59 protein-coding genes (2 of these 59 cut by a window edge) are annotated in these 57671 nt (G+C 45.2%); 26 read left to right on the top strand and 33 right to left on the bottom strand.

Annotation, left to right across the window (positions count from 1 at the left end; translation table 11 throughout):
- The 13 genes from LNL84_RS13345 to bolA form a co-directional block, all read right to left on the bottom strand.
- Nucleotides 1-336, bottom strand: partial view of a sodium-dependent transporter gene (locus LNL84_RS13345; protein ID WP_244358064.1) — the 5' portion only. Its footprint begins 1032 nt before the window's first position; the window shows 336 of its 1368 coding nt (coding positions 1-336); the start codon lies at nt 334-336; the stop codon falls past the left edge of the window.
- A 187-nt stretch (nt 337-523) separates the two neighbouring features.
- Nucleotides 524-1285, bottom strand: a complete 762-nt coding sequence (locus tag LNL84_RS13340; RefSeq protein ID WP_244358063.1) for a YggN family protein — start codon at nt 1283-1285, stop codon at nt 524-526.
- Nucleotides 1286-1332: 47 nt separating this feature from the next.
- Complete coding sequence (locus tag LNL84_RS13335) at nt 1333-1815, bottom strand: transcription elongation factor (RefSeq protein WP_244358062.1); 483 nt, start codon at nt 1813-1815, stop codon at nt 1333-1335.
- Nucleotide 1816: 1 nt separating this feature from the next.
- The gene (gene dinB, locus LNL84_RS13330; protein WP_244358061.1) at nt 1817-2887 is read right to left on the bottom strand and encodes a DNA polymerase IV; all 1071 of its coding nucleotides are present in this window, start codon (nt 2885-2887) and stop codon (nt 1817-1819) included.
- Nucleotides 2888-3072: 185 nt separating this feature from the next.
- Nucleotides 3073-3306, bottom strand: a complete 234-nt coding sequence (nqrM, locus tag LNL84_RS13325; protein WP_244358060.1) for a (Na+)-NQR maturation NqrM — start codon at nt 3304-3306, stop codon at nt 3073-3075.
- A gap of 11 nt (nt 3307-3317) precedes the next feature.
- Nucleotides 3318-4355, bottom strand: coding sequence for an FAD:protein FMN transferase (locus tag LNL84_RS13320; protein ID WP_244358059.1), 1038 nt, complete (start codon nt 4353-4355; stop codon nt 3318-3320).
- A 145-nt stretch (nt 4356-4500) separates the two neighbouring features.
- Complete coding sequence (nqrF, locus tag LNL84_RS13315; RefSeq protein ID WP_244358058.1) at nt 4501-5727, bottom strand: NADH:ubiquinone reductase (Na(+)-transporting) subunit F; 1227 nt, start codon at nt 5725-5727, stop codon at nt 4501-4503.
- A gap of 35 nt (nt 5728-5762) precedes the next feature.
- Nucleotides 5763-6359, bottom strand: coding sequence for an NADH:ubiquinone reductase (Na(+)-transporting) subunit E (nqrE, locus tag LNL84_RS13310; protein WP_244358057.1), 597 nt, complete (start codon nt 6357-6359; stop codon nt 5763-5765).
- A gap of 7 nt (nt 6360-6366) precedes the next feature.
- Nucleotides 6367-6999 carry an NADH:ubiquinone reductase (Na(+)-transporting) subunit D gene (locus tag LNL84_RS13305; RefSeq protein ID WP_244358056.1) on the bottom strand — a complete coding sequence of 211 codons (633 nt, stop codon included), beginning with the start codon at nt 6997-6999 and terminating at the stop codon, nt 6367-6369.
- Nucleotides 6999-7766, bottom strand: a complete 768-nt coding sequence (locus LNL84_RS13300; RefSeq protein ID WP_244358055.1) for a Na(+)-translocating NADH-quinone reductase subunit C — start codon at nt 7764-7766, stop codon at nt 6999-7001. The genes LNL84_RS13305 and LNL84_RS13300 overlap by 1 nt, the downstream gene beginning before the upstream one ends.
- Complete coding sequence (locus LNL84_RS13295) at nt 7756-8997, bottom strand: NADH:ubiquinone reductase (Na(+)-transporting) subunit B (RefSeq protein ID WP_244358054.1); 1242 nt, start codon at nt 8995-8997, stop codon at nt 7756-7758. The genes LNL84_RS13300 and LNL84_RS13295 overlap by 11 nt, the downstream gene beginning before the upstream one ends.
- 3 nt (nt 8998-9000) lie before the next feature.
- The gene (locus LNL84_RS13290) at nt 9001-10341 is read right to left on the bottom strand and encodes a Na(+)-translocating NADH-quinone reductase subunit A (protein WP_244358053.1); all 1341 of its coding nucleotides are present in this window, start codon (nt 10339-10341) and stop codon (nt 9001-9003) included.
- 507 nt (nt 10342-10848) lie between these two features.
- A complete protein-coding gene (bolA, locus tag LNL84_RS13285) occupies nt 10849-11157 on the bottom strand; it encodes a transcriptional regulator BolA (protein WP_244358052.1) in 309 nt (102 codons plus the stop codon).
- A 316-nt stretch (nt 11158-11473) separates the two neighbouring features.
- Between bolA and LNL84_RS13280 the strand changes: the two genes are divergently transcribed.
- From LNL84_RS13280 to LNL84_RS13265, 4 genes are all read left to right on the top strand, one after another.
- Nucleotides 11474-12604, top strand: a complete 1131-nt coding sequence (locus LNL84_RS13280) for a methyltransferase (RefSeq protein ID WP_244358051.1) — start codon at nt 11474-11476, stop codon at nt 12602-12604.
- A 152-nt stretch (nt 12605-12756) separates the two neighbouring features.
- Nucleotides 12757-13326 (top strand): YajG family lipoprotein, encoded by a 570-nt coding sequence (locus tag LNL84_RS13275; RefSeq protein WP_244358050.1) that lies wholly within the window; start codon nt 12757-12759, stop codon nt 13324-13326.
- Nucleotides 13326-13871, top strand: a complete 546-nt coding sequence (locus LNL84_RS13270) for a peptidylprolyl isomerase (RefSeq protein WP_244358049.1) — start codon at nt 13326-13328, stop codon at nt 13869-13871. Before LNL84_RS13275 ends, LNL84_RS13270 begins: the two co-directional genes overlap by 1 nt.
- A gap of 75 nt (nt 13872-13946) precedes the next feature.
- A complete protein-coding gene (locus LNL84_RS13265) occupies nt 13947-15332 on the top strand; it encodes an AmpG family muropeptide MFS transporter (RefSeq protein ID WP_244358098.1) in 1386 nt (461 codons plus the stop codon).
- Nucleotides 15333-15424: 92 nt separating this feature from the next.
- Here LNL84_RS13265 and LNL84_RS13260 read toward each other — a convergent pair whose 3' ends face one another.
- The 3 genes from LNL84_RS13260 to LNL84_RS13250 all read right to left on the bottom strand — a co-directional run bounded on the left by LNL84_RS13260 (nt 15425) and on the right by LNL84_RS13250 (nt 17388).
- On the bottom strand, nt 15425-16099 hold the full coding sequence (locus LNL84_RS13260) for a ChrR family anti-sigma-E factor (RefSeq protein ID WP_244358048.1): 675 nt from the start codon (nt 16097-16099) through the stop codon (nt 15425-15427).
- Complete coding sequence (locus tag LNL84_RS13255) at nt 16096-16677, bottom strand: sigma-70 family RNA polymerase sigma factor (RefSeq protein ID WP_244358047.1); 582 nt, start codon at nt 16675-16677, stop codon at nt 16096-16098. The genes LNL84_RS13260 and LNL84_RS13255 overlap by 4 nt, the downstream gene beginning before the upstream one ends.
- Nucleotides 16678-16788: 111 nt before the next feature.
- Nucleotides 16789-17388 (bottom strand): LON peptidase substrate-binding domain-containing protein, encoded by a 600-nt coding sequence (locus tag LNL84_RS13250; RefSeq protein ID WP_244358046.1) that lies wholly within the window; start codon nt 17386-17388, stop codon nt 16789-16791.
- A gap of 324 nt (nt 17389-17712) precedes the next feature.
- Between LNL84_RS13250 and LNL84_RS13245 the strand changes: the two genes are divergently transcribed.
- The 4 genes from LNL84_RS13245 (at nt 17713) to csdA (ending at nt 21284) form a co-directional block, all read left to right on the top strand.
- Nucleotides 17713-18495 carry an outer membrane protein OmpK gene (locus LNL84_RS13245; RefSeq protein WP_244358045.1) on the top strand — a complete coding sequence of 261 codons (783 nt, stop codon included), beginning with the start codon at nt 17713-17715 and terminating at the stop codon, nt 18493-18495.
- 105 nt (nt 18496-18600) lie between these two features.
- Nucleotides 18601-19494, top strand: coding sequence for a 2-dehydropantoate 2-reductase (gene panE, locus LNL84_RS13240; RefSeq protein WP_244358044.1), 894 nt, complete (start codon nt 18601-18603; stop codon nt 19492-19494).
- On the top strand, nt 19487-20092 hold the full coding sequence (locus LNL84_RS13235; protein WP_244358043.1) for a DJ-1 family glyoxalase III: 606 nt from the start codon (nt 19487-19489) through the stop codon (nt 20090-20092). The genes panE and LNL84_RS13235 overlap by 8 nt, the downstream gene beginning before the upstream one ends.
- Nucleotides 20085-21284 carry a cysteine desulfurase CsdA gene (csdA, locus tag LNL84_RS13230; protein ID WP_244358042.1) on the top strand — a complete coding sequence of 400 codons (1200 nt, stop codon included), beginning with the start codon at nt 20085-20087 and terminating at the stop codon, nt 21282-21284. The genes LNL84_RS13235 and csdA overlap by 8 nt, the downstream gene beginning before the upstream one ends.
- Before the next feature lie 89 nt (nt 21285-21373).
- Here the strand turns inward: csdA and csdE are convergent, their stop codons facing one another.
- The 4 genes from csdE to LNL84_RS13210 all read right to left on the bottom strand — a co-directional run bounded on the left by csdE (nt 21374) and on the right by LNL84_RS13210 (nt 24380).
- On the bottom strand, nt 21374-21808 hold the full coding sequence (gene csdE, locus LNL84_RS13225; RefSeq protein WP_244358041.1) for a cysteine desulfurase sulfur acceptor subunit CsdE: 435 nt from the start codon (nt 21806-21808) through the stop codon (nt 21374-21376).
- An 8-nt stretch (nt 21809-21816) separates the two neighbouring features.
- Nucleotides 21817-22629 carry a tRNA cyclic N6-threonylcarbamoyladenosine(37) synthase TcdA gene (tcdA, locus tag LNL84_RS13220; protein ID WP_244358040.1) on the bottom strand — a complete coding sequence of 271 codons (813 nt, stop codon included), beginning with the start codon at nt 22627-22629 and terminating at the stop codon, nt 21817-21819.
- A gap of 83 nt (nt 22630-22712) precedes the next feature.
- On the bottom strand, nt 22713-23870 hold the full coding sequence (mltA, locus tag LNL84_RS13215) for a murein transglycosylase A (RefSeq protein WP_244358039.1): 1158 nt from the start codon (nt 23868-23870) through the stop codon (nt 22713-22715).
- Between the two features lie 69 nt (nt 23871-23939).
- Nucleotides 23940-24380, bottom strand: a complete 441-nt coding sequence (locus LNL84_RS13210; protein WP_244358038.1) for a DUF2850 domain-containing protein — start codon at nt 24378-24380, stop codon at nt 23940-23942.
- Between the two features lie 164 nt (nt 24381-24544).
- On the opposite strand from LNL84_RS13210, the gene argA reads away from it, so the two are divergent.
- Entirely contained in the window at nt 24545-25885 is a 1341-nt protein-coding gene (argA, locus tag LNL84_RS13205; protein ID WP_244358037.1) for an amino-acid N-acetyltransferase, read from the top strand.
- A 199-nt stretch (nt 25886-26084) separates the two neighbouring features.
- Nucleotides 26085-26264: a hypothetical protein gene (locus tag LNL84_RS13200; RefSeq protein ID WP_244358036.1), complete on the top strand. Its 180-nt coding sequence runs from the start codon at nt 26085-26087 to the stop codon at nt 26262-26264.
- 36 nt (nt 26265-26300) lie between these two features.
- Here LNL84_RS13200 and recD read toward each other — a convergent pair whose 3' ends face one another.
- The 4 genes from recD to LNL84_RS13180 form a co-directional block, all read right to left on the bottom strand.
- On the bottom strand, nt 26301-28436 hold the full coding sequence (gene recD, locus LNL84_RS13195) for an exodeoxyribonuclease V subunit alpha (protein WP_244358035.1): 2136 nt from the start codon (nt 28434-28436) through the stop codon (nt 26301-26303).
- Nucleotides 28436-32059, bottom strand: coding sequence for an exodeoxyribonuclease V subunit beta (gene recB, locus LNL84_RS13190; protein ID WP_244358034.1), 3624 nt, complete (start codon nt 32057-32059; stop codon nt 28436-28438). The genes recD and recB overlap by 1 nt, the downstream gene beginning before the upstream one ends.
- Before the next feature lie 210 nt (nt 32060-32269).
- Nucleotides 32270-35776, bottom strand: coding sequence for an exodeoxyribonuclease V subunit gamma (recC, locus tag LNL84_RS13185; RefSeq protein ID WP_244358033.1), 3507 nt, complete (start codon nt 35774-35776; stop codon nt 32270-32272).
- A gap of 69 nt (nt 35777-35845) precedes the next feature.
- Complete coding sequence (locus tag LNL84_RS13180) at nt 35846-36817, bottom strand: TDT family transporter (RefSeq protein ID WP_244358032.1); 972 nt, start codon at nt 36815-36817, stop codon at nt 35846-35848.
- Between the two features lie 93 nt (nt 36818-36910).
- Between LNL84_RS13180 and LNL84_RS13175 the strand changes: the two genes are divergently transcribed.
- The 3 genes from LNL84_RS13175 to dapD all read left to right on the top strand — a co-directional run bounded on the left by LNL84_RS13175 (nt 36911) and on the right by dapD (nt 39447).
- The gene (locus LNL84_RS13175; protein WP_244358031.1) at nt 36911-37822 is read left to right on the top strand and encodes a LysR family transcriptional regulator; all 912 of its coding nucleotides are present in this window, start codon (nt 36911-36913) and stop codon (nt 37820-37822) included.
- A 76-nt stretch (nt 37823-37898) separates the two neighbouring features.
- A complete protein-coding gene (locus LNL84_RS13170; RefSeq protein ID WP_244358030.1) occupies nt 37899-38192 on the top strand; it encodes a YebG family protein in 294 nt (97 codons plus the stop codon).
- A gap of 223 nt (nt 38193-38415) precedes the next feature.
- Entirely contained in the window at nt 38416-39447 is a 1032-nt protein-coding gene (gene dapD / locus LNL84_RS13165) for a 2,3,4,5-tetrahydropyridine-2,6-dicarboxylate N-succinyltransferase (RefSeq protein WP_244358029.1), read from the top strand.
- Nucleotides 39448-39560: 113 nt separating this feature from the next.
- Here dapD and rfaH read toward each other — a convergent pair whose 3' ends face one another.
- The gene (rfaH, locus tag LNL84_RS13160; RefSeq protein ID WP_244358028.1) at nt 39561-40055 is read right to left on the bottom strand and encodes a transcription/translation regulatory transformer protein RfaH; all 495 of its coding nucleotides are present in this window, start codon (nt 40053-40055) and stop codon (nt 39561-39563) included.
- A gap of 292 nt (nt 40056-40347) precedes the next feature.
- Between rfaH and LNL84_RS13155 the strand changes: the two genes are divergently transcribed.
- Entirely contained in the window at nt 40348-41742 is a 1395-nt protein-coding gene (locus tag LNL84_RS13155) for a peptide MFS transporter (protein ID WP_244358027.1), read from the top strand.
- A 98-nt stretch (nt 41743-41840) separates the two neighbouring features.
- Here LNL84_RS13155 and hemH read toward each other — a convergent pair whose 3' ends face one another.
- The 3 genes from hemH to htpG all read right to left on the bottom strand — a co-directional run bounded on the left by hemH (nt 41841) and on the right by htpG (nt 45827).
- Nucleotides 41841-42806 carry a ferrochelatase gene (gene hemH / locus LNL84_RS13150; protein WP_244358026.1) on the bottom strand — a complete coding sequence of 322 codons (966 nt, stop codon included), beginning with the start codon at nt 42804-42806 and terminating at the stop codon, nt 41841-41843.
- A 119-nt stretch (nt 42807-42925) separates the two neighbouring features.
- Nucleotides 42926-43570: an adenylate kinase gene (gene adk / locus LNL84_RS13145; RefSeq protein ID WP_244358025.1), complete on the bottom strand. Its 645-nt coding sequence runs from the start codon at nt 43568-43570 to the stop codon at nt 42926-42928.
- Between the two features lie 352 nt (nt 43571-43922).
- Entirely contained in the window at nt 43923-45827 is a 1905-nt protein-coding gene (htpG, locus tag LNL84_RS13140; RefSeq protein WP_244358024.1) for a molecular chaperone HtpG, read from the bottom strand.
- A gap of 260 nt (nt 45828-46087) precedes the next feature.
- Between htpG and LNL84_RS13135 the strand changes: the two genes are divergently transcribed.
- The 4 genes from LNL84_RS13135 to LNL84_RS13120 are packed head-to-tail and all read left to right on the top strand — an operon-like array spanning nt 46088 to nt 48528.
- A complete protein-coding gene (locus LNL84_RS13135) occupies nt 46088-46897 on the top strand; it encodes a winged helix-turn-helix domain-containing protein (RefSeq protein WP_244358023.1) in 810 nt (269 codons plus the stop codon).
- A 10-nt stretch (nt 46898-46907) separates the two neighbouring features.
- Complete coding sequence (locus tag LNL84_RS13130; protein ID WP_244358022.1) at nt 46908-47426, top strand: regulatory protein ToxS; 519 nt, start codon at nt 46908-46910, stop codon at nt 47424-47426.
- A gap of 60 nt (nt 47427-47486) precedes the next feature.
- Nucleotides 47487-48242: a sulfite exporter TauE/SafE family protein gene (locus LNL84_RS13125; protein WP_244358021.1), complete on the top strand. Its 756-nt coding sequence runs from the start codon at nt 47487-47489 to the stop codon at nt 48240-48242.
- Between the two features lie 10 nt (nt 48243-48252).
- Nucleotides 48253-48528 carry an Rdx family protein gene (locus tag LNL84_RS13120; protein ID WP_244358020.1) on the top strand — a complete coding sequence of 92 codons (276 nt, stop codon included), beginning with the start codon at nt 48253-48255 and terminating at the stop codon, nt 48526-48528.
- A 106-nt stretch (nt 48529-48634) separates the two neighbouring features.
- On the opposite strand, the gene LNL84_RS13115 is transcribed toward LNL84_RS13120, so the two are convergent.
- From LNL84_RS13115 to LNL84_RS13100, 4 genes are all read right to left on the bottom strand, one after another.
- Entirely contained in the window at nt 48635-49768 is a 1134-nt protein-coding gene (locus tag LNL84_RS13115; RefSeq protein ID WP_244358019.1) for a flagellin, read from the bottom strand.
- Nucleotides 49769-49994: 226 nt separating this feature from the next.
- Nucleotides 49995-51131 (bottom strand): flagellin, encoded by a 1137-nt coding sequence (locus tag LNL84_RS13110; protein WP_244358018.1) that lies wholly within the window; start codon nt 51129-51131, stop codon nt 49995-49997.
- 106 nt (nt 51132-51237) lie between these two features.
- A complete protein-coding gene (locus LNL84_RS13105) occupies nt 51238-52140 on the bottom strand; it encodes a Dyp-type peroxidase (protein WP_244358017.1) in 903 nt (300 codons plus the stop codon).
- Between the two features lie 60 nt (nt 52141-52200).
- Nucleotides 52201-52662: a DUF2919 domain-containing protein gene (locus LNL84_RS13100; protein ID WP_244358016.1), complete on the bottom strand. Its 462-nt coding sequence runs from the start codon at nt 52660-52662 to the stop codon at nt 52201-52203.
- Between the two features lie 139 nt (nt 52663-52801).
- Here LNL84_RS13100 and LNL84_RS13095 point away from each other — a divergent pair, with 139 nt between their 5' ends.
- On the top strand, nt 52802-53161 hold the full coding sequence (locus LNL84_RS13095; protein ID WP_244358015.1) for a DUF2956 domain-containing protein: 360 nt from the start codon (nt 52802-52804) through the stop codon (nt 53159-53161).
- Nucleotides 53158-53505 (top strand): DUF4156 domain-containing protein, encoded by a 348-nt coding sequence (locus LNL84_RS13090; RefSeq protein ID WP_244358014.1) that lies wholly within the window; start codon nt 53158-53160, stop codon nt 53503-53505. The genes LNL84_RS13095 and LNL84_RS13090 overlap by 4 nt, the downstream gene beginning before the upstream one ends.
- Before the next feature lie 42 nt (nt 53506-53547).
- Here LNL84_RS13090 and LNL84_RS13085 read toward each other — a convergent pair whose 3' ends face one another.
- The gene (locus LNL84_RS13085; protein WP_244358013.1) at nt 53548-53835 is read right to left on the bottom strand and encodes a winged helix-turn-helix domain-containing protein; all 288 of its coding nucleotides are present in this window, start codon (nt 53833-53835) and stop codon (nt 53548-53550) included.
- Between the two features lie 351 nt (nt 53836-54186).
- Here LNL84_RS13085 and phhA point away from each other — a divergent pair, with 351 nt between their 5' ends.
- The 6 genes from phhA to LNL84_RS13055 form a co-directional block, all read left to right on the top strand.
- Nucleotides 54187-54981, top strand: coding sequence for a phenylalanine 4-monooxygenase (phhA, locus tag LNL84_RS13080; RefSeq protein WP_244358012.1), 795 nt, complete (start codon nt 54187-54189; stop codon nt 54979-54981).
- Nucleotides 54971-55318 (top strand): 4a-hydroxytetrahydrobiopterin dehydratase, encoded by a 348-nt coding sequence (locus LNL84_RS13075; RefSeq protein WP_244358011.1) that lies wholly within the window; start codon nt 54971-54973, stop codon nt 55316-55318. The genes phhA and LNL84_RS13075 overlap by 11 nt, the downstream gene beginning before the upstream one ends.
- Nucleotides 55319-55433: 115 nt before the next feature.
- Nucleotides 55434-55787, top strand: a complete 354-nt coding sequence (locus LNL84_RS13070; protein WP_244358010.1) for an ArsC family reductase — start codon at nt 55434-55436, stop codon at nt 55785-55787.
- Between the two features lie 29 nt (nt 55788-55816).
- Nucleotides 55817-56953, top strand: a complete 1137-nt coding sequence (gene dapE / locus LNL84_RS13065; RefSeq protein WP_244358009.1) for a succinyl-diaminopimelate desuccinylase — start codon at nt 55817-55819, stop codon at nt 56951-56953.
- A 2-nt stretch (nt 56954-56955) separates the two neighbouring features.
- Complete coding sequence (locus tag LNL84_RS13060) at nt 56956-57636, top strand: M15 family metallopeptidase (RefSeq protein ID WP_244358008.1); 681 nt, start codon at nt 56956-56958, stop codon at nt 57634-57636.
- 3 nt (nt 57637-57639) lie between these two features.
- Nucleotides 57640-57671: the 5' portion of a DUF2897 family protein gene (locus LNL84_RS13055; RefSeq protein ID WP_244358007.1), read on the top strand. 160 nt of this gene lie beyond the right edge of the window; only the first 32 of its 192 coding nucleotides appear in the window; its start codon is at nt 57640-57642; the stop codon falls past the right edge of the window.

The following is a 57671-nucleotide window of genomic DNA, read 5'->3' as shown; positions in this document are numbered from 1 at the left end:
TGCGAGTACGGCACACGGCACGGTTAAACCTATCCAGCCTACGCTCCCTGCCAGCTTTTTGGTGAATGGATTCGATGTAATGGCACGCATGCTATCAACTGGGTTCGCTTGTCCATGACGACCAATGGCCATTTCTACGACTAGCATCGGAAAAGCGACAACCAATATCATCGCTAAATACACAATGAGAAAAGCACCGCCGCCATTGCTTGCTGCCTGGGTCGGGAATCCCCAAATATTACCTAAGCCAACTGCGGCGCCTGCCGCTGCCAAAATAAAGCCGATACGCGAGCCAAAATGCTCACGTTGCGTTGAGTTTGTGTCCGAATTATTCACTTAAATCACTACCACGTACTAGTTTGCTGGTACAGTAAAGGAAAGCCATATTGAAAACAAGTATTACCCGAACTCTCAACATCAGCGACTTTCGCTACAACGTACATTTTACCGTACAGATGAATCCCCCAATGCTGCTCTCTCACTGTAGCTGCATGTACAAAAAACCGCCTTACGGCGGTTTGATTTAAATAGTGAACACTTGGTAGTCTTTTAACTCTGGGATTTTTTGCTGCAAATCTTGCTCTTGCTCAGCAACATCATTAAGTGACTCACAATAATCGCTTGCCTGTTTTTTTAACGTATCTTTCTGGTTCGCCATCGTTTCGGCCAGCCGCGATTTAAGTTTATCCATCTCTTGAGAAAGTTCGCTCAAATTTAGACCACCGTCGGCTTTCATCTTATCGGACATTGCCGTAAAAGCGCTGCTAAAGAACTCGCTGTTAAACACTTCTCTGGCTTTGTCAAAATCTTCCTGCCAATGATCCAGAAATGAGCTAAACGCTTCGGATTTTAAAACAAACTCACCATTTTGATAATAGCGAGACTCCACATCAGCAAAGAACTCTGCAAGGGCGTCTTTAACATTTTGGAAGGCTTGCGAATTATCAAAGCTCTTAGCAACATCATCGAGAAGATCATTGCTCATTGAAAGTCCGTTTTGCGCTAACTCTCTAGCTTGTGGCACATAGGTGTTCATATTCTCTCGATAACTATTTAATGCATCTTGCTGTAGTTCATTGAGGTTAACGCGCTCACCATTAATATATAAATTGCTTTCTTCATCAATTCGAAGCTTTGATGTGTCCGAAGCAACGACTTCGACTTGTTTTCCATCTAGATGCACTTCGTTTTTAATATCAACCTTGCAGCGCTCTAAGGCGTATGCCGAACCCGAAGACATCACCAAACCCAGAACTACCGATAATCGGATTTTGACTTTATTCATAACTACAATTCCTCAACATCTATAGAGTCAGCGTCTACTCATTAAGCTCAGCTTATTGAAACGATATCGTATTGACAAACCTTACCGCCAATTTCTAACGAAAAATCTTCATCACAGTGTCTGGTCAATAGTGCCTTTCCCATTGGAGAATATGGTGTGACAAGTGTGATAAGGGTTTCATCGTTCATCACGGTCAGCCCTCCAGCACACGGCACCAGAAAATACGTCTTATGATTGTCGTGCTCATCAATAACTTCTACAATCGCAGACAACGCAACAGCCTCATCGTTAGAAAACATTCTAAGAGGCAAAGACTCTAATGTTGTGACATCGGAACGCATTTCGCCCAGACGAACAGTTTGACCATGCACTAGGTAAGATGCTTCTAGAGCCAAAGTGTCGTATTTACCATCGGGAATGGTTTCTTCATTAGTGGCTGCATCAACGGCTTTTTCTAACTCTGACTGCAACGCGAGAATATTATCGTTTAGTCGTTCGATCGCTGATGTGATTAAAACCTTCTTATTCATTTTACTCCTCGAACATACTAATCTGTCGTGCTTGTTCTTTTGGTTCTAACATAACATGCACTCCAAGAAGTCGAATTTCACGGCCTTGTTGCCTCTGCAACACTTCTACGAGAAGCTCTTTAAAGTAGCCTAACTCAAGTTGGTTATGTACATGTTCTATTGTGGTTTGCTTAAAGTCAGCAAACTTTACTTTGATACCCTGCTTTATGATATTTCGTTTAGGTGTCGAATGGGTAAGTCGTCTGGCCAGTTCGGGGTACAAACGAGTCTCAATCACGTCCCAGCATTGTTCAAAACTGGAGATATTTCGGTTGAACGTCCTTTCAACTCCAACCGATTTTCGCTCTCTCTCGACAACAACCTGACGTTTATCCTCTCCATGGCTTTTGTTCCAAAGCGAGGCACCTAAACGCCCAAAACGAACAATGAGTTCACGATAATCACTTTGCCGTATATCTAAACAAGTATAGTATCCAGCCCTGTTGAGCTTCTCTAGACTGACCTTGCCCACACCCGGAATTTTACCTAGATCCAAACTGTCGATTGTCTCTTGTACTTTATTCGGTGGGATAACATACTGGCCATTGGGTTTATTTAGGTCTGAGGCAATCTTAGCTAAAAACTTAAGTGGCGCTACGCCCGCTGATGCCGTTAATTCGAGTTCATTCCAAATATCATTACGTATACTTTGCGCAATGAGTGTCGCCGAGTTCTGACAACAAGGAGAATCGGTTACATCCAAATAAGCTTCATCTAAAGACAACGGTTCAATCAGTTTGGTATAACGTGAGAAAATCTCTCGAATTTTTACTGAAGTCTCTTTATAAACTTGCATGCGACCGGGGACCAACAATAGTTGCGGACAAAGCTTGAGAGCCTGAGCCGTTGGCATTGCAGAGCGAACACCAAACTTTCTCGCCTCGTAATTACAGGTGCTAATCACACCGCGTTGTCGTTCACTGCCTCCAACCGCGAGCGGTTTGCCGCGATAATGTGGGTTGTCGCGCATCTCAACAGCTGCGTAAAAGCAGTCCATATCGACATGAACAAATTTGCTGACTCGGTTAGACATTGCCTTCTACACTGATTATTTATACAGGTTTAGTTTAACCAACTTTATGACTGCTGACTAGATTGATGAGGTTCTCATCGTTTTATCGCCCAATATCTTTATTCAATACGTTGTCTGTTCTTGCGAAAGCTTAAACAAAAAAACCAGAGCTTGAGGCTCTGGCTTATAATCGAAGGCTTGTGTATTTACGCGATGCGGTCTTTTTCCCAAGCAGCCAATTTTTCGGCTCTCATCTGCTCACGCGCTTCACGCTTTTTACGAGCATCACATGGCTCTGGACAGTTACATACTTTGTCGATACCGACTGCCCCCAAACCACCACAACTGCCCTTCACTACTTTCTTTTGAAAAATGTAGCCCACCGACATCGCCACAATAACGGCAAGAAAAACACCAAAAGTAATTAAAAACGTCGACATATACCCGCCAATTAATTGTTTAAAAAAGGTTTAAAGGATTCAGAAGCCAGCTCTTTAAAGCCATCTTCTGTTTTCACAATCATGAATGCAGGAATATTGTGCTCATTAGCGATCGCCATTCCCTCTTCATCACCGAGTACCATCAACCCCGTAGCTAGGCCATCAGCAGTCATAGATGATGGGTCGATAACAGTCACTGAGACCACTCTATTGTTTATTGGCTTACCACTTGATGGGTCAATAATATGAGAGTATCGGATGCCGTCTTTCTCAAAGTAGTTTCGGTAGTCGCCAGACGTCGCAATAGCCATATCTCCAGGCTCAATGATTTCTTGAATATTGCGCTCATCGACAGTCGGTTTTTCAATAGCAATACGCCATCTAACTCCTTCACGATTGAGCCCATTAAGACGCATTTCGCCTCCCACTTCAACCATGTAATCGACAATACCAACAGACTCTAAATAGTCCGCCAACACATCGACTCCCCAACCTTTCGCGATAGTTGAAAGATCTACATACAAACTGCGTAAGTCCTTTCTCAAGCTAGTTTCGGTAACCGACAGATGCTCGATCCCCGTTTGTGCTCTTCGTTCTGCTAGCTGCTCTTCTGTTGGAATCGTTTCTGGTCTCGCTTCTGGACCAAACCCCCAAAGGTTGACCAATGGGCCAACGGTCACATCAAGAGCGCCCAAAGTCAGACTGTTTAACCGAATGGCCTCTTTCACAACAATCGCGGTTTCTTTTGAAACAGGGAAAGGTTCTGTGCCGTAGTAACGATTAAAACGGCTTAACTCTGAATCTTGACGATAAGTCGACATTTGATCATTCACTTGTTCTAACAGTTCGTTCAGTTTCGCTTGCACTAATTCTGGCTTTGGCGCTTGGTCTGTCACTATGTATTTTACGTTATACAGCGTTCCCATGGTCGGCCCACTTAAGTGAATTTGCTCACGCTTGTCGCTGCATGCCGACACCAAGAACACCGCAATGATAGTCGCGAATAAAAACTTTACCCCGTGAGTCAGATAAAACGAACCTTTACTCATCTAAAAACCCTCAATAGAACAACACTTCTCGTTATTATTTTAATAAAAATACTAGCCTTTGATTGGTTTCAAAGGTTACTACTCTCATAAAATTGAAAAGGCTGACTCCAAAGAGCCAGCCGTATTTTCAACAACTTAGTGGAGATTAACCACCAAAATCATCGAGTAGGATGTTTTCATCCTCTACACCTAAGTCTTTCAACATGCCAATGACTGCGGCATTCATCATAGGTGGTCCACACATGTAGTATTCACAATCTTCAGGTGCCTCGTGATCTTTGAGATAATTCTCATAGATGACGTTGTGAATGAAGCCAGTGTAACCATCCCAGTTATCTTCCGGCATAGGGTCAGACAGTGCGACATGCCACTTGAAGTTATCGTTTTCAGCTTGTAGGCCATCGAAATCTTCAACGTAGAACATTTCACGACGTGAACGAGCACCGTACCAGAATGACATCTTACGCTTAGAATTCAAACGCTTAAGCTGGTCGAAAATGTGCGAGCGCATCGGCGCCATACCGGCACCACCACCGATGAAGACCATTTCGTTGTCAGTGTCCTTCGCAAAGAACTCACCAAATGGGCCAGAGATAGTACACTTATCGCCTTCTTTTAGCGACCAAATGAATGAAGACATGATACCAGGTGGTACATCAGGATTATTAGGCGGTGGCGTAGCAATACGCACGTTTAACATAATAATACCTTCTTCTTCTGGGTAGTTAGCCATAGAGTAAGCACGAATGCACTCTTCATTGACTACTGACTCATAGCGGAACAAGTTAAACTTATCCCAATCTTCACGATATTCATCAGGTACATCGAAGTCTGAGTATTTAACATGGTGAGCTGGCGCTTCAATCTGGATGTAACCACCAGCACGGAAAGGTACTGATTCGCCATCAGGGATTTGAAGTTTAAGCTCTTTGATGAATGTTGCTTTGTTATCGTTTGAGATAACCGAACACTCCCACTTCTTAACACCGAATATCTCTTCAGGAAGTTCGATGTCCATGTCCGCCTTCATGTTAACTTGACATGCTAGACGCTCACCTTCGCGAGCTTCACCTTTAGTAATATGGTCAAGCTCGGTCGGTAGAATATCACCACCGCCAGATTTCACTTTAACTCGGCACTGACCACATGAGCCACCACCGCCACAAGCTGAAGATACGAATACACCAGCACCAGCTAGTGCGTTCAGCAGCTTTCCGCCTGGCTGAGTTACGATTGCTTTATCAGCATCGCCATTTACAGAGATTGTGATGTCGCCTGTTGGTACTAACTTCGATTTAGCAAATAAAATTACTAGAACCAAAGCCAATACGATCAGGGTAAACATCACTACACCAAGGATAATAACTTGCATTGACTATTCCTTAAAATTTGTGTCGCTTACCCGACCTACAGTTGAACACCAGAGAACGACATGAAGCCTAGAGCCATCAGACCAACAGTGATAAACGTGATGCCTAAACCACGTAGACCCGGAGGTACATCAGAGTACTTCATTTTCTCACGGATACCCGCGAGCGCAACGATAGCCAGCATCCAACCCACACCAGAACCAAAGCCGTATACGACCGATTCCGCAAAGTTATAATCACGTTGAACCATGAACGATACTCCACCAAAAATCGCACAGTTAACTGTGATCAATGGTAGGAAAATACCCAGAGCGTTGTACAACGGTGGGAAGAAGCGATCGAGGATCATCTCTAGAATTTGAACCAGCGCTGCGATTACACCAATAAACGTAATGAAGTTCAAAAAGCTTAAGTCAACACCAGCAACTAAAGCATTTTCTTTCAATACGTGGGTATAAACAAGGTTGTTCACTGGCACGGCAATGGTCAATACCACCACAACCGCAACACCAAGACCAAAAGACGTTTTCACTTTCTTAGACACGGCTAAGAAAGTACACATTCCCAAGAAGAATGATAACGCCATATTTTCGATGAAGATCGATTTAACAAGTAGACTAATATAATGTTCCATTTCGACCTTACTCCTTCGCTTCTACTTGTTCAGGTTTAAGGATACGGATAGCCCAAATCATAAAACCAATTAAGAAGAATGCTGATGGTGCTAGAAGCATCAGACCATTTGGTTGATACCAGCCACCGTTAGATACCAGTGGAAGTACTTCAACACCAAACAGTTTGCCAGAACCTAGTAGTTCACGGAAAAATGCAACTGTCATCAGTACAAAACCATAGCCAAGACCATTACCAATACCATCAATGAATGACGGCAGTGGGGCTGATTTCATTGCAAACGCTTCCGCTCGACCCATTACGATACAGTTGGTAATGATCAAACTTACAAATACTGAAAGTTGCTTAGAGATATCGTAAAGATACGCTTTCAAGATTTGGTCAACAACGATTACCAAAGAGGCGATGATCGCCATTTGTACGATGATACGTACACTGTTTGGCATATGGTTACGAATAAGCGAAACGAACAAGTTCGACAATGCAGTAACGAAAATTACCGCCAGTGTCATTACAAATGCTGTTTCCAGTTTCGTCGTTACGGCAAGTGCAGAACACACACCGAGAACTTGAAGTGCAATCGGGTTGTTATCCAACACCGGTGCAAACAGGCTCTTTTTCATTTCTTTAGCATCAGACATTAGTTCAGACCTCCGTCACGAACCTTCGCTAGGAAAGGACCAAAGCCCATATCACCTAACCAAAAGTCAAATGTGTTTTGAACGCCGTTACTTGTTAGCGTGGCACCAGAAAGGCCATCTACGCCATGTTCAGAACCTGCAGGAGCTCCACCTTTCACCACTTTAATGGCTGGCTTATGGTTCTCATCAAACAGCTTCTTACCAACAAACTGTGCACGCCAAGTCGGGTTTTCAACTTCACCACCCAGTCCTGGAGTTTCACCTTGTTCGTAGTAGGTAATACCATTCACTGTATTACCGTCAGTTTGTACCGCTACGAAAGCGTACATCATTGACCATAGACCATTTCCATGAACAGGTAGGATTAAGCTCGTTACCTTACCGTCCTGCTTAACAAGGTAGATAGTACCCACATTGGCACGACGAATGATTTTCGCTTTATCTTGTTCTGCCTTTAGACGGATAGATTCTGATGGTACTTTTGACGCTTTACGTTGGTCGTAAGTTGCCGCATCACCGTCAACAAACTCACCCGTATCAAAATCAACCAAACGAGGTTCGATGTACTGAGCAAACAGCTCAGGGACAGTACCCTCAGCCTGAATACCAGCAACATCAACAATTTTGCTTTGTTTATCTAGAACTGCATTAGCTTGCTGCTTATCACGCAGACCAACTGCTGCTAGCGATACAACGATTGAGCACACTAAGCTCAACGTGATAACAACAAACAGAGTCTTTTTAATGCTATCGTTATTACTTGCCATAGCGTGCTTCTCTCCGTTTGATGTTCTTTTCAATCACAAAGTGGTCGAATAGAGGTGCGAACAAGTTTGCAAATAAAATTGCTAACATCATGCCTTCTGGATAAGCCGGGTTCACCACTCGAATCATGACACACATCGCACCAATCAAAATACCGTAAGCCCACTTACCGTTATTAGTGAAGGACGCTGAAACAGGATCAGTGGCCATAAAGAACATACCAAAGGCGAAGCCACCCAACACTAAGTGCCAGTGCCAAGGCATTGCAAACATAGCGTTAGTGTCAGAACCGATGACATTAAACAGAGTTGCAACGGCAATCATACCGATCATTACACCTGCAATAATGCGCCATGACGCGATGCCCATGTACACAATCATTGCAGCACCAATCATCAGTGCAAGCGTCGACACTTCACCGATTGAACCTGGGATGTTACCGATGAACGCGTCCATCCAAGTGATCGTTTGGCCAGTGATATTGTTAAGCAGTGCACCTTCCCCGCCTTGTGCCCATTGGCTCAGAGCTGTAGCACCAGAGAAACCATCAGCGGCTATCCATACCACGTCACCTGAAATTTGTGCAGGGTAAGCGAAGAATAGGAATGCACGACCCGCCAAAGCTGGGTTAAGGAAGTTACGACCAGTGCCACCAAAGATTTCTTTTGCAACAACAACACCAAAGGTAATACCGAGTGCTGCTTGCCAAAGAGGAAGTGTTGGCGGAACAATCAAAGCAAACAAGATTGACGTTACGAAGAAACCTTCGTTAACTTCGTGTTTACGCACCATACAGAACAGGACTTCCCAAAAACCACCAACGATAAAGACCGTCGCGTAGATTGGTAAGAAATATGTGGCCCCGAGAAGCATTTTACTTCCCCAGCCAGCATCAGTGCCTAATGTTCCACCAATGGCTTCAATTATCCAATAGTGCCAGTTACCATCAATTGCTGCCGCAAGCTCTACGCCAGAATAAAGGTGGTTTAGCGCCATAACAGCCTGGTTACCTGCGTTATACATACCCCAGAACACTGCTGGGAACACCGCAAACCAAACCATGATCATGATACGTTTCAAGTCAACGCTATCACGGACATGCGAGCTACGCTTCGTTACTAGGCCTGGTGTGTAGAACAACGTCGCCGCTGCTTCATACAGAGCAAACCACTTCTCGTGTTTGCCACCTGGCTCAAAGTGATGCTCGATATCCTCAAGGAATTTCTTAAGCATGAATTACCCTTCCTTCTCAATCTTGTCTAGGCACTCACGTAGGAGCTGACCATATTCGTATTTACCAGGACAAACAAAGGTACACAACGCCATATCTTCTTCATCTAACTCAAGCACACCCAAGCGCTGAGCACTATCGCTGTCGCCAGCACATAGATCACGAAGAAGTAAGGTTGGTTCCATATCCATTGGCATCACTTTTTCATAATTGCCAATTGGCACCATCGCGCGATCACTACCGTTAGTCGTTGTTGTCATATTGAACAACTGACCTTTGAAAACGTGACCAAGGAAAGAGCGGGTAATAGAGAATTTATTTTTACCTGGGACGGCCCAACCAAACAATTCTTTATCGCGACCTTCACGAAGCACAGAAATTTGTTGGTGGTAACGACCTAAATACGCCGTTGGACCAGAAACTGCAGTACCTGAAAGAACTGAGCCAGAAACAATACGCACTTCGCCAGGCATTAACTCATTGTCCGTTAACTCATCAAGGCTAGCACCAATTTGAGTACGGATAAGACGTGGGTTATTTACCACTGGGCCTGCAAGAGCTACCACTCGATCTGTGAAAAGTTCACCCGTTAAGAAAAGGTGACCGAAAGCGATAACATCTTGATAGTTAATGCTCCAAGCGACATGCTCGTTATTAACAGGATAGAGATAATGCATGTGAGTGCCTGCAAGACCCGCTGGGTGAGGGCCATTAAAGGCATGCTCTTCTACATTAGATTGCGTGGAACGCGGTAAGCTTGTGCCCTTTTTACACACATACACTTTGCCACTGGTCAGTTTGGAAAGTACATCCAAACCAGCAACAAAAGCTTCTGATTGCTCATTGATAATTAATTCTGGCTCAGCCGCTAGTGGATTAGTATCCATCGCGGTCACGAAAATAGCCTGAGTTTCAGAATCAATTGCGGGAACCTTGCTGAACGGACGAGTTCGCAACGCGGTCCACATACCAGAATCGACCAACTGAGTTTTAATCGCATCGCGATCAAGACCCGCTAGTTGATTGGCATCGAAGCTATCGAATGTAACCTGGTCTTCACCTGACACTTCAATCACGACGGACTGAAGGACACGCTTTGCCCCACGATTAACTTCGATAACCTTACCGCTTGCTGGAGAAGTAAACTTCACACCGGAATTCTTTTTGTCTTCAAACAGAACCTGAGCTTTCTTTACTTCATCACCTACGCGAACATGCATCGTTGGACGCATACCCACATACTCTTCGCCAAGCAAGGCGACTTTAGTGATGGACTTACCATCATTAATCACCTGGGAGGGAGCTCCTGCAATAGGAAGATCCAAGCCCTTCTTTATTGTAATCATACGCACTTGCACTACTTTTATCGGGAAAAAGATTCTTTTAATTTGAGTAATATTTAGACACGACATTGAAGTGTCTAACTCTGCGTTTTAAACAAGCAGAGCGCAACATCACATTTACAATCTCGTCATAGAATCGCTGCGAGATCTTATTGGGGTGCTAGTTTAGCATCTTTTTCAAAGAGGATGCCATGACCAATAGCGGTATTCAGCCCATTTTATCGAATGTTTTGCTAGGTAACGGCTGGCGAATATTCATAACTTTGAGGCATCGCACATAGTCCATTAACCTTATACAATTTAGGTCATTGTGCTGTTCATATTTCGTCACAAGAAAAATACTAACATTCATATGACGTAATTTGTTGTCACCGTGTTAATTAAAATACCTCTTTTGAGGTACAATTGAAATAAGCAAACCTTCAACAATAACTGTGGCACATGTCAATTTGGCCGTATGTTATTTTCTTTGGGGAACTCTGTATACCACGCTGGTCACACCAACGTGTGTCAGTTTCCGCCACCCGCACATTTCGGAGAGGCTGGAGCAAATTCATTTTCCTTGCTCCATTCTTCCGGAGTGTAAGTATGAATGGCTAACGCGTGAATGGAATTAGATAACTCATCAGCCAACACACCATTCACCTTTCGGTGCCTAGAGATGAGTCGTTCACCTTCAAATAGTTCACTCACGACTACCACTTTAAAATGGCTCTCTGAGCCAGGCGGAACGTTGTGCATATAGCTTTCATTGCGCACGTCTAAGTAGAGGGGATGAAAGGCCTGGTGGAGCTTTTGCTCGATAAGCTGTTGAATCATCTGGGCTTCCTTTAAATACGATCTGAGATACTTTCTATTATTGTCTTCAGTTTAACTGAATCTATTATTTGTTCATTATACTCATGCTTCAGAAACTTGCAGTAGCTATATCCTTTCATTAACCAAATAGGCTCATAGTCTCTACAAGTCTCCTGCCTAATTTCGCACAGTGCTATGGCAAGGTTGACGACATTAACTAACCTAAAGCCAACACCAACGACTTCTCTACATGATTAAATAAGGCATCTTTAATAAGTGTTGCAACAAGGAAATTGCTTCTGCGACAATACCCGTAACTCCAACACGTATCCAAGCTATGAAAACAGAACTTAATTTATTCGAAAGAACGCTAACACTTCACCGCTTCCCAGAGCACGCTGCTGAGCAGCTACAAGCTTGGGATGCTGGTGACGAGTACCTTATTCGTCATGCAGAAGAACTTGACCTTGCGCCAAAGCAAAATATCTTGATCATTAATGATCAGTTTGGTGCTCTTGCCTGTTGGTTTTCAGAGCATCACAATGTGACTGTGATGAGTGATTCATTCATATCTCGACGAGGTGCTCTGCAGAACTTGGAGCGAAACCAATGTCCCGCAGTTCAATTCATGGATGCGATGTCTGCACTACCTAATGATATTGATTTGGTACTGATGCAGTTACCAAAAAACAACCGCTATCTTACCTGGCTATTGAGCCAGCTTAGGCGCTCTATTAGCGAAAGTTGCCCTGTAATAGCCGTGAATAAAGCGAAAGAGATACACAGCTCGACCCTTAAACTGTTTGATAAATACCTAGGTGATACACGCACCTCTCTGGCGTGGAAAAAACACCGCTTAGTCTTTAGTTTCGCAAACAGCCAACCACAGCTTGATGTATCGGCCAATACTTGTTGGACAGTGGAACACGAAGATATCTCTCTCACCAACTTACCTAACGTATATTCGGGGGAAAGTTTGGATCTCGGTGCTCGCTTTATGCTTGAGCATATTCCACAAAACGATCGCTACGGTACGATTATCGACCTGGGGTGCGGTAATGGTGTCTTGTCAGTAAAAACGGCCAGGCTAAACCCTAACGCACAACTCATTTGTGTGGATGAAAGTTTGATGGCGGTTCAATCTGCAAAAATTAACCTCTCGAACAATGTAGATTCAGGCGTTAATGTGCAATATATCGCCAATAATTGCTTAGACGGGTTTGAAAAAAATAGTGCAGATTTGGTTCTATGTAATCCGCCTTTTCACCAACAACAAGCGGTCACCGACCATATCGCATGGCAGATGTTCTGTGACGCAAAGCAAGTTCTTAGTACTGGCGGAGAGTTATTAGTTATCGGCAACCGTCACCTCGGCTACGATAAAAAGCTGGCTAAGCTATTTGGCAAGAATCAAGTGAAGCGGGTGGCTTCAAATGCCAAATTTGTTATTTTACAAGCAACTAAGTAAAGTTTAAGTCAATGTTAGTACCAGCTCGCTAGCTATCACTAAGACTTTGACACACAATCGTTCATTGATGACATTTTAAGATATATCGAACCACTCTTGGATGTCGATTGAGATACCCCATTGGTATCTATGTAGAAAAAAGGAATCTAGTAATGAAAAAGTTGGTGTTGGCTGTATCCGTTGCGCTTTTAGCAGCCTGTGCAAGCCCTAAGCAAGAACAGATAGACTTCGCGCCACAAGCCACCATGAGCGCTGCGAAGATTGTTGAGGGGAAATCATTCACCCTATCGAGTAAAGACGTCCGAACCGCTCAGTACGTCGCTCTGCTCGACAACGGGCGCTCAAATATTACTCCTGTTCATTCAAAACAAAATGTTCGCGTTTCTTTAGAAAACCTTCTTACTCAACAGTTTTCATCACAGGGTTATCATGTGACGGTAAACAGCTCAAACTCTCTAAAGCTTGAGTTACAAGAGGCTCTAGTCTCTGTTCGTCATAGCGTTATGGAAAACGATATCGACGGCAACGTTACCATTGAGCTAACGGCTGAAAATGCCAAAGGAAAACTGGTCAAAACCTATAACGGAACCGCTAAACGTTCTGGTGTAATGAGTGCATCCGACGAAGATATCGCGACAGTGCTCAACGATACGGTTAGTCTGGTTCTCAAGGAAATAGCGAACGATCAAGAGCTACAAGATTATATGAAGGAGAGATTCTAATGTTGAAAAAAATATGCCTGGCTCTGGCCCTGTTTTCAGCCTCGGTACTGGCCGGTCCTAAGGTATTAGTTGAAACTAGCCTCGGCAACTTCACCCTTGAGTTAAACCAAGAACAGGCACCGACTACGGTAGAGAACTTTTTACGCTATGTGGACGACGGCAGCTATGTGAACAGTCAGTTCCATCGTGTTATTCCGGGTTTCATGGCACAAGGTGGTGGCTTTGATGCAGATTTTAACCGTCTGAGAGCTTACGGACCAATCCAGAATGAAGCCTCAAACGGTTTGACAAACGATACCGCAACTATTGCCATGGCCAGAACTCAGGATCCTAATTCGGCAACCAGACAGTTTTTTATTAACCTTGTCGATAATGATTTTCTAAACTATAGCTACAGCAATCCCGGCTATGCGGTCTTTGGTAAAGTGATTGACGGCTTTGAGGTTGTGCAAGCGATGGGGCAAAAACCGACTCGAAGTGTTGGCGGCATGAGAGACGTACCTCAAGAAAGCATTATTATAACTAATATCAAAAAGATAGACTAATTCAGAGGGCCGTTCAGGCTCTATATTAATTTTCGTTGGCATGCCAATAACAAGGAGCGTCATGTGGAACAGCAAATGACTTGGCAAGAGACTATAAAAAGCTATTGGGATAAGCGCTTACTCTGGGTATTTATGCTCGGTTGCTCTAGTGGCTTCCCTTGGGTGCTTATCGGTTCAAACATGTCTGGTTGGCTTAAGGACGCCGGCTTAACTCGAGCTGCAATCGGATATTTCGGTTCAATATTTGCCGTTTATGCCATTAACTTTCTATGGGCTCCCTTGGTCGATCGCGTCAAACTGCCGATCCTTCATTCAGCACTAGGGCAGCGAAGAAGTTGGGTCTTCCTCTGCCAGACTTTAATCCTGATTTGCACACTCTTTATCGCTGGTGTCAACCCTGCAAACGATCTTATGTTTACTTCGATGGTAGCTCTAGGTATTGCCATCGCATCGGCGACGCAAGATATCGCCATTGACGCATTTCGTATCGATACGTTTCCAAAATCTGCGTCTAACAAGCTGCCTCAGGCCTCGGCAATGGCTGTCATTGGATGGTGGACAGGTTACTCACTGCCAGGCTACCTCGCCTTTGTCAACGCGGATGTGATTGGTTGGAATGGTGTGTACTATGGTATGGCGGCCATCACCGCTATCTTGATGCTATTCACCTTGCTGGTTGGTGAGCCAAAAACCCTTCGGGAAAAACTGCAAAGCCAAGCAGAAGCACGACACGAGAAAGTGGTCGGCAATCCTATTATTAGTTGGTTTACCGTTACTGTGGTAGAGCCTTTCTTAGATTTCTTTAAACGAAACGGTGTACAAGTAGCAATTACGCTTCTGCTGTTTGTTTTCCTCTTTAAGATCGGTGAAGCATTCCTAGGACGAATGTCTATTCCATTTTATAAGGAAATCGGCTTTAGTAATGAGCAAATTGGTCACTACTCTAAGCTTATTGGTTGGGGAGCAACTATCGCCTTTACCTTATTGGGCAGTATGTTCAACGTTAAGTTTGGTATTGTCAGGGGGTTGATGATTGGCGGTATTGCTATGAGTGCAAGTAACCTGATGTTTGCCTGGATAGCCAAAGCTGGGCCTAGTGAAACACTTTTTTTAGCGACGATCATTGTTGATAACTTCACGACTGCGTTTTCAACTGTGGCTTTTGTTTCCTTTTTGACGGTCCTGACTGGACAAGCCTTCTCAGCAACTCAATATGCATTATTAGCCTCGCTCGGTAACTTTGGCCGAACAACACTCGCTTCCTTCAGTGGTGAACTGGTGGATTATCTAAACGATTGGTCTTTATTCTTTGTAATAACCTCTCTGATGGTCATTCCAAGTCTGCTGATGCTGTATTCTCTAAGGCACTACTTTGCAGAACTACTTGACAAAGCTCGTAAACGTGACCATGAAGAGCACGAAGCAAACAAAGCGGAATTAAGCGATACTGCGTCCAGTTGATAGCTCATATTTTCGAATTTTATCCTTACACACTAAAAAACTAAAAAACTAAAAAGGAGAGGTCGCCCTCTCCTTTTTTCTTACCACATCGTTTACGGGTACATGCCCTTACCAAACATATTGAAGACTCTTGCCACCCCTTTGGTAAAGACCAGTGGTTCGGTCAAGATGGATAAACACAAGCAGTCTTGATGCGCGGCCGTTTGCGGTGCATGTCGGACAGTATCATCTGTCTCTATAAAATCCCCTTTCTCATAGGTCCCATTTTCATCACTAAAACAGCCGTGAAGAACAAGGGTAGACTCTTTTCCTTTGTGTGTGTGCTGAGGCACTTGCACACCCTTTGAGATATAGAGAAGACTCATTCTTGATTGCTCATCAAGTTGAATCGAAGAGGTGTACACCTTACCGCCGTAGCTTTTCCAATCACCCATCAGTTCAACCACTTTACTTAAGGAAGCCGGAAGAGTGAAATCTTTACCATCGACACTGATCGATACTGGCTTCTTCAAATTTGGCATTCGGATATCAGCGTCGAGAGCCAAAATTGAGTCAAGCATGCCACTTAATGAAGCGTCCATTGGTGCACTCATTGGTACCTCTATGTGTTCTAGCTCAAGGGCCTGCGCACTCTCCTTTGCAGCCACTAGGCTTTGACAACGCGAACAGTTCTCTAAGTGGGTTGAAACGGCAAGACCATGAGCAGAATCGACTTCGCCGATGGCGTAGGCATTCAAAGTTTCAATATTAGGATGACAGTTTCTCATAGCTCTTCCCCCATGGTATGTCGTAGTTTCTCTACGGCTAAACGTAAACGAGACTTTACCGTTCCCAGAGGAACATTGAGCATCTCAGCGACTTGCATCTGCGGCATATCATCTAGATAAACAGCTTGAACAACTTGCTTTTGCGGTTCAGGTAACGTATCTAAAAATTTCACAACTTGCAGTTTCAACCTGTCTAACTCTGGTGAATAATGTTCTACAAAGTCTGGCGGGCAAAAGTCTCCCGGCCAAATGTCTTCAGAATGTACGTGCAACTCCTTTCCTTTTTGCTTGCGCATCAAATCAAAACAGAGATTCCTCGCCACCGTGTATATCCAAGTGGAGAGTGAGCTCTTCTCGCCATTAAATAAATGGGCTTTCTGCCAGACGACAGACATGGCTTCTTGTACAAGCTCTAACGCGACCTGCTCGTTTCCCATGTGCTTGAAAGTGAACTGCTTCAAGCGAGGAGAGTAGTAAACAAATATCTCCTCGAACGCTTTTCTGTCTCGCTGTTTGACGCGCTCCATTAAAGCTTGCCACTGTTGCTTGGTCCTACTGTCTACTGAAGTACTTGTCATAACAGCTCCCAATTCGTATTTGCAACGTACAGATCTCTCGTTGCTCTCTTTGCTTCAATATCTTGCTACGTGAGTATAGCTAATACGGATCATAAACAATCCTGAAAGTGCCTAATTATGACGTTCTGTAAGTCTTAAACTTCCCGATTTAAACGCCTCATCCAAATACCGAAGTGCCTTAGAGCAATCTGCTGGCGACACGAGTTGCTCGAACTGATCACAATCGACTGGCAGAATTTCGAGCCAACGTTGACACACCCAAGTCGCATCATCAAAAAATCGGTCGCGGTACAAATCCCCTATCATAGGAAATTGAGAATAGACTTCCTGTAAGTACTCCGATAGATAGACGTTGGGCTCTTGCAAGCCTGTATGTTGCCAATTATCAATCCATTGAACACTCGCATTTCTCAGCCCGTCTTCGCTAGCCTCAACGGAATCGATAGCAAATTTTTTTACGCCTGACACTGTGATCACCAAAGCATTATCGGAGTCACTGTCGAAATCAACGATGGAGACAAATGTTCCGTATCGGGATACATTTCTTGGTGCTGGTGCTTTGCTGTCATCAATTAAACAGACCCCAAAACCTGAAGAGTTTTGCAAACAATTAGACACCATTTTTATGTACCGAGGTTCAAATATTCGCAAATGCATTCTCCCTTCGGGGAGAATGGTCGAACGCAAAGGAAACAAATTAACGATACTCATCTAGCAACCTCTCTCAATAACCCATGCTAGCTTTTACGGGTAATGTTAAAAAATGATCACCTCAAACCTAGTGAACGACTCATAGACAGAGGTTAATGAAAAAGCTCATTTGTTAACGACGTGAAATACGTGCTTGAACGATTTGTGTACAAACCAAGAAAGTTCCCGACGAGTTCCATGAAATGTGATCACCAACACACATTTTAGCAACCGTTTGCATTGTTGCACATTTACATTGCGATATTAATCTATATCATGCTCGCCATTGGACGGTTTCGCAGGGATTTGCGACCAAACACATCACAACTTAAAGAGTCATCTATTATGCGCAAATCACTTTTAGCTCTTGGCGTTGTTGCAGCAGTAGCAGCAGTTCCAGCATCAGCAGAATATCTATACGGCTTCGGCGGTGTATATCTAGACCACCAAAGCTGGGATCACGGTCCTAATGCAATTGAAAATGGCAAAGATGGTCGCAACCGTAACCAAGCTGTTCTTGGTCTTGAAGGCGGTGCGGGTTTCACTTGGGGTGAGATCTACGGTTTCTACGACCGTGAAAGTGTTGAAAAGAGCTCTTCAGAGCAGAAGAACTCAATGAAAGGTACAGCGCACGTTTATCTTGGTGATTCTGGTGTGAGCTTATACGGCCAGGTTTACCACCACGACAACCCAAACCAAAGCGAAACTAACCGCGTTCTTGGTCTAGGTTACACTGCGTTGCAAGGTGACAACTGGTTCTTCAAGCCATGGGTTGGTGTTCATGACATCACTTCTTGGGATTCTTTCTCACCAAACCAAAATGTTAACGGCAACAACGGCTACATGGCTGGTTGGACTGCGCGTTACGCGTTTAACTTAGGTGGTCAAGACTTCTCTTTCGTAAACTGGAACGAAATCGAATTTGATCGCAACGACGCTTACGCTCAAAATCAGGGTGGCAAAAATAGCGTCCAGGGCGCTGCAATCTTATTCTGGCACCCAACAAAGCACCTAGCGACTGGTATCCAATACCGTTACTTCAACAATAAGCTTGGTGTATATGGCGAATCTGGTCGTAAACAGCACTACGGCGACGCGCTTATCTACCGCGTACAGTACAACTTCTAATCCAATTTTTTGGATTGTAGAAAAGGCGCCTAATGGCGCCTTTTTTTATTCCTTGGCAATAATTTGCTATTCTTCACGTTCGTTTCCCTGTCACTGAGTATTATTGTGAATATCGTCATTCTGGGCCCCGGTGCTATTGGATCTTTATACGCCTATCATCTTGATCAAGCGGGCCATTCTGTCTCGGTGTGGGGATCACGCCACGACCAATATCATGAGTTTTCACTCGATAATCAGAGCGCAATTAGCTTAGTCAACCGTAGCTTATCGCATCTCGAACAATGTGAACTGCTTATTATCACCCTCAAGGCTTGGCAAGTGGAAACGGCGATCACGCCACTACTCGACGCGCTAGCAAACGACACCATAATTCTTTTTCTTCATAATGGCATGGGGTGTGTCGATCTGGTCGCCGAGCAATTACAGGGACATCCCATCTTGCTAGGGACATCCACACACGGTGCTTTGAAGCGCGATCGTCACCATATTGAGCACACGGGCAGAGGTCAAACCTTAATTGGCGCCTGGAATCAGCAAGGCGAACGATGCCAGTTTGTTTCTGATGTCATGCACCATGCCTTCGCTGAATGTGGCTGGACCAACAGCATCCAAAGCGCACTCTGGCAGAAGCTGGCCATCAACTGCGCAATTAACCCGCTTACCGCTCTACATCGTTGTCGAAATGGTGATTTGGGCACACCTCATTTTGAAACTGAACTGAGCGCCATCATTAGTGAGGTGCATCAAGTGATGCAAGCTGAACGCATTGATCTGCCATTAGCTGCACTTACCGAGACCGTTCAGACTGTCCTCAAAGCCACAGCGGCAAATTTTTCCTCAATGCAGCAAGACATTGAACACCAGAGAAAGTCTGAAATTGAGTTTATTACCGGCTATGTGCTCAAAATCGCCAAGCACCATCATATCGAAGTTCCCAATAACCAGCGCCTCTATTGCGCGATAAAAGACATAGAAAGCAGTTGGAGTAACCATGAGTAAACGTGTTTTGATACCAATAGCGTCAGGTACCGAAGAAATCGAAGCCGTGACCCTGATAGACACCTTTGTAAGGGCCGGCTTTGATGTCACCGTAGCCAGTGCTGATTTTGACGGAAGTCTTGCGGTAACGGCTTCGCGAGGGGTTATTTTAACAGCACAATGCAAGCTGGTTGATGTGGCTGATGACGAGTTTGATGCCATCGCTCTGCCTGGTGGCGTTACTGGTGCAGAAACATTGCGTGACAGTACTTTATTGGTCGAGATGCTTTTGCAACACAAGTATGAAGGCAAATGGCTCGCGGCGATCTGCGCTGCACCAGCTATTGTTTTGCAGCACCATAACCTATATCCCAATGCTCTAATGACCTGCCATCCAAGTTTTCAGTCTCATATCCCAACAGACAATTGGCGCCCAAAACGAGTCACGGTAGACATAAATCATCACCTAATTACCAGTCAGGGCCCGGGTACCGCACTTGAGTTTGCAATAGAGATCATTATCGCTTTGTGCGGCAAAGAAAAAGCATGGCAAGTAGCCGAGCCTATGGTAACAAACCCGACCCTCCACTATCACAAGATGGGAAAAGCCAATGACTGATTTACACAATATTAGAGCGCAGTTCCCCGCGATTAAAGGTGATGTAATTTACCTTGATAGCGCTGCCACAACACAAAAGCCTCAAGCGGTAATCGATTGTGTGAGTGAATACTATCAAAATCAAAACGCCAATGTTCACCGAGGCAGTCACTCGCTAACAGCACTGGCCACAGATAGATTTGAAAAGGCAAGGCGCATTGTCGCGCGTTTTATCAACGCCTCGTCCCCTAACGAAATCATCTGGACACGTGGAGCCACCGAAGCGCTCAACCTGATTGCGCAAACCTACGCTCGCAGCTCACTAAAGGCCGGTGATGAAATACTCGTCTCCGAAATGGAGCATCACGCCAATATTGTTCCTTGGCAGATCGTTGCAGAGCAGACTGGCGCGAAAGTCGTTAAAGTTCCTATCACCAAAGACTGCCAGATTGACATCGAAGCCTTTAAGTCCCTTATCGGTCGCAACACCAAAATTGTGGCCGTCGCACAGGTGACTAACGTCACAGGGACCGCTTTACCTTTAGAGCAGATTATCACCTTAACTCGAGCATGCAGTGAAGCGATTGTCGTGGTTGATGGTGCACAAGGTATCGTTCATCAACCTACCGATGTACAGTCATTGGATGCGGACTTTTATGTTTTCTCTGGCCATAAGCTGTACGCCCCTGCAGGTATTGGTGTGCTGTATGGCAAGTTGCACCTCCTAGAGGTCATGCCCCCTTGGCATGGTGGCGGCAAGATGGTTGAAAAAGTGTCTTTTGAAGGAACGACTTTTAGCGCGCTTCCAGGGAAGTTCGAAGCAGGCACTCCCAATGTGGCTGGGGTGTTGGCACTCGCTTGTGCTATCGACTGGTTATCACAGTACGATCACGACATGTTAGAAAAGCATGTGTCTGCACTGCAGCAATACGCTTATCAAGGGCTGAGTGAGCTAGACGATATTCGCATTATTGGCTTTCAACCCGGCGCCAGTGTCATTACCTTTGTAATGGATGGTGTTCACCATCAAGATATTGCCACCTTACTCGATCAGCAAAACATCGCCGTGAGGGCCGGACATCACTGTGCACACCCTTTGATGGATGCGTTAGGTCTTAAGGGCACTGTGCGTGCATCCTTTGCGATCTATAACACCAAAGAAGACGTCGAAGCATTCATAAAAGCCGTTAGCAAAGCGGTCGATATACTATGATTTTGTTCTGGGTAGGGATAACAGGGATCTAATGAGGCAGGATTCGGTTTGCCATAACCCGCGATCGAATCCTATTTTCTTTTCGAAGACTATTGCTGATTGGCCTGACTTAAAATCACTTCAACAATCGCTTTTAATCCGTTACCCCGTGAAGGGCTTAAGTGCTGGATCAGGTTCAGCTGTTCAAAATAACTCTCTAAATCAAACTCTTTAATCTGAGCAGACGTTTTTCCGTTAAAGGCGGCCAACACAATTGCAATTAAGCCGCGTACAATTCTGGCGTCCGAGTCAGCCTGAATATGCCAACGACCTTCAACCTGTTGCAAAGCTAACCAAACCGAACTTTCACAGCCAGCAACAAGTAGTTGGTCTTGTTTTAGCTTATCATCAAGTACAGGAAGCTTTTTGCCCCACTGAATCACTTGGCGATAGCGGTCCTCCCAGCCTTTAAGGCCCGTCATGGCGGCGACGATATCTTGCGCTGTGATCTCGCTACCAAATGGGTTGTTGATAATACCAGACATGATAGCCTCTACTTGCTTGCGTATTTTTGGATGAGTTTTTCAACAATGCGCGACACAGCAACAAAACCAAAAGTTGCCGTCACGACCGTTGCTGCGCCAAAGCCTGTGGCACAATCCATGCGCTTTGGGCCTTCAGCTGTCGACTTCACGCCACAAACACTGCCGTCAGCTTGCGGGTACTTAAGCTGCTCTGTCGAAAAGACACAATCAATGCCAAATTTTCGAGCGGGGTTCTTTGTGAAATTATGGTGACGACGCAGAGTATCTTTTAGCTTTTTGGCCAGCGGATCTTGTATGGTCTTAGTCAGGTCAGCCACTTTTATTTGAGTAGGATCAACCTGCCCACCAGCCCCACCTGTAGTAATCACTTTGATTTTATTGCTTTTGCAATAAGCTAGAAGCGCAGCCTTTGGCTTCATACTATCAATCGCGTCCAACACATAATCAAAGTCTTTCGAAATGTATTCGGATAGGTTTTCTGCACTGATAAAATCGTCAATCAAGTTAACTTTACACTCTGGATTAATAAGTTTAACTCGTTGCTCCATCATCTCGATTTTGCTTTGACCAATAGTTCCCGACATCGCATGAATTTGACGATTGATGTTGGTGACACAAACATCGTCCATGTCGATCAATGTCAACTCACCAATACCGGTTCTTGCTAAAGCCTCTACTGCCCAAGAGCCCACACCACCAATACCAATAACACACACATGAGCGGCACGTAATATCTCCACTTCGGAGTTCCCGTAAAGTCGACGGGTGCCACCAAAACGTTGGTTGTAGCTGTCAGAAGCAGAATCATTAAGTTCGCGCATTACGAATACCCAGCAAGCGTAAAAAAATAAAGAGTGCGATTTATACGCACTCTTTATTAAAAAATCAACTTCTACACCGCCTGTTACTCTGTTTGCGTTGGTGTTTCTGTTGGCGCTTCAGGTGTTTCTGTTGGCGCATCTTCTGTCTCTTCGGGTGGCATCGCCCAAGGGGTTTGCGTGGGTGAGTTTTCTAGCCCGAGCTTCCAGACTCGACCAAAGTGACGGTAATGCCCAGCTTGTGTTCCGGCATAGTCGCCCATTCCATGATACAAATCGAAGTGATTACCTTTTACCGCACCACCAGTATCGAGAACAATCAGCAAACGCAATTCGTGTGCACCACTCCAACTACCATCGGCGTTTAGCAAAGGGACTTCAGCTAAAATTGGGGTACCCATTGGAAATGCAGTGCGATCACCCGCTACCGAGGCCATTGGTAATAACGGGATCCCAGCAGTTCCTGTTACCGGAGCCGCTGAGCGTGGCTGGAAAAAAACAAAAGACGTGTTTTCTTCTAAAAGCGCTTGAACGGTTGCATCATCTTGTGTTTCAACCCAGTCTTTAATCGCCTTTAACGACATTTTCTCTTTAGGGATCTGCCCCTGCTCTATCAAAACACGGCCAATGCTGACATAGGCTTTGTTATTTTTCCCGGCATAAGCGAAATACTCTAACGTGTCATCATCTTCAAAATGCACAAAGCCACTACCTTGAATTTCCATGATAAAAGGATCAATGAGGTTTTCTGCATAACCGAGCTCTAAACCTTGGCCGTTGAGGGCTCCTGCGTAAATTTCCGCTCGTGTCGGACACTCTTCATCGCACTCAGGTAACCCATAAACAGGATATTTGAACGTTGCGTCAGGTTGATGTCTTAGCTCCATCACCGGCGAAAAATAACCCGTAAACAGGACATTCCCCTTATTGTCACCTCCGCCCATTTGGGCTGACTGAACGCCGTATTGTGCTAACTGTTTAGGGTCACCACTTTGCTCAGCCCATACTTTAAGCTGCTCATAAAGAGGCGTATAAGTCTCAGCCATAGAGGGTGAATTGTTGGTCACTTGCTCAGCTTGACGTGCAAAAGTAGTAAAATTGCGAGGCTGGTTTGACTCAATCTGCGTGGTTTGATTGAGAAGGGCGGTTAATTCGCCATCCTTATATTGCTGTGCTCGCTCGGTAGGTTGAGCACATCCAAAAATAATGAGTACAGATGCTAACGGTAAAAGTCGTTTTATCAAGTTGTTATCCCTCAGAGTTGATGCATTCAGAATGGCAAACTCCAAAGGAAATCTCAATGATTAGCGTAATTAACGTAGGTTTTTTTTGTGTTTTCCTGACAATACAAACAAAGGGCTGTAATAGGTTGGTGAAACCTTGCGCATTTCAGTCTTTGTCTCATTGATGATCTGATAGCGATGCTCGACTCCGCCTTGCTGATAACTCAGCTCATTGCCATCCCAGGCAAAATCGGTTGCGACAATGCGGCTGTTCACTAACACGCCTAATGGGCTCAAAGTAAAGGCATCAGTGCTAAAGGGAGCAGCGCCTTGCTCTGTCCACGTACCGAATACCATCGACTTCGGATTGTTGTATTCTTTAAATCGCTGGTAAAGGTCACTGTATAAGCTGGCAACCGCAACGGTTCCGATTAAAGCCAGTAGTAATAATGAGCGCTCTAACCATTTATTCGGGCGAAGCGCGTCTTCTACAATCACTTCGTTAGCAATACCATCGGTATTTGATCCCATACCACACCTTAGACACCTTTCTTAAGAACCTATCACTTTACGTTTATCTGAAATAATTAGGAATCTAGTCTCGTATTTATTTGCGCTTGCTTCCAAAAATTTACACTTGCACTTATCTGAATAAAAAGTCATTATTTAAGCATAAATATAAAGGAGTTATCTGAGTGAAAATACGCAGCACCGCACTGGTCGAAGGGTTTCGACAATCTACCCCTTACGTTAATGCCCATCGTGGTAAGACAATGGTCATCACGTTGAGCGGTGAGGCCGTCGCGGATAAAAACTTTGCTAACATCATCAGCGATATCGCTTTATTGCATAGTTTGGGTGTAAAACTGGTTCTCGTGCATGGTGCCAGGCCACAAATAAACCAAATACTGCAAAGCAATAACTACCATGCGCCTTACCACAAACAGACTCGTGTAACCGACGAGCAATGCTTAAACTATGTCATGCAAGCAACGGGGCAGCTGCAACTTGCCATTACAGCTAAGTTGTCGATGAGCCTAAACAATACGCCTATGGCTGGCACACAACTTAACGTTGTGAGCGGCAACTTTGTCATTGCCCAACCACTCGGTGTCGATGATGGGGTGGACTATTGTCATAGTGGTAAAGTCAGGCGCATTGATACCCAAGGTATTAACCGAGTATTAGAGCAAGGCTCGATTGTGCTCCTCGGGCCCGTTGCTGGCTCTGTGACTGGCGAATCGTTCAACTTACTATCAGAAGATGTCGCGACTCAAGTTGCCATCAAACTAAAAGCCGAGAAGCTAATTGGGTTTTGTTCTGAGCAAGGGGTGCTTGATCGAGAGGGCAACGCCATTGCCGAGTTGTTCCCAAGCGAAGCCGACGATATCTCTGCTCGATTGGAAAAGCAACAAGACAAGGACAACAGCCCAGATAATGGCATTTTGCGCTTTCTACACGGAGCCAAAATGGCTTGTCGTGCAGGTGTGCCCCGCTGTCATCTAATTAGTTACAAGCTTGATGGTGCACTAATTCAAGAACTGTTCTCGTTTGATGGCATTGGAACTCAAATGGTTATGGCAAGTGCAGAACAAGTCAGACAAGCTAACATAGACGATATCGGCGGCATATTTGATCTTATTCGACCTTTGGAAGAACAAGGAATTTTGGTTCGACGTTCACGAGAGCAACTTGAACAAGAAATCCATCAATTCACATTGATCGAGAAAGATGGTTTGGTCATCGGTTGCGCGGCACTCTACCCCTACCCTGATGAACAAATGGCAGAAATGGCCTGCGTGGCGATTCACCGGGACTACCGAGATGGCAATCGCGGCGCAGTGCTGCTCAACCACATGAAGCATCAATCAAAAGCGAAAAAGATCGAACAAATCTTTGTACTTACGACTCACAGTCTGCACTGGTTCCGAGAGCAAGGCTTCCATGAAATTGGGGTTGAATCCTTACCTATGGCAAAGCAAGATCTCTATAATTATCAAAGGAAATCAAAGATTTTGTCGCTAAAAGTCTATTAGACGCTGCAAATGCAAATGCAAATGATTGAATGAAATTATTTGCATTTGCTCCTTTCATTCGCGGGTCAACTTGGTTAAAATTCCAACAAACGCAAGCAGTATTTGCGACAGGACTCTCAGTATTCATGCGATTTTTGGTGAACTGAGCGTGCACGGATTGCTACAAACACCACGTGTTAAGTAATTAAGAGCAATGTCTATGCGCACCATCATTTGTAATTCCACCCAGAGTTTCTGGGATATGGCAGAAAACCATTTTCTCCGCGGACTGAACGTTCACTGCGTGTTTCCTGCAAGTGAACCAATCCGCTCACTGATACTCCTTTATCAAGAACAGTACCAAATCAATACCATCACTTTTACCGAGGCTTTTGACTAACCACCATCTGCCAAGCTCACCAAGGACGGTGTCGTTCTACCCTTTTCCTGCCAACTTATCTATTAAGCCACTGTGCCTTACCGTCACCTGACGGATCCCCTTAGCCAATACGCTCGCATCCGCAATAAGCGACAACTGATGCTTGGCCCTAGTTATCCCGGTATATATCAACTCTTTGGTTAAAATTGGCGAGTAGTCCGCGGGCAACAACAAGAAGGTGTGTTCAAATTCACTTCCCTGCGATTTATGAATGGTCATGGCATAAGCCGTCTCGTGTTCAGGCACGCGACTTGGCAGTACCGATTTGATTGAACCGTCAGGTAACTCAAAAAAAACTTTAAGCCTAGGTACCTCACTCGAGTGATCCCACATACAAAGACCAATATCCCCATTAAAAAGCCCAAGTCCGTGATCGTTTTTTGTCACCATAATTGGGCGTCCCTGATACCATGTATCGTCCTTGTTAACGATAATGCCACGTTGCTTTAAACGCCCTTCAATACGTTGATTCACGCCTACGACTCCAAAATCTCCCTCGCGTACTGCGCACAACAATCGGTTCTTCGCAAAAAGGTTAAGAGCGGCCAGAGCGTGTTGATGCTGCCAATTAAGCAGTGGCTCCCCACGCAAGTTAATCTCAGGTTCTTCGGCAATCGCACTGATATAGGGACGATATACCGACGCCATCCTAGCGATCAACTTTTGATACGCATCGGCACTAAGCGGTTGCCACTCAATATCGTTAAATCCCTGCTCCCAAACTCGGCGAAAGCCTGGCACATCGCCATTGTTCACGCTCTTCGCCAGTTGGCCTATTCCTGATCGGGCGTCAAATCGATAGCTTTTTTGCAACACACATAAGCTGTCACCGATTGCCGAACCACCTAGTCTGGACTCCAACGAGCAATCAAACTGAGTCAGACGCCTGATCGCATCATTTTGCTCACTACTGTAGCCGTGCTCGGTAAATGCACAGATATCCGCCAGTACTGCTCCGGCTTCAACCGACGCCAACTGATCTTTATCCCCTAGCAGGATCAGCCTTGCATGTTTCGGAAGAGCTTGCAGCAATTTGTACATCATGGACAAGTCCACCATAGACGCTTCATCGAGCACTAACACATCTAAGTGAAGCGGGTTTTTGCTGTTATGACGGTATTCGGCCTGATTCGGGATTGCTCCCAGCAAGCGGTGCAGTGTACTCGACTCCGTTGGGATCTGCGCTTTGACTTCTGGATCAATGGCCAACTGATTTAACGCTTTACCTATCGATTCTGTTAATCGTGCAGCGGCTTTTCCGGTTGGTGCCACCAACTTAATCGACAGGCTCTGCTGCTGTTCGTTACCTTGCTCTACCAGAGCCGCAAGCAATTTTGTCACCGTGGTGGTTTTTCCTGTACCCGGCCCTCCAGAGATCACGGCAAAACGCCTTGTTAAGGCAACCGCTGCCGCAACTTTTTGCCAGTTAAGGCAAGCGGTAAGGGGGATGATCTCAGAAAGCTTCTCAAGGTGTTGTGATGTCTTGGCCTGAGCAATCACGTCTTCAACACGTTCCCAGTTGATAACATTCGGGGTCGTAATATCGAGATAGTCACACACCACTTGCTGACGCTTTACTTGTGTCGAGCCCAAGGCACTTTCTTGCGCTAAACGTTCAAACAAGTAGCCGTACTCTCGGGAAAAGAGTCGATCCAGTAAGCTTGCCATTTTTTCAACTTGTGATGGCGACATAGTGATCGGCATCGCCAAGTTATACAAACGCTGACCAATACGCTGCTCGTAATCAAAATAGCGTTGCAAGTAGAGTCGTCCTGACTGCCAAACTAACGGTGAAGCCCCATCCCCCACATCATCAATAGCAATGGTGCTTGAAAGCTGAACGACGCTCTGCCAATCAGTCTTCGCGACGCGCTCATCAATCAATTGGGCCAATTCGCCATAAACATTAAGCTGCGCGCTCGCTGTTAGTTGCGATGAAAATATCAACGGCAAACAGATATGCCCCTGCCCTAGCTGCTGACTGAGCAAAGCGGCAAGAAACATCACCTCATCAGTGCAATGGCGCTCAATTGCGCCAATAAATTTTGCAAACTGCCAGTCGAGCGGACGAATAGCCTTTTTCTCAAAAAGTAGCGCGAGAATAGATGGATAATCTGGTGATTGGTTTAACATTAAAAGTCCATTCCTAACTGTTCATTTGCTGCTGCTGTCTGAATTTTTTTCCCCGAAATCAAATTATCCAACTCGTTCAGCAGCTCTTTCTTAGGCTTTGCGTGGAAAATCCCCGTATCACCCACACCATCAATACCGCGGAGGAAAAGATAGTACACGCCACCGAAATGTTGTTTGTAGCTATAATTCGCAACCCGTGATTTTAAGAAACGATGCAGCGCCAAGGCGTAAATTTGATATTGCAGATCGTAACGATGATCAATCATTGCCTGCTCTAGTTGAAATTGTTGATAGTGACTGGGATCATCCCCTAAGTGATTGGATTTCCAATCAAGAACATAATATTTCCCCTCGTGTTCAAAGACCAGGTCAATGAAACCTTTCAACATGCCACGCACGGTTTTAAAACCTAGAGAAGATGCCCTTACTGACAGCTCATCAAACTTTTGAATGACGCTATTTAATGAGATGGCATCGAGCACCTCAATTGGCAGTAAAAATTCCATCTCGACTAAGCGCTGATCTTTACCTTTACTTCTCAAGGTCATCGACTGGCCATCCAGCGGCTTGTCTAAAACACGATCAACCATATCCTGAATTACGGGCAACCAGTGATCTGGGTATTGTTCCTTTTCAAGCAGGTGTGCGATTATGGACTGGTTGGCTTCTGAATAGGAAGACAGGGTAAACTCAACCTCCTCAAAAATCGTGTGTAAGAAAGTCCCGGGTTGTGCGCCTTTAGGAAAGTGATAAATATTCACCTCAGGCTCAACCACTTCATCATCGGACTGCTCATCTATCGAATCAATGTCCAACCCTGAAGCTTCAATGAGCACTTCATTGTCGTGATGGTGATGACCTTGTTTAACAATGCCTGAGTAACTGGTAATTCTCCAATCACTATCAATGTCACAACTAAGCGATTGTGCTGTTAACTCTTCAGTACTGCTCTGATTGTCAATATATTGCTCTGAGTCGCCCACTGGAGGTTGGCAAATCTCGATCGCCTGATGATAGCCTTGCAGCTTAGTTAACGCTGATTGCAGCTCTGCCACTCCTCCCTCGAGAGCATTTTGAAGCAGGTACCCCATGGCACTTCTATGAACCCCGGTGGGCTCTTTGCTCGAACGGCCGTTGCGTATTGGTGCTACACCGACAAAGCAGCCGTACACGGCACGTGTAATCGCCACATAGATTAAGCGCAAATCCTCAGCAAGGCGCTCTTTATCGGCTTGTGCCAATGCCTCGCGTGACTGACGAAGATCCAGGGTCGACTTCTGCAACATTTCATCGTAATACTTGGCTTCGCTGGCTTCTCGATAACTCAATACAAATGGTAGGTAAACCAGATCATACTCCAACCCTTTAGACTTGTGGATGGTGATAATTTGCACCAAATTCTTCTCTGACTCAAGGCGCTGGATATGCTCTTCGGCCGCACTGATGCCCTGTTCGGCATCCTCAATAGCCTGACCAAACCAGCGCATTAACGCACTTTCGCTTTCTAGATCCTGCCTTTGAGCTTGCAACAATTCGCCTAAATGCAGAAAATCGGTGAGTAATCGCTCTCCACCCGATTGCGACAATAAACGACTCGCGATATCACGCGTGAAAAGTACTGAGCGTAACATGGGCAACACGCCGCGGCTTTGCCACAATAGACGGTAGCCGGTAAATTCCGCCACGATCTGCTCCCATAGGTTTTCATCATTGTTAAGGCTATCGAGTATGTCCGCTGACAGAGAAAATAGCTCTGAGGCCAATACGGCTTTAAGTAGTCGTTCGTCTTCCTGATACCACACACCTTGCAGCAGTCGCAGCATATCCATGGCGACGGTACTAGAAAAAACACTATCACGATTAGAGAGATACACGCTGGCAATACCTTTGTCGGCCAGTGCCTGTTTGATCAACTGACCTTCCGCTCCCGTACGCACCAAAACAGCAATATCTCCTGCCTTAATAGGGCTGGTTTTCTGGTCATTGATAAGTCGTGCTTGTCCCTGTTGAGCTTTGCTCAGCACTTGCATGATATGTTGCGCAGTGGCTATTGCCATCGTGTCCTGATAGTCGCCCTTCGACACAGGTTTATCCGCATCTTGTAACCAAAACTGAAGGGCTGGTTGCGGATTATCTTCTAATGTCCAGTGTCGGTTAGAGGCGACAGGGCTTGCGGACACGGGCACAAAAGGAATATCTTGGTCATAAATAAAAGGAGATGAGGCCTGTGAAAAGAGTTGATTGACGCAATTGACCATTGACTCACTCGAACGCCAGTTAGTGGCCAGAGTATAGTGATCCGTGACCTGATTTCTTGCTCTGATATAGGTAAAGATATCTGCGCCTCGGAAGCCGTAGATGGCCTGCTTAGGATCGCCAATCATAAACCAGCCGCACTCAGGGTGCTTGAGGTAAACATCGCTGAATATCTGATATTGAAGTGGGTCGGTGTCTTGAAATTCATCAATCATCGCAACTGGATACTGACTGCGTATCTTCTCAGCCAATAAATCACCATTGTCCAACGACAACGACGCCGAAAGTTGCGTTAGTAGATCATCAAATGACAACCACTGCTTTCTTTGTTTTGCTTGTGAAAGTGCCTGACGGCAGTGCCCTATGGCGATCGCCAATAGCGGTGTTTTTAGCTCTGGTGGCTCGGCGAGAAACTTTTCGATTGCAGAAAATACCGAGTGAACAGGTGGCTCTCCTTTCGGTGTTTTGTCTATCAAAACGGCCTGAGAAAACCTTTCAATCACATCTGGGTAATAATAATCAAGAGTCTCCTGCTCAGCCCAACGAGTAACATTGTCAATCCATGTAGGCAGTGACTTTTTGGTGTAGCTGCGTTTATTTACCCCCGAATCGCTAATGCAGCCCAGAATATCTTTCGTTGCTTCGAGCCAGGTACGCTTAATGTCTTGAATAGCCTTTAAGTTATCTTGGTGAAGCTGATGCAAGTCTTGCGCTTGACCAGTCCCTTGTAGGTCAACCTCTGGCCCCGTTAAATAACGACCTATATCGGCTAGTAGGGCTGACGGTGTGGACCATAGCTTACGAACCTCACTGGTCAATTCCATGGACAGTGGGTAAAAATGACTACGCCAGAAATCTGCGACCACTTGAGCCTTTAAACGAGTCTCATCGGTGATGAACTCGTTGTTAAATCGAGATCCCGATTCAAACGCGTTTTGAGTAAGGGTTCTTTGACAAAAACCATGAATGGTGTAAACCGCGGCTTCATCCATTTGGCGCTCTGCTTGAAGCAAGGTATTGACAGCAAAACGGCGATCGATAATTTGCTCGAGCAAAGGCGCTATGATGGGATCATCACTGCTCCCTCTGGCAAACGCAATGCGGGCTTGGTGAATACGTGCACGAATACGATCACGCAACTCAGCCGTTGCTGCTTCTGTAAACGTCACCACCAGAATTTGATCCACTGTCAAAGGTTGATGGTGACGAGAGCCCTCATCGCCATGACCTAACAATAATCTTAAATACAAACCCGCAATGGTAAATGTTTTCCCCGTACCTGCCGATGCTTCAATCAACCTTGCCCCGTGAAGAGGGAAAGAGAGCGCGTTCAATGAAACGGGGGGATTAATGTAACTCTTTGACATAAAGAAAAAACTCTATCGTTGTGAACCAAGATCTAAAACAGAACATTATTGGATATTTATTTAATTCTTCGCTATGGAATGGGATCTATTTCACGGACTCAAAGTCATTGGTTCTTTACTATCCGCGCATAGAATTTGTGGTCCCTCTGACCCTGTGGCCGTACAGTAAAATCCCTACATATAATAATTTCCTGGCGGCCACTCCCTTTCTCAATCACTCGCTGAATTTGGCTGATAAAACTCTTCGGGACTTTGACTAAAGGTTCGTGGAGCTTCAAGCACACGACAGGCCAAATGCTTCGCTGCTTGTGCAAGTTCTTCACTCCATTTAGGCCAAACTCGAGCAATATACACATTGCTTCCTTCACCCGTTGCCATAAAGCCCCCACAAAAACGAACTTCCATTTTAGTCAGCATTTTTTCATCATTTGGTGTCCACACTCCCCGACTGAAGTTGGCTTCCACTCCGGCCATTGCCGTTTCTGGAAAATAGGCCAGCGCCTCGTCTTGACCAGTGACGAAGAGATCGATCAATTCCTGCAAATAGCTCTGTGCTTGCTCAGTCGACAATGCGGGATAAATACGATGGACAATGCCATCTTTTTTATCATACCCAATCATATGAGTAACAATGACACGCTGATTGGCTAATGCGATGCTTGCAGATAAATGATCTATCCATGCACTTAAGTAATCATTGGCTCGCAAGCGACCACTTCGAAAACGGACCAAACCAGATTGATAAACGTTGGTGAGCCAGCCTTGTAAAGTGACACCTCTTTGCTCGGCGGTTAACTGGATGTTGATCTCTATATCGTCAACAGACTGCCCAGTTAAGTGACTAATCACCTCTGCTAGCTCCTTAGTTTGAGCTAGGTTCGCGGCATATTCCAACTCACCAAAATGCCCAACCGGCAAGTAGCCTTGCGCCTTTTGATTCTCGACAAAATGCTGCAAGTAACCCGTTTGCTCTTGTGTACCCACAGTGACTAAATCGGCTAACAAAGTATCCCTTAATTGGTAACTTTCCAGCCCATTTAGCGCAAATGGTTCATCGTCATCAATCAGATACTGATTTTGCTCGAATGACACCTTCAGCCTTCGATTGAAAAGATACTGAACAGGCAGCCGCCAAAAGCGTTGCAGCTCCGTCAAGTCCAATTCCAGCCGATGATGATCACTCAGCACGATTGGTGCTAGCTGAAATGCGTGGCGGCTTGTGTGTTTGTCGGCTGACGAACGACTCTGACTTGCGCTCGGTAACCATTCTTTGGCGTAGCTGCGATAGCCGTCATCACCTATACCATAATGAGCAGGGCTAAAAGGCACCATAGAATACTCTTGGCTGATTTGCTCAATCAGCTTTTCCCCAGATTCATCCACCGATAGGGCTTGGTCCCCCGTCAGACAATAATTTTGTTCACAGTACTCGGTTAATTCGGAGACCAGTACCGAGGGTACTCGCTCTGTATTATCCCAAATCGATCGTCCAACATAGCTGATATACAGGTAGTTCTGCGCTGACAACAGAGCCTCTAAAAAGAGATAGCGATCATCATCACGACGTGAGCGGTCACCTGGTTTAGTACGATTATTCATTAAATCGAATGTTTCCGGGGGCATACTGCGCGGATAGACGCCATCGTTCATGCCAAGCAAACAAACCGTTTTAAAAGGAATCGAACGCATTGGCATTAACGTACAAAAGTTGACCTGCCCCGCGAGAAACCTTTGGCTCACGCGAGCTCCAGATAACTTATCTAAAAAATACTGTCGGACAATTTTCGGAGATAACGCCTGCTCATAACGGGCATCGTTCAATTGGTCATTCAGATTTGCAACGGTGTCACGAATGGCCCTAACCACCATTTCACCTTCACTATCAACCAAAAACAGTTGCTCCACCAGCTCATGGATGATTGCGCGCCAATGGTTCGCCGATTGGGAATTCGACAACTGACAACGAAAATAATCCACGGTATCGATAAACTGGGCTAGCTTACCGGCAATTTCTGCCTGCATCCCTTGTACTTGTTGATACGGTGCAATGTACTCATTATCAACAGACAATAATCCTGCCTGCTCATTCATCGCATAACCCGCTAACATTCTTTGTATACCAAACTTCCAGGAATTCTGGTTTAGTTTCGGCAAGTCAAACTCACCCGCGGTGGATTCATCTAACCCCCAACGGATCTGCGACTCTTCGACCCATTGTTTGATCACTCGATAGTCATGTTCGTTGAGGTCAAACCGTGCTGATATTGCTGGTACTTCTAACAGCTCTAACAGCTCGCTTGACGTGCAACGCATTTCCGGTAACGCCAACAATTGATTAAAGGCATTAAGAAGTGGGCTCTCTTTATCGGCAGTGCGATCTGAGATAGAGAAAGGAATATAGCGTTGGCCTGGAGCATTACCAAAAACCGCTTGAATCGCCGGACTATAGCTATTAATGTCGGCGACCATCACAATAATGTCTCTTGGCTTAAGCTCAGGATCGCTATCAAACATCGCCAACAAATTATCGTGCAGTACTTCAACCTCTCTCATGGCACTATGACAGCGGTGAATCGTCAAAGAACGATCGTTTTTGTGAATTTGTGGCTTATGATTTGAGCATAATATCTGGTCGTCGTTTTGATGTTCTTCTAGATTAAAAATGTCCGATTGGATATGTTGTAGCAAGCTGATTTTGTCAATATCAACAAAAGCTTCAATTTCGTGAGATTCGAGTTGTGACAGCAAATAAAGGTTATCTCGGCCGAGTTTACCCATCGACGCTAACAAACTATTGCCAACGTCACTGATGTGCATCTCATCCTCTAAATTATCTTCAATGCTGCCTTTTAGCTGAGCAACGTTTTGGTCCTCTTCACGGAATTTCAAACCATCAGGGCTGCCTTGCCACTCTAAATGGTTCCGATGCCGAGCTGCCAACTTAGCCAAATATTTTTTGTCACGTACATCTCCCCAATAATAACGGCAGGGATTGGTGAACATTAGGTGAACATCGATGTGTTGTCCTAATGCCTTTAAGGCATCGAGATACCGGGGAGGAAGCGAGGATATACCAAAGACAAACAAACGCTTAGGCAATGTCAGCCCCGCGTCTCGGCGATGGTTGAGCGAGTCAATAAAGTGTTCGTAAAGGTTGGCCCTATGATACGGGGATTGGTCTAGATTGACAGTATGATCATAAAGAGCTTGCCACAATTTTGGTTGCCACGGTTGTTCATCACTTAGCTCAGCAATATCAATGCCCGACTCCCAACTTGCTATCCACTCAGGTCGGTACACTAAATATCCGTCGTAAATATCGGCAATTTTTTCCGCCAATTGATAACACTTGGAGCCATCGTCATCTTCGGCTAAGTAGCTTGCAAGTGGTGCAAAATCAGGATCTTGTAGATGTTGGGGCAGTAGCTGCATGACTTTCCATGTCATGGCTTCTTTGTTGAACGCGCTCCGTGCTGGTACATCATCGAGCACTTGCGTAAACATGTCCCAAATAAAAGTGGCGGGGAGTGGAAAATTAAGATTAGCCGCGACCCCCAACTCTTGCGCTAACGCCATTTTTAACCACTGTGACATGCCAGGGCTTTGCACTAGTATCTGCTCTTGTTCAAATGGATTTGCAAGTGGCTCTCGCTTGATGAGCGCCACTAACAACGATTTCAAAACATCAATTTGATTGGAGTGATAAATAGTAAACAAAAGGGTGCTGCCTTTAACTGATTGTCCTCGTTAAAGATTAACACATTCTGAACAGTCTCTATCAGTGATTTATAGTGCTTTTTGCTTCATAGGTAGATAGGCCCAAAAATAACGCAATGCCACGTAGCTCACCACGATAGTCGCGATAATCAGTTCAATATTGGCCAGCCAATGGATCTGTTTTACCGCGCTATTTGAGGCCCCAACCGACACCATCCACGCTTCGAGTTTATAAAGCGCCGTTGCTCCGATAACCATAGGGAAGGTAAACGCCGCATATCCAGGACTAAAGGGTAACTGCAGTAGCTTAATGAATGAGATGTAAATCACTAGAGTCATTAGTACCGCGATACCAAATAACAGCGCCACTAATACTGCTGATGGCGTGGTACTGACACTCAGATACCCTGCCAAAGACAAACTGGCTGGCGCCGCCAATATCGCTAATGTTGGTTTAGCGGCATCAGGGATCTCATGAGCAAAAACCAAACGATAGATCATCGTGGGCAACATCACGGCATACATGCCAATGCCGAAAACAAGAGCGCCAGTCGCAAGCGGCTCTAAAGCAACATTGCCGGAATAAGATACATCGGCGACCACGATGCCAATAGGTGGTATAAACCAGCTCGGTATCATGTGGTGCAATTCAAATTCTCGACTGCGATGGTAAATAAAACTGATCAGAAATAACATGTGCAACATGACGGCCAACAGCCACATGGCGTCACCCCACATTGGTGAAAACTGACCGATGCTGTTTGAAATCACCATGATCGCCATGGCATATGTCGGTACAACGCTGCCGACAACGGGGTGCGCCAAATCGGCGCGCAGACAATGGTGATGAAAGATGAATTTGTAAGTCAATATCGCAATGAGGATGCTGGCGACAGCCGCCCCTGCCCACTGGACAACATTACCGCTGTCGAATACGTTCTCCCAGCTCCACCCTAAGCTCGCAATCCCGAGAGCCAAACCAGCCATCGGCGTTGGCGCACTTTGAATGTTACGATGCAAGCGTTTTAACGTGGTAACCATGACATGCCCTCAATTTCTAATGGGGGTATTTTACCTCCCGCCGTGGTTTATATATATTGAATAAAATCAAACAAGGGTTAAGTTAACTTAAACATGGCAAATTCAATTTCCTTAAAGCAGCTGCGTGTGTTTGTGACCGTAACTCAACATCAAACACTGACAACCGCCGCCGACGCTCTTTTTCTATCCAAAGCGGCGGTAAGCATGTCTCTTGCCGAACTTGAAAAGCAGCTTGGTCACGCTCTCTTTGATCGTATTAACAATCGATTGATATTGAACCAAGAAGGTAAGAAGCTACTGCCTTTAGCCGATGAACTGCTCAACCGCGCTGGCGACATTGATTTACTCTTTCAAGAGGGACATGATTTAACCGGACTATTACGTATTGGCGCCAGCGATACCATTGGCAATCAGGTTGCACCTTTTCTTCTCAGTCAGTTTCGCCCCTCGCAACCTCACAATACTCAGCAGCTGTTTATTTCAAACAGTGCACAAATCTGCCAAAAGCTGGTCGACTACCAGCTCGATATAGGATTAATAGAAGGTAAAACGCTGCATAGCGAACTTGAGAGTATCCCGTTTAGTGAAGACGAGATGTGCATTATCGTTCACGCTAACCATCCGTTAACTCAGCGCCCTCAAGTCGCATTAGCAGAGCTCGAAGCCAGTCATTGGATTTTGCGCGAACCCGGCTCTGGAACTCGTGAGTTTTTCTTACGCGCCGTTGCACCACGCATTGAAATCTGGCACGAGGTATTTGAACTCAACACGACCGAAGCCATCATTAACAGTGTCAGCGCTGGTTTGGGTTTGGCTTGCTTGTCCAAATTATCCGCTCAGGCGGCACTTAACGATGGAAGAGTGGCTCAGATCTCCGTTTCATTGGACATGAGACGACGCTTTTGGTTGCTCGTACACAAAGAGAAGTATCAAAGCCCACTATTGAAAAACTTTATGTCTTTTTGCAAACAGTGGGATATTTCAGCAATCAGATCTCAGAATTGACGGCTTAGCTGGACAAGCCCAGCTCACATCTGTATAAAAAGACAGTATAAATTGAGACCATATTAGAGGATTAACCATGGCTGTAATCGTCAAGTACGTGGTGGAACGCAACGGAGAAGAAAAGATGACTTTTACCTCTAAAGCTGAAGCTGACGCTTATGACAAGATGTTGGATATGGCAGATGAACTGTTCAATCTGTTAAGTGAGAGCAAGTTGCTGGAAGACGAAGGTAAGCAAGAAGAGCTGTCTTTGTTCCTAGCGCAACGTAAAGAAGAGGTTCTTTATGCATTGGGCGCTAAACGCAAGCCGACGCCTAAAAAACCTAAAGCAGTTGAGACAGAAGAAACAAACAACGACGAAGCGGCTTAAGTTAGCCGCTTACAATGTTAAAGCCAACGCGTACGACCGTATGCCGTTGGCTTTTCTTTTTGGAGAAAAGTATCTCTAAAAAGACAAAGGATATCGTTTTACAGACTTTTCCCTATTTTGCTCTTTAATCTCTTCACATCCCTCTTTAAGATGGAACGCAATATAAAGCATCAAGGATCACATTGATGCAATTAGACGCATTCTATTATGGAGAACGACAAATATGGCAGCTTTTTCACTGGCTTTTGGTACCGCGACTAAAAATCGTGACGGAAAAATTATCGAAGCATTTTTCCCACACCCGCGACTCGCACCAAACGAAGCACTGCTTTCTGACCTTTCTAAAGTGGTTGGTGACACACAAGGTAACCAAACCATTGAGGTGACTGCCGAGCAAAGCGCTGAACTGGCGACTGTGTTTGCGTCTCATGATGATCAACAAAATGCAGCATTCGCACAAAAAGCCGCTCTATCGGCTCTACCACTTGTATTAGTTGTTCTTTCTACAGACGAGAAACCTCAGTCTGTTGCGGAAGGTTTTTTGAAACTTCAACTGATTTCGAATCGATTGGTTCAGCCGCACGGCACTGTACTTGATGGTATCTTTGGCTTGCTCCACAACATCGCTTGGACCAACCAAGGGCCAATCGATTTGCCAGAGCTTGCGGATCGTCAAATCGAAGCTCGCCTTGCAGGTCAAGCTCTTACTGTCGATTGCGTAGATAAATTCCCTAAAATGGTGGATTACGTGGTACCGACAGGTGTACGTATTGCTGACACTTCACGTGTTCGCCTTGGCGCTCATGTGGGCGAAGGCACAACGGTTATGCACGAAGGCTTCATTAACTTCAATGCTGGCACTACTGGTGTGAGCATGGTTGAAGGCCGTATCTCTGCAGGTGTTGTCGTTGGGAATGGTTCAGATATCGGTGGCGGCGCTTCTATTATGGGTACGCTATCTGGTGGCGGCACTGTTGTTGTTTCTATTGGTGAAAACTCACTTCTAGGTGCCAATGCTGGCCTTGGGTTCCCGCTAGGCGATCGTTGTACTGTTGAATCTGGCTTATATGTAACCGCCGGCTCAAAAGTTCGCATGTTAGATGCAAACGGACAAGAAGTTGAAGTCGTTAAAGCGCGTGATCTTGCAGGTAAATCGGACCTACTATTCCGTCGCAACTCTGTCACGGGTCAGATCGAGTGTTTGACAAACAAAACAGCAGTCGAACTAAACAGCGAATTGCACAGCAATAACTAAGAATATCAAATAGAGAAAAAGGCCTAATACTCTTAATCTATTAAGAGTATTAGGCCTTTTTGTTTCAATCACGATTCACTTATCACCATACATTGGTAAATGCGCGTCTCTTCCTATACGTCCAAATCCCGATTATCAATGCTCACCGGCACTGATTTATTGATCAAATTTACCAACATGATTGAGCGTGCATCTCCATCAGCTTCTTTGAAAATGGCTTCAAAGCCAGCAAATTGCCCAGCCTTCACAGATACACTCTGTCCCGGCTCAAGTATTTCATGTCCATCACAAAGGCTTTGCGCGCTTTCAAGTTGTTTAAGCTCGTCAATGAGGGCGTCGCTTACAATCTGGGGTTGCGCTCCAAAACGGATAAAGTCCACCACCCCTCTTGTCGAGCGCAGTGTTGTAAAGCTCGGGCCTTGTTCGTAATCGAAGCGAACAAACATATAAGATGGAAACATGGGTTCACTGACAATTTGACGCTTGCCGCGTTTTATCTTTTCGATCTCTATCTGTGGGTAATAGCATTCAATTGCCTGATTTTCTAAATGAAGCTTAGCTCTGCTTTGCTCGCCCCTTTTGCAGTAGAGAAGGTACCAACGATTCATTAATTACTAACCTATTCCTTGTTTCGTACATTTTACCACTAACAGCACGCCCTTCAATATAGTCCAACGTCTTATCTAACTATTATTCCGGCACTTCTAGGATAGAGTAAAAATGGAAATTAAGATTGCAGCACGTTCTTTTCGTGTCATTTTGTAAAAAAGAACTTCACTTTCATGCGCTTAACCGTACTGTTTACAAAAAACCAACATAAACCACTGTTGCGGACTTAAATTCTGTTCTGTATACATTATGTCACATTAAATTCTTTGATAATAAAAATTAGTAATACTTATGAGAGAACAACATAACATTCTTGGTCACCCTCGCGGTCTATTCCTACTTTTTGGTACAGAGCTTTGGGAGCGATTCTCCTACTATGCAATGCGTGCCATTTTAGTTTTATTCCTTACGGATACCACGATTAATGGTGGTATGGGATGGACCACGAAACAAGCTCTTGATCTGTACGGCATCTACACCGGCCTCGTTTATATTACTCCTCTTATTGGTGGATGGATTGCAGACAACTACTTAGGCCAGCGTAAATCCATTATTCTTGGTGGTATACTCATGGCCACAGGTCAATTTACTCTGGCATTCCCTTCCGGAGCGATTGGTCTTGGTGGCGAAACAGCTTTTTACCTAGGTCTAGCGCTTCTGATCGCTGGTAATGGTATGTTCAAACCTAATATCTCTACCATGGTAGGCGATCTCTATAAAGAGGGTGACAACCGTCGTGATGGCGCCTTTACGATTTTCTATATGGGTATCAACCTTGGTGCTTTGTTGGCGGGTATTGTATCTGGCTCTGTGACTGGCTCTTACGGCTGGCGCGCTGGCTTCCTTGCCGCAGGCATCGGTATGGTGATCAGCCTTATCATGCAAGTAACGCTTGCCAAACCTTGGCTAGGTGATATCGGTACCGTTCCCGCGGCTGCTCGTGCTAAACAGCTCAATAACTCCAAGAACAAAGCGCCTCTTACCAAAGAAGAGATGGATCGCCTGAAAGTGATTCTCATCATGGGGCTGTTCGTGATTGTTTTCTGGGCAGGCTTTGAGCAAGCTGGCGGTTTGATGAACATCTATACTCAGCAATACACTGATCGTATGTTGGGTGACTTCGAAGTGCCTTCGGCCTGGTTCCAATCACTCAACCCATTTTTCATTATCGTTCTTGCACCTGTTCTTGCCGCATTTTGGGTAAAACTGGGGAAACGCGAACCGAACTCACCTGTTAAATTTGCACTTGCACTGTTTTTCTTAGCGCTTGGCTTCCTATGCATGGTTGGTGCTGTACTTGAGCAAGGCGGGGATGTGACGGTTAAGACCTCTATGCTTTGGCTTGTGGGTGCATTTTTCTTCCATACGCTAGGTGAGCTTTGCCTTTCACCAATCGGATTGTCTTTGGTGACCAAGCTGGCGCCGCTTCGCCTAGCTTCCTTGATGATGGGTGCATGGTTTGGCTTTAACGCTATCGCTAACTACGTGGCTGGCCTTGTCGGCTCTCATGTGGGTGAACTGGGCGCTATGTCGATTTTTAGCGGCATCGCCATTACAGCGACCATCAGTGGCGTACTTCTACTTCTATGCGCGAACACACTGGTTAAGTGGATGCACGGCGCAGAAATCAGCAACGCATCAAGCACTGATGAAAGTGACGAGAATCAGCAGGCGCAACTGGCTTAATTTGTGATAACACGACACTAATAGAAAGGGCGATCAGAAGATCGCCCTTTTTTATTTCTAGATACATTGTCAGTGCCGCATGACAAGTTGTGCCGTACTTATAACTTGCCTTTGATCAGTTCTGCCATCATCTCTATGTGCTGTTTGTCATCATTTAAACATTCGATATAACGAAACTCGTCACCACCCGCATCCAAAAAGCTTTCTTTACACTGCTCGGCTATTTCTTCAAGTGTCTCTAAACAATCAACCGAAAATGCCGGCGTCATAATATCCACTTTCTTGGTGCCATTGCTTGGCATTGCTTCTAGGGTTTTATCTGTATAAGGCGTTAACCACTCTTCTCGACCAAAGCGAGATTGATAACTCATACCTATTTGCTTAGAGCTCAATTGAAGCTCTTTGGCTAAAAGCTGTGTGGTTATCTCGCAATGTTTTGGGTAGACATCACCATTGTCAGCAAAGCGCTTTGGGATCCCGTGATAAGAACATAACAAGTATTCTCCTTGACCATGCTCTTGCCAGTAACGACGCACTTTTCCGGCCAGCGCTTTAATATACAGAGGGTGGCTGTGATAATCCGTAATAAAGCTAATCTCAGGTAACAATGGTGATGTTTTTAACTGCTTCGCAATGCCGTCAAACACAGCAGCGGTGGTTGTTGCTGAGTACTGCGGGTAGAGCGGCAGCACTACGATATGCTCAACGCCTTGCTCCATCAGTTTATCAATGCCAGTTTTTAGTGACGGTGAACCGTAGGTCATCCCCAGTTCGACTGGCACCTCGACCAAATGGTTTGCAAGCTGCTTTGCTTGACGTTGCGAATGCACCATCAATGGCGAGCCCTCTTCCATCCACACCATCTGATAGAGCTTGGCGACTTTGGGGACGCGGATCGGTAAAATAATTCCATGAAGCAAAGGACACCATAGCCAGCGCGTCATATCCACGACCCGATGGTCATGCAAAAACTCACTGAGAAATGCTTTCACTGCTTTGGGCGTCGCCGCGTCGGGTGTACCTAGATTAACAAGCAATACTCCCGCTTTCTTTTTGAGTCCCATCCGCTTCCTTTCAATGTTTTTAGAATTAGCTAATTATACCCAGTTCGCTAAGGTTTTGATCAATAAAAAAAACGACCGATAATGGTCGTTTTTTTAAGTCATTCACGCTTTTGGCAATTTTAAGCCAGCGCTTTCTCGATATCAGCGCTAACGTCAGCAACCAATTTAGTACCGTCAAACTTCAGGTACTTAGTTCGACCTGCGTCAGCTTCTTGACCATAGTATGAAATCAGTGGCGACGTTTGCTCATGGTAAACACCAAGGCGAGCACGTACCGTTTCTTCTTTGTCGTCATCACGGACCACAAGGTCTTCACCAGTGAGGTCGTCTTTACCTTCTACTTTTGGCGGGTTGTACGTTACATGGTAAGTACGACCTGAAGCGAGGTGAGCACGACGGCCAGCCATACGCTCAACGATCACGCTGTCAGCTACATCAAATTCAATCACGTAGTCGATTTCCACACCCATTTCTTTTAAGCCATCAGCCTGAGGGATCGTGCGAGGGAAACCATCCAGCAAAAAGCCTTTTTCACAATCACTTTGCGCAATACGTTCTTTAATTAGACCTAGAATGATTTCGTCAGAAACAAGCTGACCTGCATCGATTACCGCTTTTGCTTTGTTACCAAGTTCTGTTCCTGCTTTAATTGCAGCACGTAGCATGTCACCAGTAGAAATTTGAGGAATACCGTATTTTTCCATGATGAATTGAGCTTGTGTACCTTTACCAGCACCTGGAGCGCCTAAAAGAATGATGCGCATGTTTCGTCCTCTTATAGAAATAAAATTTTATACCGAAGTTCACTGCCTGCAGCGCAGAAACGTCAACTATACACGGTGAATTTCGGTATAAAGCAAATTGAAAAAATGAATGAATATTCAAGCGCAGCATTCTAACACAGATTTTTTCCTGTGGGCGTTCATTACGACTAAAGAATGTGCGACAAGAATATAAACAGTTCTAAAAAGGCGACTTTGTTAACGAAAAACGTCGAAAATCGCCAAAAAATCAGCTTAGCATTGCCAGGAAAGCGCCTCGCTCTCTTTTAGAATGAAAGAACGAGGCTGGTTTTGCAATGCAGGCAACCCAAATCTGCATCACCAAATTGGGTTATTAGACTTTAGACAAAAGCGTGTTAACTGCACCGACAAACTGAGACGGATCTTCCATAGCGCCACGCTCTGCGAGCATAGCTTGACCAAGAAGAACCTCGACCCAGCGACCAAATACCGCTTCGTCAGCTTCATCAGCCATACGCTTCACTAAAGGATGCTCTGGGTTGATTTCAAAGATGTACTTCACTTCTGGCGCTTCTTGCCCTGCTGCTGCAAGTAACTTCGCCATCTGGGTGCCCATTTCAAAATCGTCAGTAACGACAACCGCTGGTGTTGACGCGAGTTTAAAGGTTGTGCGGACTTCTTTAACACGCTCACCTAGATACGTTTTAGTGCGTTCAACAACCGACTTAAACTCTTCTTCGGTCTCTTTTTGCTTTTCTTTCTCCGCTTCGTCTTCAAACTTACTAAGATCCAAACCGGCTTTGGTAATCGACTGGAACTGCTTGCCATCAAACTCTGTTAAGTAGTTCATCAGCCACTCATCAATGCGATCATACATCAAGATAACTTCAATACCCTTCGCTCTAAATTGCTCTAGGTGTGGGCTGTTTTTCGCGGCCGCATAGCTGTCAGCCGTCAGGTAGTAAATCTTATCTTGCTCTTCTTTCATACGTTCAATGTACGATGCTAGGCCAACACTCTGCTCTGCCCCGTCATTTTCAGTTGAAGCAAAGCGCAGCAAACCAGCGACTTTTTCTTTGTTTGCCATGTCTTCAGCTGGGCCTTCTTTTAAGACCATGCCAAACTCTTTCCAGAAAGACAGATACTTTTCTTCATCGTTTTTAGCCATACGCTCAAGCATGGTCAGTACGCGCTTGGTACACGCATTGCGAAGAGACTGAGTGACCTTGTTGTCTTGTAAAATTTCACGAGAGACATTCAATGGCAAATCGTTTGAGTCAATTAAGCCGCGAATAAATCGCAAGTAAGAAGGCATAAACTGCTCAGCATCGTCCATGATAAATACGCGCTGGACATAAAGCTTTAGACCACTTTTATGATCGCGATTCATCATATCCCAAGGCGCTTTTGCGGGAATATACAGTAAGCTTGTGTAGTCGTTCTTACCTTCAACTCGGTTGTGACTCCAGGTCAGTGGATCCGAGAAGTCATGAGAGACATGCTTGTAGAACTCTTGATATTCTTCTTCAGAGATATCGGATTTGTTACGTGTCCAAAGCGCTTGTGCCTTGTTAATTTGCTCCCATTTACCCTGGTCGGTGTCCTTGCCTTCTTCATCTTTCTCATGAGTCCAGATAGATACCGGAATACCGATGTGATCGGAGTACTTACTGATCACATCGCGTAAACGCCACTCAGATAGAAACTCCTTACCGTCTTCACGCATGTGCAGCGTAATGTCAGTACCGCGAGTGTCTTTGCTGATGTCTTCTATGGTGTAGTCACCTTCGCCTGCAGAGTGCCACTGCACCGCTTGATCAGCGTTCAGGCCGGCGGCACGTGTACGTACCGTAACGGCATCAGCAACAATAAAGGCCGAGTAAAAGCCGACACCAAATTGGCCGATCAGCTGTGAGTCTTTTGATTGATCTTCTGAAAGTTTCGAGAAGAATTCTGCCGTGCCTGATTTCGCAATGGTACCCAGGTGTTCAACAACATCTTCACGCGACATGCCAATACCATTGTCAGAAATGGTTAGCGTGTTGTTGTCAGCATCAATAGACAGCTTTACGCCGAGATCAGCATCACCTTGATATAGGTCTGGATTTGAAAGAGCCTGGAACCTCAGCTTATCGGAAGCATCAGAGGCGTTAGATATCAGCTCTCTTAAAAAGATCTCTTTATTGGAATACAGAGAGTGAATCATTAAATGAAGCAGTTGCTTTACTTCAGATTGAAAACCACGAGTTTCTTTGTTTTTTGTTTCAGCTGAGCTCATGTTAACTCCATCACATTTTTTCTATTGCGCACCGACTTTTGATTAACAGTCGATACTTCTATGATTGTTCAGAGAATAAATGAGGCTAAGGATTGTAAATTCAAGGTCAAAAGAAATAAAAATGCTGTTTTTTTGATTTGTTTTGATTATCCTTGTGCCACTAACTATAAAAGATTCTAAATCGCTATAATTAACAACCAAACTATTTGGTGTTCCGATACTAATTTTCATCGCACCGCGACATTAAAAAGAAGAATACAATGAGTAACATAGGCACTAAGTTTATACTCGCACAACGGTATATCTTTGATCCAAACAATAATTCATTAGTTGATCAAAACAGCAATGATGACGTTGTTCGCTTGGGTAGTAACGAAAGTCGAATCCTTTTATTGCTGTCAGAACGACCGAACGAAGTTGTCACTCGTAATGAGCTCCATGAGTTCGTGTGGCGAGATCAAGGCTTTGAAGTTGATGACTCCAGTCTGACTCAAGCTATCTCAACGCTCCGTAAGATGCTAAAAGATTCGACAAAATCCCCACAGTTTGTCAAAACTGTGCCTAAACGTGGTTATCAGATGATCGCCTCTGTAGAACGTTCAGCACCTTTGGCATCCAGTGAGCCTGCGCCAACTGAGAGCACAACTGAGGCGATAAGTGAAAATGCCACTGAGGCTCAAGTTTCAGCTAACCTAACGTCCCCAGCCCCTAAAGCTCAACCGTATGCTTGGGCTATTTTGGCTGTTGCGCTGTTGCTACCTATTCTGGTTCTTCTGTTTACTAACCCTGCCCAATCAACGTTTCGTAGTTTGAGCATGGTTGAAACGGTCAAAATTGTCACACCCGAGAGTCACCCTGATGTTTCAGCATGGCTACCTAAAATTGAACAATGCGTAGTAAAATATCTTGAAACCCACGACGCCGACCGTTCTCCCGTTGAAGTGATCGTGACTGGCGACCAAAGCGAACAAATCGCACTTAACTTTATTCATAGCGTCGAATTCACCAGTGAAAACCTCACAATGAGAATTTTTACCGAGCAATCCGATCTTAGTAAAGTGTGCGAGTAGAGGTAACACAATGAAAATGAAATATGCTTCGGTGATGTTAGCTTTGTCTGTGGCCCTGAGTGCCTGGCTCTATTGGGGGAGCGATCTCAAGCTTGAACAGGTTTTGACATCTAAAGAGTGGCAGTCTAACGCCGTGGCCGTGATTGCTGCGCGAGATTATCCAGATACCGATATCGGCCCCCTTAGTCGTATGGAAATGTCAGCGAATGTGAAGTATCTGCCTAACGGTACCTACATCCGCGTATCAATGATGAAGCTGTTTGGCCGAGATCCTAATACTCATACTCTGATCAACGTTTCCGAAGCAGGAACTTGGACGATCAGTGACAACTACCTACTGATTTCGCCCCGAGAATTTAAAGATGTCTCGACAGCTCAGAGCGACGACTTTACTAGAGAGCAATTGGCAATGATCAAGCAGTTCCTAAAAATGGAAGCGCAGCAAAGCCGTCGTATCGACATTGTTAACGAGAAAACGATATTGCTAACCAGCCTTAATCAAGGCTCATCGATACTGTTTTCCAATTAGCTGGTTTAGTTTCAAAAATTATAAGGATTAGGGAACGTAATGTTCCCTTTTTAATGCTCAATGGATTGGATTCTCGGTATCGCGCTATTTTTAGGCTCAACTCTAGCCAATACGTTAGCTGCGTTGTCTGGCGGTGGAGCCGGGCTACTGCAGTTCCCCTTACTGCTTTTTTTAGACCTTCCTTTTGGCGTTGCACTGGCGACACACAAAGTCGCCAGTGTGGCTCTTGGGCTTGGCGCTGCGCTCACTCATATTCGTCGAGGCTCATTGGAGCTAAAATTAGCGCTTTACCTTATTGTTGCCGGTAGCCTCGGTGTGGTTATTGGGGCAAACCTCATATTGTTGCTCCCTGACGCAATTGCAGAGAAAATGCTTGGTGTCATGATACTCGCTCTCGGGCTTTACTCACGCTTTAAAAAAGATCTAGGTTTGCAACCTGAGCTGAAAAACCGAAACTTTACCGGCCTACTGCTTGGTGGTTTTGGATTAGCCTTCATTGGCATCATTAATGGCTCTCTAACAGCGGGATCAGGATTGCTGGTGACCTTATTTCTCGTTCGTTGGTTTGGATACAGCTACAAGCAGTCAGTCGCGTTGACCTTGGTCTGTGTCGGCCTTTTTTGGAACGGAATTGGTGGCATTGCGGTGGTGCTGGCCGGTGCACCAGTCTACTGGCCTTGGTTACCCATACTGCTACTTGGCTCATTGATTGGTGGAGCGCTCGGTGCTTCATTGAGTCAAAAGTCCAGTAATCGTATGGTGAAGATAGCCTTTGAGCTTCTCACCTTTGCCGCGGGTCTTAAACTATTGCTTTAATGGAGGCATTATGGACAAAGCAATCATAGACATATATTACTGCCGACAATGCAACTGGATGCTACGAGCCAGTTGGCTTACACAAGAGTTACTTCATACCTTTAGCGAAGAAATCCAAAACGTCTCCTTGCACCCCGATACCGGTGGGCGATTTGAGATTAAATGCAATGGTATAAGGATTTGGGAAAGGAAAGAAGACAACGGTTTTCCCGAAGCAAAGGTACTCAAGCAACGCGTTCGCGACCTGATTGATCCAGAGAGAGATTTGGGGCATGTTGACCGCTAACTAATGCATCGTCATAAAACGTCACTGCTATAAAACATAGACATAAAAAAACCAGAGCCTAAGCTCTGGTATTTATTAGTAACAGTGGCTAATTGGTGCTTAGCGCTTAACCCAGTAAGCTCAGTGCCGCGTTTGGCGCTTGTTTGGCTTGTGCCAGAATAGAGCTTGATGCTTGAGAAAGAATTTGGTTCTTTGTCATCGCCGTGGTCTCTTTTGCAAAGTCGGTATCTGCAATACGACTCTTCGACGCATTAACATTTTCGTTAATGTTGTCTAAGTTACTAATTGCATGGCTAAAGCGGTTTTGGAAAGCACCTAGCTCTGCACGGTGGCTATCTACGTATTTCAAAGCAGAGTCCAAAACAGCGACAGATTCTTGTGCACCACCCACAGACGTTACGTCAAGCTTGTTGACCGTAACTTCTTTGCCTGCTTGCATACCAAGCTCACCCGCTAGGCTGCCAGAGAACGACACTTCGCCATCAACGTTGTTGTTGCCAGCAAACACTTGAAGTTGGCCGTCTTCATTAACAGAAGCACGTACAAGATCCGTTTGACCATTGATGTAAGTCGCCAGTTGCTCAATATCGTCGCCTTCTTTAGCGTTAATCGTTAGCTCTTGCGCCTCACCAAACTTGTCCGTAAGAGAAATAGCTAACTGATTTGAGTCGGCTGATACTGCCCAATCTTTATCTTTCGCATTTTCTGCCTGGTAGCTCATGCCACCCATTTGCACGTTGTCAGAGCGCATATCACGCAGACCAAGCATCACAGCTTCACCATTATCGGCACCGATTTGGAACGATTGGCTACCGAAAGTGCCGTTGAGTAGTCGATTACCACCAAACGATGTTGTTTCTGCGATACGGTTTAATTCGTTATTCAGTGCCGTCACTTCTTCTTGAATTGCAACACGGTCTGATTTTGAGTTTGAACCGTTTGAAGATTGTAGTGACAAGTCACGCATACGTTGCAGGATGTTGGTGGTTTCGTTCATTGCGCCTTCAGCTGTCTGCGCAATAGAAATACCATCGTTGGCGTTACGAACCGCTACATCTAGACCACGGCTTTGTACGTTCAAACGGTTCGAGATCTGAAGACCTGCCGCGTCATCTTTCGCACTGTTGATTTTTGAGCCTGATGCCAAACGTTCCATTGAGGTTGCTTGTGCCTGGCTTGCGCTGTTTAGGTAACGCTGAGCGGTCATTGCTGATACGTTAGTATTTACGTTTACTGCCATGTTAATTCTCCAATTGATTTTCCGGTGGTGCGGCTTCCGACGTCTCGGAAAACCAAGTAGTTCTCTCAAAGTTACTCTCTTTATCGTTCGGACTTTCGAATACTTGAGGCTTTTTTATGAAGAAAAGATAAAAAAAAGACGAAAAAGGATACTTTGTGATCGGCGGTCTAAAACTGAAAGTTTTTCAAAATAAACACTAAAGTTTTCGTCAAGGAAGCCAAGCTCGTTAACTTTTAAGAAGGGTCAGTGCCAGATTGGGGGTTTGTTTTGCTTGCGCTAGGATTGAAGTACTAACCTGTTGTAATATTTGCTGTTTGATCATCTTCGTGGTTTCTTTGGCATAATCCGCATCTTGGATCCTACCTTTGGATGCACTCAAATTTTCTTCCATATTACTCAGGTTATTGATGGTGTGACCTAATCGGTTTTGATAGGCCCCGAGCTCAGCCCGATGGCTATCTACATACTTTAAAGCTTCATCAATGACAGATACTGACAACTGCGCTCCACCAATATTTTCGATAGATAACGCATTAACATTAATACGCCCAGCAGTCTTTAAGCCAAGCTCATCACTGAAGCTTCCAGAGAACGACAGTTCAGAGATCGCATCCGTCGCACCAGCAAACATTTGCAACTGACCATACTCGTTAACAGACGCTGAAATCTCGTCATTGTGTCCATTGATGTAGGTCGCTACCTGCTCGATATCATCTCCGAGTTTAAGATGAAAAGACACTGTTTGCTCCTCACCAGAGCCATCAATATAGCTCACATTGAAATCTTTGTTGTCAGCATTCACTCGCCACGCATCACCCGCGCCACGCTCAGTTTGGTAAACCACACCGCCCATCGCTATTTGATCGCTGCGCATGCTGTTCAGGTTAACCTGAATCGCTTCTCCACTTCCGGCACCTACCTGAAATGAACTGGTCCCAAATTGTCCATTCAACAGTTTCCTGCCTGCAAATGATGTGGTTTCTGCGATCCTGTTTAACTCGTCATTCAGCGCAGAGAACTCCTCTTGCAGCGCCTGTCTGTCACTGATTGAGTTTGAGCCATTACTCGACTGCAATGAAAGGTCACGCATACGCTGTAGTAACTGCGTTGTTTCCTGCATTGCACCTTCAGCGGTCTGCAATATAGAAATGCCGTCATTGGCGTTTCGCTGAGCGACACCCAAACCTCGAATCTGGCTTTCCAGCCGATTGGATATTTGCAGCCCCGCGGCGTCATCTTTGGCACTGTTAATACGTCGACCAGATGACAAGCGCTCCATCGACTGCTCAAGGGCGTGTGTTGCTGCCCCTAAGCTTCGCTGCGCGCTCATTGCGCTGATATTGGTATTAACGGTAATGGCCATAGTCGCTTCGAAATAGTCTTTAGTATTACTAGTATCGACAGCTTGCGGATTTTCTTAAAAAAAAAGCTAACGTTGTCGTTAGCTTTATTTCTTTATGAGTGCTTCATTAAATAAGACTTAATCTTGCCAGCATGTCCTTTGATGGTGCAAAGAAGTAGGCTCCGGTAACCGCTTTAGTAAAGCGTAACAATTGATCGGTTTTGCCGTCGGTAACGCCATACATGCTCTCAAGCATCGCATCAAAATTATGTACGGTGTGGCAATAGGCAATGAATAACAGCCCATGAGTGCCGCTGACACTGCCATAAGGTAGGCTATGACGAACAATTTTAAGTCCCTTGCCCTGCTCTTTAATATCCACTCGGCCAACGTGAGATGCTGCAGGTACATCGTCCAGCTCAATAGAATCTGGTTTCGTTCTGCCAACGATTTTTTCCTGCGCGGCCACACTAATACGATTCCACGCTGGCATATCATGCTCAAATCGCTGCACCATCACGTAGCTTCCACCAATGTGTTCACCATCCGCAACTAGAGCAACCTCTTGACGTTGCTCCCCTTTCGGATTTTCAGTTCCGTCCACAAAGTCGGTCAAATCTCGCGAGTCCATAAAGCGAAACCCTTGAGTTTCATCAACAACCGTCACATAGTCAGCAACAGACTGCATCAACTTTCTAAGGAGAAAGAAATGCAGATCAGGGCGAGTTGAATGGCAATGGATCAAAATATCGACATCAGTTGAAGGTGCGGTAATATCACCCTCTCCTAGTGCTGGAAAAGGTTTTAGTTCTGCAGGCATAGTTTGCGATAACGTAGCCCAAAATTGATGGGAAAATGCGATAGATACCGTCATGTTGGCACCGGGCTGCGTTTCATTGAGCTCGTCAACCAAAGATGGCAGTGCCTGAATCGAAGATAAAACCTCAGCCGAATTGCGGTTAACTTTCAATTGAGTATACAGTGCAAACAGACCGGCTTCTGGAACGATTGCACTTTGTGGTAATGGCATAAATTATCCTCTAACTTACAGCGATCACGGCCTTTTTTCGGCGATATAACGCTTATCGATTTAAGTTTTATTTTTTTGCGTTGCTAAACAATCTAGCACATAACGACTATTGACTAAATAAATACAAAACCACGCTAACAGAACAAGTGTAAGCGCGTTTGTCCACGAAAACTGCCAATATTGCTGCTTCACTATATACAGCGTGTGAGCAATCTGCCCCAGTATGACAAACAGGGTAACCGTTCTAAAATGCTTCACCACTTTATCCAATAGAGAATATTCTGGTTTTCTCAATCCTATCAACCACATAGAGACCACAATCGGCAACCCCATCCCTAGGCCAATATACAGCATTTGATGATCGGGGTAGACCCATTGCAAAATGTTACTTCCTTCCTGACGGCTCGCGCCAGCGACAACAAAAACTACCCATGCTCTTGTAAGAAAAAACCATCCTAACCAAAGAAGAACAGGCGTTTTTAAATAGCCATGTTGGTTATATTGTTCAAAACCGTAACGCATGGTGACCTCTAAGTTAAAACCACTTTATTGCATATGGTGTCAAAAAATTGCTTTCTCAAGTCACGTGGGGCTTATCGTTCTAATTACATCGTTTTCGACATCTGCTATTCTGAACAAAAATACTTATATGACGATTTTAATGAAAAAAGCACCCGTACAAGCTTCTCAAGAGACTCAACAAGAAGCGATGAAAATAGCCAAAGCAACACAGAAGCCAGGCCAAACTAAAGAGCAAACTCGACTGATCGCACAAGGTATTGAAAAGGGTATTGCGATCTATAAAAAACAACAAAAAGAACGAAATCGTCAAGCTGATAAGGCCCGTAAAAAGCAACAAAAGAGCAAACAAAAAGAAGCACTGAGCCAAACGGAAGACAATGTGCTTAATGTTGAAGATAATAAAACCAAGAGCTCTCTTTCCTTACCATGGGCACTTCTCATATTGAGCTGGCTCGCTTTCGCGGCTTACGTTTTTTTTCACCTAGGGGCGAATAGATGAACAGATGGCTTGTCACAATGGGACTACTATTTAGCGTCGTTGGTTGCAGTTCACCGCAAGTTCAGCTTAATCCAGATGCCAAACAAGTAGAGCTCAAATTAAGCAATCACATCGATAGTTCACAATGCCACTGGAAAGGCGAGGTTACGGGAACAGAGGGACATTGGTATTCGTCTTTGTTTTACAATAACGATGCGATGACTCAAGGTGCGATATTTGACATCAAAAACAATGCAGCGCTGTTGGGTGCTGATACCGTATATTTGCTTTCGCCACTTGACTTTCAAACGTCAGTAACTTTTTTTGGTAGTGCTTATCAATGCAAACTAAAAAGCCAGATGTAACTCATCTGGCTTTTCGCAAATCGCACATTATTTTGACACAGGTTACGCTGTAAAGCCCAACGTAGACTCGATAACACATCGACGCTCTACAACCCATTGGCTATCGAACGGCCCCCAGTCAGACAGCTGGTAATACCCATCATTATGTCTTCGCCCATCTTGAACAAACATGAGCTCAATCCCTATACCTGGCAGCGCTTTTAATACATCTTGAATAGTACGGCGCGGCCACCCCGTTTTTTCGATGAGTTTAGGCACATTCGGTCTATCTAAGCTCTCAACGAGCAAGGCTAAATAGAGACGACGTGCAAAAACAGGACTCAGTTCCATTGACACCTCCTATTTATGTGCTTTTCCATTATTGTCTTTTTACACATATCAGTTTTGCGCTTGATCAACTTCTGACGAATCCTTTGCAATGAACATGGTTTTTTTTGTAAATAAATGACCAATTAGTGATCACCCAGTTGAGCGTGATTAGGTTGAAACTGCCATCTTATTGCGACATAGAAACGCATTACTGACATTACAAATAGATTTTAACCAACTGTTTTTTAACCAGTAAGTAGGTTTTCGTAAAATATTCGGTACAACCAATTATCCAAACAGTTCTCAGCTAAAACTGGCAGCTTCAAGGAGAGCACATAGGCTTTATATAATGAGTTATCAAAGGAGGGTATTGTGACTAAGTACCATTCTAAACCCGTTAATCATGAAGGGATTGTCAATTGGAGCGAAGAAGAGCATTCAATATGGTATGAATTGATCACGCGCCAACAAACTATCATCTCTTCCCGTGCTTGCACAGCCTATCTAGAGGGATTAGCCCTGCTCAACCTTCCCTGCTCTAGGGTTCCACAACTGCCCGAAATCAACGCTGTATTGCAAAAAGAAACCGGGTGGCGGGTGGAGCCGGTTAACGCGCTGATCAGTTTTGACCGCTTTTTTGATTTACTGGCCGACAAACGCTTTCCTGTCGCAACTTTTTTGCGCAGTCGCGAGGAGTTTGACTACTTGCAAGAGCCTGACTTTTTCCATGAGGTTTTTGGCCATTGCGCCATGCTTACCAACCCTGACTTTGCTCATTTCACGCATGTTTATGGTCGACTAGGTCAGTTAGCAAGTGCCGAACAACGCAGTTATCTCGCGCGACTGTATTGGTTTACTGTTGAATTTGGGCTAGTGCGCGAAAACGCAAAGATTAAAATTTATGGTGGGGGCATATTGTCTTCACCAGGAGAAACTCTCTATGTTTTAAACAGTGATAGACCTGTCAAACATCCTTTCGATATTCAACGCGTGTTAAGAACGCCATACCGAATTGATATAATGCAACCGGTGTACTATATAGTCGATGATATCAGTGAGCTGTATCGTATCAGTGAACGTGGGTTGTTGCAGCAGATCGACCTTGCCATGCAATCACAGCTCCTTGCTCCCTTATTCAGCCCAAAGGAATCCTCAGATGCTAAATGAACTGCGTTGCGAAGCCTGCGCCTCTGATGCCCAAGCGTTATCAAATGAAGAGTGCAAACCGTTACTAGCTGAGCTCGACAATTGGACAATTATTGAACGCGGTGGTATTGCCCAACTCGAAAAAGTGTACTTGTTCAAAAACTATAAACAAGCCTGGACCTTTGCCAATCAAGTGTCTCAAATCGCAGAACAACAATTCCACCACCCGGCCATTTTACTAGAGTGGGGAAGAGTCACCGTCACATGGTGGAGTCACTCGATAAAAGGATTGCATAACAATGATTTTATCTGCGCTGCCAAATGCGATACTGCATCTGCCGATAAGTCTTCACTCTGATTCAGGGCACTTTGGGGCCAACAGATAGTCGTGCCATTCGACTGGATAGCTATTGCAGTACAATCGGTTATGCCTGTATGCTTTGAAAACGATTGGCACACTACAGATTTTCAACATGATCAGATTATATGGTTTAAGTCCATCAACTTGTGACACCGTTAAAAAGGCAAAAAAGTGGCTTGACAGTAAAGAGATAGCGTTTGAAATCCACGATTACCGCAAAGCAGGCATCGATGACGCCATGCTTCGCCGCTTTTGCGATGCTCTAGATTGGGAGCAGGTTATCAACAAGCGTGGTACCACTTACCGTAAATTACCTCAGGAACAAAAAGATACACTCACTAAAGAAACTGCCATTGCGCTTATGCTAGAGCAACCTGCAATGATAAAGCGCCCGATACTGGATATTGACGGCGCGTTGTACATTGGCTTTAAAGCTGAACAGTACAGCACGATTTTTCAGTCATAACCCCATTTGATTAATAAGGACCCCCAAGGATGACAGACAGCCCTGTGTTGGCACTTGCTAAAGATCTTATCAGCCGACAATCCGTCACGCCAGAAGACGCCGACTGCCAGAAAGTGATGATAGAGCGCCTTGAAAAGTTAGGCTTCACGATTGAAGTCATGGTATTTGAAGATACCACTAACTTTTGGGCACGACGCGGCACAACAGCCCCTCTGTTTGCTTTTGCAGGCCACACCGATGTAGTTCCTGCTGGTAATTTAGAACACTGGCACACCCCCCCTTTTGAACCCACTATCATTGATGGTCACTTACATGGCCGCGGCGCTGCCGATATGAAAGGTTCGCTTGCCTGTATGGTCGTCGCTGTCGAGCGCTTTGTTGCTGAACACCCTGACCATACCGGCTCTATCGCCTTTTTAATCACTTCCGATGAAGAGGGCCCTTTCATTAACGGTACGACACGTGTCGTCGATACCTTAATGACCCGCAATGAGATTATCGATATGTGTATCGTCGGTGAGCCCTCAAGTACACTCCATGTCGGTGATGTGGTGAAAAATGGTCGCCGCGGCTCCATTACCGGCGATCTTATCGTTAAAGGCACGCAGGGGCATGTTGCTTATCCGCACCTTGCCAATAACCCGGTACATCAGGCATTACCTGCTTTAGCTGAGTTGGCTTCAACCAAGTGGGATGAGGGTAACCAGTATTTCCCACCCACCAGCTTCCAGATCCCAAACTTGCATTCAGGAACAGGAGCCACCAATGTGATTCCAGGTGAGTTCAACGTTCAGTTTAACTTCCGCTTTAGTACCGAGTTGACCGACGTAGAAATTAAACGCCGAGTTCACTCGACTTTAGATATGCATGGATTGGACTATTCTCTGAACTGGACTCTCAGTGGCCACCCATTCTTAACCGATGAAGGTGACCTGCTACGTGCTGTTGTTAAGGCAGTTGATGAAGTTAACCACTGTAAGCCTGAACTACTGACCACCGGCGGGACTTCCGACGGCCGTTTTATCGCCCGCATGGGCACGCAAGTAGTGGAGTTAGGACCAGTTAATGCCACCATCCACAAAGTCAATGAGTGTGTCAGTGTCGCGGATCTAGAAAAGCTCACAGATATGTATCAACACACACTGAATAACCTTTTGGGTAAGTAATCGTGATCACAGAGCAGGTAACCGGGCGAGACAACACCGGACTGGTTGAACTTGAAATCGGCACAAAGTCATTTCTCGTACATAATGATGTCCGTCAGGATTTGTCTGCTCTGGCTCACGCTGCTCATCTCGCTGGGTTTCACTTATTTGTCGCCAGTGGTTATCGAAGCTTTGAGCAGCAACTCAACATCTGGAACGGTAAGATGCTTGGTCAGCGTATTGTTTTAGATGATCAAAGCCAGCGACTCGATATCAATATCCTCTCCGAGGAGGAGCGAGTCCTTGCTATCTTGAAATGGTCTGCTCTACCCGGGGCAAGTCGCCACCACTGGGGCACCGATTTTGATGTTTACGCCGGTAATCTTCTGCCCCAAGATACGTCGCTGAAACTGGAGCCATGGGAATACCTTAGTGGTCACCAAGAAAAATTTTATCAATGGCTTAAAGAAAATGTTGGCCGTTATGGTTTTTTCTTCCCTTATACCGAAAATGGCAGTGGGGTAGCCTTTGAGCCTTGGCACATTAGTCACAAAGCCTGCGCAACACAACACCTAAACGATCTAACTCTACACACCCTCACCGACCTAATAGAACAATCATCAATTTTGGGACGAGAGGCTGTATTGTCAAAGTTAGAATATATCTACAATACTTACATTAATACTGCTGCAACGAGGGGGTAAAGTATGGAATGGCTACTAAACCCGTGGGTCATTAT

The sequence above is a fragment of the Vibrio gelatinilyticus genome, from assembly GCF_022836845.1.
Lineage (GTDB): Bacteria > Pseudomonadota > Gammaproteobacteria > Enterobacterales > Vibrionaceae > Vibrio > Vibrio gelatinilyticus.
Note: the sequence above shows the minus strand (reverse complement) of the source record. Positions and strands in the feature narration are given on the sequence as shown.

Excerpts from the sequence above, each read along its gene's own strand:
- LNL84_RS13340 (WP_244358063.1), bottom strand. The coding sequence starts at position 1,285 with ATGAATAAAGTCAAAATCCGATTATCGGTAGTTCTGGGTTTGGTGATG.
- LNL84_RS13335 (WP_244358062.1), bottom strand. The coding sequence starts at position 1,815 with ATGAATAAGAAGGTTTTAATCACATCAGCGATCGAACGACTAAACGAT.
- dinB (WP_244358061.1), bottom strand. The coding sequence starts at position 2,887 with ATGTCTAACCGAGTCAGCAAATTTGTTCATGTCGATATGGACTGCTTT.
- nqrM (WP_244358060.1), bottom strand. The coding sequence starts at position 3,306 with ATGTCGACGTTTTTAATTACTTTTGGTGTTTTTCTTGCCGTTATTGTG.
- LNL84_RS13320 (WP_244358059.1), bottom strand. The coding sequence starts at position 4,355 with ATGAGTAAAGGTTCGTTTTATCTGACTCACGGGGTAAAGTTTTTATTC.
- nqrF (WP_244358058.1), bottom strand. The coding sequence starts at position 5,727 with ATGCAAGTTATTATCCTTGGTGTAGTGATGTTTACCCTGATCGTATTG.
- nqrE (WP_244358057.1), bottom strand. The coding sequence starts at position 6,359 with ATGGAACATTATATTAGTCTACTTGTTAAATCGATCTTCATCGAAAAT.
- LNL84_RS13305 (WP_244358056.1), bottom strand. The coding sequence starts at position 6,999 with ATGTCTGATGCTAAAGAAATGAAAAAGAGCCTGTTTGCACCGGTGTTG.
- LNL84_RS13300 (WP_244358055.1), bottom strand. The coding sequence starts at position 7,766 with ATGGCAAGTAATAACGATAGCATTAAAAAGACTCTGTTTGTTGTTATC.
- LNL84_RS13295 (WP_244358054.1), bottom strand. The coding sequence starts at position 8,997 with ATGCTTAAGAAATTCCTTGAGGATATCGAGCATCACTTTGAGCCAGGT.
- LNL84_RS13290 (WP_244358053.1), bottom strand. The coding sequence starts at position 10,341 with ATGATTACAATAAAGAAGGGCTTGGATCTTCCTATTGCAGGAGCTCCC.
- bolA (WP_244358052.1), bottom strand. The coding sequence starts at position 11,157 with ATGATTCAACAGCTTATCGAGCAAAAGCTCCACCAGGCCTTTCATCCC.
- LNL84_RS13280 (WP_244358051.1), top strand. The coding sequence starts at position 11,474 with ATGAAAACAGAACTTAATTTATTCGAAAGAACGCTAACACTTCACCGC.
- LNL84_RS13275 (WP_244358050.1), top strand. The coding sequence starts at position 12,757 with ATGAAAAAGTTGGTGTTGGCTGTATCCGTTGCGCTTTTAGCAGCCTGT.
- LNL84_RS13270 (WP_244358049.1), top strand. The coding sequence starts at position 13,326 with ATGTTGAAAAAAATATGCCTGGCTCTGGCCCTGTTTTCAGCCTCGGTA.
- LNL84_RS13265 (WP_244358098.1), top strand. The coding sequence starts at position 13,947 with ATGACTTGGCAAGAGACTATAAAAAGCTATTGGGATAAGCGCTTACTC.
- LNL84_RS13260 (WP_244358048.1), bottom strand. The coding sequence starts at position 16,099 with ATGAGAAACTGTCATCCTAATATTGAAACTTTGAATGCCTACGCCATC.
- LNL84_RS13255 (WP_244358047.1), bottom strand. The coding sequence starts at position 16,677 with ATGACAAGTACTTCAGTAGACAGTAGGACCAAGCAACAGTGGCAAGCT.
- LNL84_RS13250 (WP_244358046.1), bottom strand. The coding sequence starts at position 17,388 with ATGAGTATCGTTAATTTGTTTCCTTTGCGTTCGACCATTCTCCCCGAA.
- LNL84_RS13245 (WP_244358045.1), top strand. The coding sequence starts at position 17,713 with ATGCGCAAATCACTTTTAGCTCTTGGCGTTGTTGCAGCAGTAGCAGCA.
- LNL84_RS13235 (WP_244358043.1), top strand. The coding sequence starts at position 19,487 with ATGAGTAAACGTGTTTTGATACCAATAGCGTCAGGTACCGAAGAAATC.
- csdA (WP_244358042.1), top strand. The coding sequence starts at position 20,085 with ATGACTGATTTACACAATATTAGAGCGCAGTTCCCCGCGATTAAAGGT.
- csdE (WP_244358041.1), bottom strand. The coding sequence starts at position 21,808 with ATGTCTGGTATTATCAACAACCCATTTGGTAGCGAGATCACAGCGCAA.
- tcdA (WP_244358040.1), bottom strand. The coding sequence starts at position 22,629 with ATGCGCGAACTTAATGATTCTGCTTCTGACAGCTACAACCAACGTTTT.
- LNL84_RS13210 (WP_244358038.1), bottom strand. The coding sequence starts at position 24,380 with ATGGGATCAAATACCGATGGTATTGCTAACGAAGTGATTGTAGAAGAC.
- LNL84_RS13200 (WP_244358036.1), top strand. The coding sequence starts at position 26,085 with ATGCGCACCATCATTTGTAATTCCACCCAGAGTTTCTGGGATATGGCA.
- recD (WP_244358035.1), bottom strand. The coding sequence starts at position 28,436 with ATGTTAAACCAATCACCAGATTATCCATCTATTCTCGCGCTACTTTTT.
- recB (WP_244358034.1), bottom strand. The coding sequence starts at position 32,059 with ATGTCAAAGAGTTACATTAATCCCCCCGTTTCATTGAACGCGCTCTCT.
- LNL84_RS13180 (WP_244358032.1), bottom strand. The coding sequence starts at position 36,817 with ATGGTTACCACGTTAAAACGCTTGCATCGTAACATTCAAAGTGCGCCA.
- LNL84_RS13175 (WP_244358031.1), top strand. The coding sequence starts at position 36,911 with ATGGCAAATTCAATTTCCTTAAAGCAGCTGCGTGTGTTTGTGACCGTA.
- LNL84_RS13170 (WP_244358030.1), top strand. The coding sequence starts at position 37,899 with ATGGCTGTAATCGTCAAGTACGTGGTGGAACGCAACGGAGAAGAAAAG.
- dapD (WP_244358029.1), top strand. The coding sequence starts at position 38,416 with ATGGCAGCTTTTTCACTGGCTTTTGGTACCGCGACTAAAAATCGTGAC.
- rfaH (WP_244358028.1), bottom strand. The coding sequence starts at position 40,055 with ATGAATCGTTGGTACCTTCTCTACTGCAAAAGGGGCGAGCAAAGCAGA.
- LNL84_RS13155 (WP_244358027.1), top strand. The coding sequence starts at position 40,348 with ATGAGAGAACAACATAACATTCTTGGTCACCCTCGCGGTCTATTCCTA.
- hemH (WP_244358026.1), bottom strand. The coding sequence starts at position 42,806 with ATGGGACTCAAAAAGAAAGCGGGAGTATTGCTTGTTAATCTAGGTACA.
- adk (WP_244358025.1), bottom strand. The coding sequence starts at position 43,570 with ATGCGCATCATTCTTTTAGGCGCTCCAGGTGCTGGTAAAGGTACACAA.
- htpG (WP_244358024.1), bottom strand. The coding sequence starts at position 45,827 with ATGAGCTCAGCTGAAACAAAAAACAAAGAAACTCGTGGTTTTCAATCT.
- LNL84_RS13135 (WP_244358023.1), top strand. The coding sequence starts at position 46,088 with ATGAGTAACATAGGCACTAAGTTTATACTCGCACAACGGTATATCTTT.
- LNL84_RS13130 (WP_244358022.1), top strand. The coding sequence starts at position 46,908 with ATGAAAATGAAATATGCTTCGGTGATGTTAGCTTTGTCTGTGGCCCTG.
- LNL84_RS13125 (WP_244358021.1), top strand. The coding sequence starts at position 47,487 with ATGGATTGGATTCTCGGTATCGCGCTATTTTTAGGCTCAACTCTAGCC.
- LNL84_RS13120 (WP_244358020.1), top strand. The coding sequence starts at position 48,253 with ATGGACAAAGCAATCATAGACATATATTACTGCCGACAATGCAACTGG.
- LNL84_RS13115 (WP_244358019.1), bottom strand. The coding sequence starts at position 49,768 with ATGGCAGTAAACGTAAATACTAACGTATCAGCAATGACCGCTCAGCGT.
- LNL84_RS13110 (WP_244358018.1), bottom strand. The coding sequence starts at position 51,131 with ATGGCCATTACCGTTAATACCAATATCAGCGCAATGAGCGCGCAGCGA.
- LNL84_RS13105 (WP_244358017.1), bottom strand. The coding sequence starts at position 52,140 with ATGCCATTACCACAAAGTGCAATCGTTCCAGAAGCCGGTCTGTTTGCA.
- LNL84_RS13100 (WP_244358016.1), bottom strand. The coding sequence starts at position 52,662 with ATGCGTTACGGTTTTGAACAATATAACCAACATGGCTATTTAAAAACG.
- LNL84_RS13095 (WP_244358015.1), top strand. The coding sequence starts at position 52,802 with ATGAAAAAAGCACCCGTACAAGCTTCTCAAGAGACTCAACAAGAAGCG.
- LNL84_RS13090 (WP_244358014.1), top strand. The coding sequence starts at position 53,158 with ATGAACAGATGGCTTGTCACAATGGGACTACTATTTAGCGTCGTTGGT.
- LNL84_RS13085 (WP_244358013.1), bottom strand. The coding sequence starts at position 53,835 with ATGGAACTGAGTCCTGTTTTTGCACGTCGTCTCTATTTAGCCTTGCTC.
- LNL84_RS13075 (WP_244358011.1), top strand. The coding sequence starts at position 54,971 with ATGCTAAATGAACTGCGTTGCGAAGCCTGCGCCTCTGATGCCCAAGCG.
- LNL84_RS13070 (WP_244358010.1), top strand. The coding sequence starts at position 55,434 with ATGATCAGATTATATGGTTTAAGTCCATCAACTTGTGACACCGTTAAA.
- dapE (WP_244358009.1), top strand. The coding sequence starts at position 55,817 with ATGACAGACAGCCCTGTGTTGGCACTTGCTAAAGATCTTATCAGCCGA.